This is a genomic window from Herbaspirillum sp. LeCh32-8, from assembly GCF_017814915.1.
Lineage (GTDB): Bacteria > Pseudomonadota > Gammaproteobacteria > Burkholderiales > Burkholderiaceae_D > Herbaspirillum.
Genome location: NZ_JAGIPZ010000007.1, coordinates 173,015 through 230,685 on the forward strand (window position 1 = coordinate 173,015; position 57,671 = coordinate 230,685).

General features: G+C 64.4%; 49 protein-coding genes. 34 read left to right on the plus strand and 15 right to left on the minus strand.

Annotated elements, in window-relative coordinates:
- The first annotated feature begins 53 nt into the window (after window positions 1-53).
- Window positions 54-1,406, plus strand: coding sequence for a YihY family inner membrane protein (locus J8I26_RS14375; RefSeq protein WP_245200338.1), 1,353 nt, complete (start codon window positions 54-56; stop codon window positions 1,404-1,406).
- Window positions 1,407-1,419: 13 nt separating this feature from the next.
- Here the strand turns inward: J8I26_RS14375 and J8I26_RS14380 are convergent, their stop codons facing one another.
- Entirely contained in the window at window positions 1,420-1,740 is a 321-nt protein-coding gene (locus tag J8I26_RS14380) for a DUF962 domain-containing protein (RefSeq protein WP_209607787.1), read from the minus strand.
- A 249-nt stretch (window positions 1,741-1,989) separates the two neighbouring features.
- On the opposite strand from J8I26_RS14380, the gene J8I26_RS14385 reads away from it, so the two are divergent.
- The 15 genes from J8I26_RS14385 (at window position 1,990) to trpA (ending at window position 19,098) form a co-directional block, all read left to right on the plus strand.
- Window positions 1,990-2,445 carry a CBS domain-containing protein gene (locus J8I26_RS14385; protein WP_209607788.1) on the plus strand — a complete coding sequence of 152 codons (456 nt, stop codon included), beginning with the start codon at window positions 1,990-1,992 and terminating at the stop codon, window positions 2,443-2,445.
- A 40-nt stretch (window positions 2,446-2,485) separates the two neighbouring features.
- On the plus strand, window positions 2,486-2,686 hold the full coding sequence (locus J8I26_RS14390) for a hypothetical protein (protein ID WP_209607789.1): 201 nt from the start codon (window positions 2,486-2,488) through the stop codon (window positions 2,684-2,686).
- A 4-nt stretch (window positions 2,687-2,690) separates the two neighbouring features.
- Entirely contained in the window at window positions 2,691-4,580 is a 1,890-nt protein-coding gene (locus J8I26_RS14395; protein WP_209607790.1) for an MFS transporter, read from the plus strand.
- Between the two features lie 93 nt (window positions 4,581-4,673).
- A complete protein-coding gene (gene aroC, locus J8I26_RS14400; RefSeq protein ID WP_209607791.1) occupies window positions 4,674-5,762 on the plus strand; it encodes a chorismate synthase in 1,089 nt (362 codons plus the stop codon).
- A 219-nt stretch (window positions 5,763-5,981) separates the two neighbouring features.
- Window positions 5,982-6,824 carry a M48 family metallopeptidase gene (locus tag J8I26_RS14405; RefSeq protein WP_209607792.1) on the plus strand — a complete coding sequence of 281 codons (843 nt, stop codon included), beginning with the start codon at window positions 5,982-5,984 and terminating at the stop codon, window positions 6,822-6,824.
- Window positions 6,825-7,043: 219 nt separating this feature from the next.
- Complete coding sequence (gene leuC / locus J8I26_RS14410) at window positions 7,044-8,444, plus strand: 3-isopropylmalate dehydratase large subunit (protein ID WP_209607793.1); 1,401 nt, start codon at window positions 7,044-7,046, stop codon at window positions 8,442-8,444.
- A 27-nt stretch (window positions 8,445-8,471) separates the two neighbouring features.
- Window positions 8,472-8,603 (plus strand): entericidin A/B family lipoprotein, encoded by a 132-nt coding sequence (locus J8I26_RS14415; protein WP_209607794.1) that lies wholly within the window; start codon window positions 8,472-8,474, stop codon window positions 8,601-8,603.
- A gap of 104 nt (window positions 8,604-8,707) precedes the next feature.
- Window positions 8,708-9,355 (plus strand): 3-isopropylmalate dehydratase small subunit, encoded by a 648-nt coding sequence (gene leuD, locus J8I26_RS14420; protein WP_209607795.1) that lies wholly within the window; start codon window positions 8,708-8,710, stop codon window positions 9,353-9,355.
- Window positions 9,356-9,487: 132 nt separating this feature from the next.
- Window positions 9,488-10,558 carry a 3-isopropylmalate dehydrogenase gene (leuB, locus tag J8I26_RS14425; protein ID WP_209607796.1) on the plus strand — a complete coding sequence of 357 codons (1,071 nt, stop codon included), beginning with the start codon at window positions 9,488-9,490 and terminating at the stop codon, window positions 10,556-10,558.
- 102 nt (window positions 10,559-10,660) lie between these two features.
- Complete coding sequence (gene asd, locus J8I26_RS14430; protein ID WP_209607856.1) at window positions 10,661-11,773, plus strand: aspartate-semialdehyde dehydrogenase; 1,113 nt, start codon at window positions 10,661-10,663, stop codon at window positions 11,771-11,773.
- Between the two features lie 504 nt (window positions 11,774-12,277).
- Complete coding sequence (locus tag J8I26_RS14435) at window positions 12,278-15,097, plus strand: FimV/HubP family polar landmark protein (RefSeq protein WP_209607797.1); 2,820 nt, start codon at window positions 12,278-12,280, stop codon at window positions 15,095-15,097.
- Between the two features lie 120 nt (window positions 15,098-15,217).
- On the plus strand, window positions 15,218-16,156 hold the full coding sequence (locus tag J8I26_RS14440; protein ID WP_209607798.1) for a tRNA pseudouridine synthase A: 939 nt from the start codon (window positions 15,218-15,220) through the stop codon (window positions 16,154-16,156).
- A 75-nt stretch (window positions 16,157-16,231) separates the two neighbouring features.
- Window positions 16,232-16,903, plus strand: coding sequence for a phosphoribosylanthranilate isomerase (locus tag J8I26_RS14445; protein WP_209607799.1), 672 nt, complete (start codon window positions 16,232-16,234; stop codon window positions 16,901-16,903).
- Window positions 16,904-16,928: 25 nt separating this feature from the next.
- Window positions 16,929-18,188, plus strand: coding sequence for a tryptophan synthase subunit beta (trpB, locus tag J8I26_RS14450; protein ID WP_209607800.1), 1,260 nt, complete (start codon window positions 16,929-16,931; stop codon window positions 18,186-18,188).
- Between the two features lie 112 nt (window positions 18,189-18,300).
- A complete protein-coding gene (gene trpA / locus J8I26_RS14455; protein WP_209607801.1) occupies window positions 18,301-19,098 on the plus strand; it encodes a tryptophan synthase subunit alpha in 798 nt (265 codons plus the stop codon).
- 117 nt (window positions 19,099-19,215) lie between these two features.
- On the opposite strand, the gene J8I26_RS14460 is transcribed toward trpA, so the two are convergent.
- A complete protein-coding gene (locus J8I26_RS14460) occupies window positions 19,216-19,569 on the minus strand; it encodes a NirD/YgiW/YdeI family stress tolerance protein (RefSeq protein WP_209607802.1) in 354 nt (117 codons plus the stop codon).
- 157 nt (window positions 19,570-19,726) lie between these two features.
- On the opposite strand from J8I26_RS14460, the gene accD reads away from it, so the two are divergent.
- From accD to J8I26_RS14490, 6 genes are all read left to right on the plus strand, one after another.
- Window positions 19,727-20,596 carry an acetyl-CoA carboxylase, carboxyltransferase subunit beta gene (accD, locus tag J8I26_RS14465; RefSeq protein WP_209607803.1) on the plus strand — a complete coding sequence of 290 codons (870 nt, stop codon included), beginning with the start codon at window positions 19,727-19,729 and terminating at the stop codon, window positions 20,594-20,596.
- Between the two features lie 95 nt (window positions 20,597-20,691).
- Complete coding sequence (gene folC / locus J8I26_RS14470; protein ID WP_209607804.1) at window positions 20,692-22,005, plus strand: bifunctional tetrahydrofolate synthase/dihydrofolate synthase; 1,314 nt, start codon at window positions 20,692-20,694, stop codon at window positions 22,003-22,005.
- A 92-nt stretch (window positions 22,006-22,097) separates the two neighbouring features.
- Entirely contained in the window at window positions 22,098-23,072 is a 975-nt protein-coding gene (locus tag J8I26_RS14475) for an SPOR domain-containing protein (RefSeq protein ID WP_209607805.1), read from the plus strand.
- Window positions 23,073-23,103: 31 nt separating this feature from the next.
- Window positions 23,104-23,625, plus strand: coding sequence for a CvpA family protein (locus J8I26_RS14480; protein WP_209607806.1), 522 nt, complete (start codon window positions 23,104-23,106; stop codon window positions 23,623-23,625).
- A 93-nt stretch (window positions 23,626-23,718) separates the two neighbouring features.
- Window positions 23,719-25,239: an amidophosphoribosyltransferase gene (purF, locus tag J8I26_RS14485; protein WP_209607807.1), complete on the plus strand. Its 1,521-nt coding sequence runs from the start codon at window positions 23,719-23,721 to the stop codon at window positions 25,237-25,239.
- Between the two features lie 161 nt (window positions 25,240-25,400).
- Window positions 25,401-26,642, plus strand: a complete 1,242-nt coding sequence (locus tag J8I26_RS14490; protein ID WP_209607808.1) for a cystathionine gamma-synthase family protein — start codon at window positions 25,401-25,403, stop codon at window positions 26,640-26,642.
- A gap of 98 nt (window positions 26,643-26,740) precedes the next feature.
- Here J8I26_RS14490 and J8I26_RS14495 read toward each other — a convergent pair whose 3' ends face one another.
- Entirely contained in the window at window positions 26,741-27,337 is a 597-nt protein-coding gene (locus tag J8I26_RS14495) for a TIGR00730 family Rossman fold protein (RefSeq protein WP_209607809.1), read from the minus strand.
- 184 nt (window positions 27,338-27,521) lie between these two features.
- Between J8I26_RS14495 and J8I26_RS14500 the strand changes: the two genes are divergently transcribed.
- The 10 genes from J8I26_RS14500 to J8I26_RS14545 all read left to right on the plus strand — a co-directional run bounded on the left by J8I26_RS14500 (window position 27,522) and on the right by J8I26_RS14545 (window position 37,419).
- Window positions 27,522-28,538, plus strand: a complete 1,017-nt coding sequence (locus J8I26_RS14500) for a patatin-like phospholipase family protein (RefSeq protein ID WP_209607810.1) — start codon at window positions 27,522-27,524, stop codon at window positions 28,536-28,538.
- 80 nt (window positions 28,539-28,618) lie between these two features.
- Window positions 28,619-29,536 (plus strand): alpha/beta hydrolase, encoded by a 918-nt coding sequence (locus J8I26_RS14505; RefSeq protein ID WP_209607811.1) that lies wholly within the window; start codon window positions 28,619-28,621, stop codon window positions 29,534-29,536.
- Window positions 29,537-29,691: 155 nt separating this feature from the next.
- A complete protein-coding gene (locus tag J8I26_RS14510) occupies window positions 29,692-30,534 on the plus strand; it encodes a 3',5'-nucleoside bisphosphate phosphatase (RefSeq protein WP_209607812.1) in 843 nt (280 codons plus the stop codon).
- A 101-nt stretch (window positions 30,535-30,635) separates the two neighbouring features.
- Window positions 30,636-31,508, plus strand: coding sequence for a protease HtpX (gene htpX / locus J8I26_RS14515; protein ID WP_209607813.1), 873 nt, complete (start codon window positions 30,636-30,638; stop codon window positions 31,506-31,508).
- 76 nt (window positions 31,509-31,584) lie between these two features.
- Window positions 31,585-32,220: an L-threonylcarbamoyladenylate synthase gene (locus J8I26_RS14520; RefSeq protein ID WP_209607814.1), complete on the plus strand. Its 636-nt coding sequence runs from the start codon at window positions 31,585-31,587 to the stop codon at window positions 32,218-32,220.
- Between the two features lie 141 nt (window positions 32,221-32,361).
- Complete coding sequence (locus J8I26_RS14525) at window positions 32,362-33,024, plus strand: site-2 protease family protein (protein ID WP_209607815.1); 663 nt, start codon at window positions 32,362-32,364, stop codon at window positions 33,022-33,024.
- 43 nt (window positions 33,025-33,067) lie between these two features.
- Complete coding sequence (locus J8I26_RS14530) at window positions 33,068-34,267, plus strand: tryptophan--tRNA ligase (RefSeq protein ID WP_209607816.1); 1,200 nt, start codon at window positions 33,068-33,070, stop codon at window positions 34,265-34,267.
- Between the two features lie 204 nt (window positions 34,268-34,471).
- On the plus strand, window positions 34,472-35,350 hold the full coding sequence (dapA, locus tag J8I26_RS14535; RefSeq protein WP_209607817.1) for a 4-hydroxy-tetrahydrodipicolinate synthase: 879 nt from the start codon (window positions 34,472-34,474) through the stop codon (window positions 35,348-35,350).
- Window positions 35,351-35,429: 79 nt separating this feature from the next.
- Entirely contained in the window at window positions 35,430-36,614 is a 1,185-nt protein-coding gene (bamC, locus tag J8I26_RS14540) for an outer membrane protein assembly factor BamC (protein WP_209607818.1), read from the plus strand.
- Between the two features lie 19 nt (window positions 36,615-36,633).
- Window positions 36,634-37,419, plus strand: coding sequence for an MBL fold metallo-hydrolase (locus J8I26_RS14545; protein WP_209607819.1), 786 nt, complete (start codon window positions 36,634-36,636; stop codon window positions 37,417-37,419).
- A gap of 476 nt (window positions 37,420-37,895) precedes the next feature.
- Here J8I26_RS14545 and J8I26_RS22695 read toward each other — a convergent pair whose 3' ends face one another.
- Window positions 37,896-38,156 (minus strand): hypothetical protein, encoded by a 261-nt coding sequence (locus J8I26_RS22695; RefSeq protein ID WP_245200339.1) that lies wholly within the window; start codon window positions 38,154-38,156, stop codon window positions 37,896-37,898.
- Between the two features lie 328 nt (window positions 38,157-38,484).
- A complete protein-coding gene (locus J8I26_RS14555; protein WP_209607821.1) occupies window positions 38,485-39,606 on the minus strand; it encodes a cupin domain-containing protein in 1,122 nt (373 codons plus the stop codon).
- A 215-nt stretch (window positions 39,607-39,821) separates the two neighbouring features.
- On the opposite strand from J8I26_RS14555, the gene J8I26_RS14560 reads away from it, so the two are divergent.
- On the plus strand, window positions 39,822-40,364 hold the full coding sequence (locus J8I26_RS14560) for a peptidylprolyl isomerase (RefSeq protein WP_209607822.1): 543 nt from the start codon (window positions 39,822-39,824) through the stop codon (window positions 40,362-40,364).
- Window positions 40,365-40,502: 138 nt separating this feature from the next.
- Here the strand turns inward: J8I26_RS14560 and J8I26_RS14565 are convergent, their stop codons facing one another.
- The 6 genes from J8I26_RS14565 to J8I26_RS14590 all read right to left on the minus strand — a co-directional run bounded on the left by J8I26_RS14565 (window position 40,503) and on the right by J8I26_RS14590 (window position 50,064).
- Window positions 40,503-41,456 carry a hypothetical protein gene (locus J8I26_RS14565; RefSeq protein WP_209607823.1) on the minus strand — a complete coding sequence of 318 codons (954 nt, stop codon included), beginning with the start codon at window positions 41,454-41,456 and terminating at the stop codon, window positions 40,503-40,505.
- A 44-nt stretch (window positions 41,457-41,500) separates the two neighbouring features.
- Window positions 41,501-44,188, minus strand: coding sequence for a DNA mismatch repair protein MutS (gene mutS, locus J8I26_RS14570; protein WP_209607824.1), 2,688 nt, complete (start codon window positions 44,186-44,188; stop codon window positions 41,501-41,503).
- Window positions 44,189-44,459: 271 nt separating this feature from the next.
- Window positions 44,460-45,467, minus strand: coding sequence for an NAD(P)-dependent alcohol dehydrogenase (locus tag J8I26_RS14575; RefSeq protein ID WP_209607825.1), 1,008 nt, complete (start codon window positions 45,465-45,467; stop codon window positions 44,460-44,462).
- Window positions 45,468-45,619: 152 nt separating this feature from the next.
- Window positions 45,620-47,191, minus strand: a complete 1,572-nt coding sequence (locus J8I26_RS14580) for a DHA2 family efflux MFS transporter permease subunit (protein ID WP_209607826.1) — start codon at window positions 47,189-47,191, stop codon at window positions 45,620-45,622.
- A gap of 39 nt (window positions 47,192-47,230) precedes the next feature.
- Complete coding sequence (locus tag J8I26_RS14585; protein WP_209607827.1) at window positions 47,231-48,478, minus strand: HlyD family secretion protein; 1,248 nt, start codon at window positions 48,476-48,478, stop codon at window positions 47,231-47,233.
- Window positions 48,479-48,483: 5 nt separating this feature from the next.
- A complete protein-coding gene (locus tag J8I26_RS14590; RefSeq protein WP_209607828.1) occupies window positions 48,484-50,064 on the minus strand; it encodes an efflux transporter outer membrane subunit in 1,581 nt (526 codons plus the stop codon).
- A 302-nt stretch (window positions 50,065-50,366) separates the two neighbouring features.
- Here J8I26_RS14590 and J8I26_RS14595 point away from each other — a divergent pair, with 302 nt between their 5' ends.
- Window positions 50,367-50,969 carry a TetR/AcrR family transcriptional regulator gene (locus J8I26_RS14595; RefSeq protein ID WP_209607829.1) on the plus strand — a complete coding sequence of 201 codons (603 nt, stop codon included), beginning with the start codon at window positions 50,367-50,369 and terminating at the stop codon, window positions 50,967-50,969.
- Between the two features lie 126 nt (window positions 50,970-51,095).
- Here J8I26_RS14595 and guaD read toward each other — a convergent pair whose 3' ends face one another.
- From guaD to xdhA, 4 genes are all read right to left on the minus strand, one after another.
- Complete coding sequence (gene guaD, locus J8I26_RS14600) at window positions 51,096-52,394, minus strand: guanine deaminase (RefSeq protein WP_209607830.1); 1,299 nt, start codon at window positions 52,392-52,394, stop codon at window positions 51,096-51,098.
- A 232-nt stretch (window positions 52,395-52,626) separates the two neighbouring features.
- A complete protein-coding gene (gene xdhC, locus J8I26_RS14605) occupies window positions 52,627-53,727 on the minus strand; it encodes a xanthine dehydrogenase accessory protein XdhC (protein ID WP_209607831.1) in 1,101 nt (366 codons plus the stop codon).
- Window positions 53,728-53,756: 29 nt separating this feature from the next.
- Complete coding sequence (gene xdhB, locus J8I26_RS14610; protein WP_209607832.1) at window positions 53,757-56,126, minus strand: xanthine dehydrogenase molybdopterin binding subunit; 2,370 nt, start codon at window positions 56,124-56,126, stop codon at window positions 53,757-53,759.
- 39 nt (window positions 56,127-56,165) lie between these two features.
- Complete coding sequence (xdhA, locus tag J8I26_RS14615; protein ID WP_209607833.1) at window positions 56,166-57,656, minus strand: xanthine dehydrogenase small subunit; 1,491 nt, start codon at window positions 57,654-57,656, stop codon at window positions 56,166-56,168.
- Window positions 57,657-57,671 lie beyond the last annotated feature (15 nt).

Genomic DNA, 57,671 nt, shown 5'->3' on the forward strand with positions numbered 1-57,671 from the left:
AGCTTCGTACCGGATTTGAATCAATGTCTCCTTTGCGTATTACTTTTTCTCATATGCGTGGCTTGACCCGTCAGCAGTTGCGCGATCTGTTCCGCTTCGCCGCGCGGCGGCTGGGCGAGGATCGCCTGCCGCAAGTGGCCGGCAGCCTGACCTTCACCACCATCCTCTCGCTGGTGCCGATGCTGACCATCGCGCTGGCGCTGTTTACCGCCTTCCCGCTGTTCTCGACCTTCCGCGCCTCGCTGGAGGCTTACTTCGTCGAGAACCTGATGCCCAAGGGCGTGGCCAACACCATCGTCGGCTACCTGAACCAGTTCGCCTCCAAGTCGGCGCGACTGTCGGCGGTGGGCGCGGTGGCGCTGATCGTGACCTCGGTGCTGACCATGTCCACCATCGAGAGCGTGTTCAACCAGATCTGGCGCGTGAAGAAATCGCGCCCGCTGCTGCAGCGCGTGCTGGTGTACTGGGCCATCATCTCGCTGGGGCCGCTCTTGATCGGCGTGTCGATCAGCGTGACGTCCTATCTTTCCACCGCCACCGGCGGCGCGGTCAAGAGCCTGCCGTGGCTGGGCGCGAGCTTTTACGCGCTGGTCTCGCTGATGCTGTCGACGGCGGCCTATACGCTGCTCTACAGCACCGTGCCCAACCAGACCGTGGACTGGCGCGACGCGCTGGCCGGCGGCGTGGTGGCGGGCATCTGCGTGGAAATTTCCAAGCGTCTGTTTGCGGTCTACATCCTCAAGTTTCCCACCTATACCGTGCTCTATGGGGCAGTGGCGGCGCTGCCGATCTTCCTGGTGTGGGTCTACATGATGTGGATGATCACGCTGATGGGCGCGCTGCTGACGGCGGCGCTGCCGGTGGTGCGCTACGAGCGCTGGTGGCACGTGTCCTCGCCGGGGGCGGAGTTCATCGATGCGGTCAAGCTGCTCAAGTTTTTGCACGCCGCGCGCGTGGGCGTGGACTCCGCGGTGGTGAGCATGGATGAGGTGCGGCGCGCTACCCACCTGGGCCTGGGCGAGCTGCAGCACCTGCTGGGCAAGATGGCCGAGGCCGGCTGGGTGGCGTCGATCAAGCCGGAAGTTTCGCGCAAGGCAGCGTGGAACCGTCGCATCACCGACGACATGGACCGCTGGACGCTGGTGGCCAACCCGGCTGCGTTGCCGTTGTCACAGGTGTACCGCCTGTTCGTGTTCGACTCGACCGTGCTGGCGCAGGTGGGCGAGGAGGGCGCGCTGGCTGCCCGCGTGGACGGTGCCATCGACACCGTGCTGGAGCAGTCGCTGGAAGCGTATTGCAACGCCCATGAAGCGGTGCAGCAAAAGATCGCCGCCGTAGCCAACCTCGCCGCGACGCCCTACGCCCCGGTGCCGCTGGAGGCGCGCCGGCGGATGTGGGAGCGATAAGCCCGATCCCGGCTCAGAAGGAAATCTGGCCGGTCAGCATCTGCCAGTACATCACCCAGTCGCCCATGAAGGAGTAGAGCGGGTGGCGGAAGGTGGCGGGCTGGTTCTTTTCCACCGCGAAATGGCCGATCCAGGCAAAGCCGTAGCCGCACAGCACGGCCACCGGCAGCCACCACCACTGGTGGCTGATCAGCAGCATCATCAGCGCCAGCAAGGCCAGGGTGGAGCCGAGGAAGTGCAGCTGGCGGTTGACCCGATGCGAGTGTTCGCTCAGGTATGTCGGGTAAAAATCGCTGAAATCCGCATATTTCCGATCAGGCAGGGCGGTGGACACGCTGTTCTCCCAGAGTCCTTGTGCTTTCAGCTTAGTCAGCGCCCGTCGCATATTCAAATCGGCATCATGACGTGACGAAATAGTTGCACGGCAGCGTGATTGCCGGTTGCCCAAACCGCGCGCTTGACCGTACCATGTCGCATACGCCCGCCAGGCGTGCAGCACCGTCGCATGTTGCCTGCACGAATTGGATTTTTCAGGCACCATCGCCTACAGTCAAAACAGCTCCATACAAATTAGGACGACATCATGAAAGTCTCTGAAATCCTCAAGGTCAAAGGCAACATCCTCTTTACCGTCACGCCGGACACCCCGATTCAGGAGGCGGTCGCCGCCATGGCAGAGAAGGACATCGGCTCGCTGGTGGTGATGGAATACGGCGACCTAGTCGGCATGCTGACCTTCCGCGAAGTGCTGCTGACGCTGCACAAGAACGGCGGCGAACTGGGCGGCTCGACCGTGCGCAAGCACATGAACGACGCGCCGATCACCGTCACCCCCGATACCGACCTGAACGAAGTGCGTCGCATCATGCTGGAAAAGCATGCGCGCTACGTGCCGGTGATGGAGGCGCGCACCGTGCTGGGCGTGATGTCGTTCTACGACGTCGCCAAGGCCGTGCTGGACGCGCAAGGTTTCGAGAACAAGATGCTCAAGGCCTACATCCGTGACTGGCCGGCCGAGCACGAAGAAAACAATACCTGAGCAATACCTGAGCAATGCCCGAGCAAGGCGCCGGGTGCGGTTGCCCATCGCACCGGCCCGCCTGATGCCGGTATTGCCGTTCATGCCGATGCGGGCAGCCGCCTTGCCCGCATCGAAACCGTTCCTGTCGGAGCGGTTTTTTATTGCCTGTCTTATTGTCCGTGACGCCGATGTCATTGCTCATGCCGCAGGCCGCGCCTCACCGTCCGTAACCACGCTACCTGAAATCGCCACCGCATAGCCCAATGTCAAAGAACAATCAGTTCGCCCTGTTCGCCCAACGGCGCTTCGCGCCCTTCTTCTGGACCCAATTCCTCGGCGCGCTCAACGACAACGTCTTCAAGACCGCGCTGTTGACCGTCCTGACCTACGACGCGCTGTCGTGGACCACGATGGATACCGGCCTGTTGAACAACCTCATTCCGGGTTTGTTCATCCTGCCGTTCTTCCTGTTCTCCGCCACCGCCGGCCAGCTGGCCGACAAGCTGGAAAAGGGCCGCGTGGCGCGCTTCGTCAAGTTACTGGAAATCGTCATCATGGGCATCGCCGCCTACGGCTGGATGACGCATCACCTGTGGCTGCTGGTGGCGGCAGTGGTGGGCATGGGCATTCATTCGACGCTGTTCGGGCCGGTCAAGTATGCCTACCTGCCGCAGCAACTGAAGCGCGAGGAACTGATCGGCGGCAACGGCGTAATCGAGATGGGCACCTTCGTCGGCATCCTGCTGGGCGAGATCCTGGGCGCGGTGCTGGTCGTGCACAAGCCCTGGGGATTGCATCTGGTGGCCGGCATCACGTTGGGTTTTGCGGTGCTGGGCTGGCTGGCCAGCCTGGCCATTCCGAACTCGCCGGCGCCGGCGCCCGAGCTCAAGGTCAACTGGAACCCGTTCACCGAGACCGTGCGCAACATCGGCTTCTCGCGCCGCAACCGTCCGGTGTTCCTGTCGCTGCTGGGCAATTCCTGGTTCTGGTTCTACGGCGCCATCATGCTGGCGCAGTTTCCGCTGTACGCGAAGAACTACCTGCATGGCGACCATAGCGTGTTCGTGCTGCTGCTGGCGGTGTTCTCGGTCGGCATCGGCGCCGGTTCTCTGCTGTGCGAGCGGCTGTCCGGCCACAAGGTGGAGATCGGCCTGGTGCCGTTCGGCTCGATCGGCTTGTCGGTGTTCGGGCTGGACCTGTATTTCGCCAGCCAGGCCTACGCCGCCCCGGCGGCCGCGGTCGACCTGATGGGCTTCCTGGCGCAGGGCGGCAGCTGGCGCATCCTGGCCGATTGCCTGGGCATCGGCGTGTTCGGCGGGCTCTACATCGTGCCGCTGTTCGCGCTGATCCAGACCCGCTGCGACCCGGCCCACGTATCGCGCACCATCGCCGGCATGAACATCATGAACGCGCTGTTCATGGTGGCGTCGGCCCTGGTGGCGATGGTGCTGCTCAAGGCCGGCCTGTCGATTCCCGAAATCTTCCTCGTCACCGCGATCCTGAACGCGGTGGTGGCCGCCTACATCTTCTCGCTGGTGCCGGAATTCCTGATGCGTTTCCTGGCCTGGCTGCTGATCCATACCTTCTACCGCGTGCGCGTGAGCAACGGCGAGGCCATCACTTCGCACGGCGCCGGCGTGATCGTGTGCAACCACGTCAGCTACCTGGACGCCATCGTCATCATGGCGGCCAGCCCGCGACCCATCCGCTTCGTGATGGACCATCACATCTTCAAGATCCCGGTGCTGTCCTGGATCTTCCGCAACGCCCGCGCGATCCCGATCGCGCCGGTCAAGGAAGATCCGTGGCTGACCGAGAAGGCCTTCGTCGATATCGCCCAGGCCTTGCATGAGGGCGAGCTGGTGTGCATCTTCCCGGAAGGCAAGCTCACGCGTGACGGCGAGCTCAATCCGTTCAGGGGCGGCGTGCAAAAGATCATCGAGCGCACGCCGGTGCCGGTGCTGCCGATGGCGCTGCGCGGATTGTGGGGCAGCCTGCTGTCGCGCGACCCGAGCAATCCCTTGTCGCGCTCGTTCAAGCGCGGGCTGTTCTCGCGCCTGGAGCTGGTGGTGGGCGAGGCCATTCCCGCCGCCGAGGTGTCGCCGGACTTGCTGCAGGAGCGCGTGAAGGCGCTGCGCGGCGAGTGGAAATAGGCGGGCAGGGCAGCGCCATGCGGCCGCCGGCTCGTCGGCCGCGCCCGGGACTGGTAAAATCCTGCTTTTCCCAGTCCTAGCGCGAATTCCATCATGTCCGGCAATACCTTCGGCACCCTCTTCACGGTTACCACCTTCGGCGAATCCCACGGCCCGGCCATCGGCTGCGTGGTCGACGGCTGCCCGCCGGGGATGAGCCTGTCGGAAGCCGACATCCAGCCGGAACTGGATCGCCGTCGCCCCGGCACCTCGCGTCACGTGACCCAGCGCCAGGAGCCCGACACCGTCGAGATCTTGTCCGGCGTGTACGAAGGCAAGACCACCGGCACCCCGATCGCGCTGCTGATCCGCAACCAGGATCAGCGCAGCAAGGACTATGGCAACATCCTCGACACCTTCCGTCCCGGTCACGCCGATTACACCTACTGGCACAAGTACGGCATCCGCGACCCGCGCGGCGGCGGTCGTTCGTCGGCGCGCCTGACCGCGCCGGTGGTCGGCGCGGCGGCCATCGCCAAGAAGTGGCTGTTCGAGAAATACGGTACCACCTTCAAGGGCTGCATGAGCCAGCTGGGCGATATCGCGATCCCGTTCCAGTCCTGGGAGCACGTGACCGAGAACCCGTTCTTCGCCGCCAACGCCGACATCATTCCCAAGCTGGAAGAGTACATGGACGCGTTACGCAAGGATGGCGACTCCATCGGCGCGCGCATCGACGTGGTGGCACAGAACGTGCCGGTCGGCCTGGGCGAGCCGATTTACGACAAGCTTGATGCCGAGATCGCTTTCGCGCTGATGGGCATCAACGCGGTCAAGGGCGTGGAGATCGGCGCCGGTTTCCGCTCGGTGGCGCAGAAGGGTTCGGAGCACGGCGATGCGCTGACGCCAGAAGGTTTCGTCGGCAACAACGCCGGCGGCATTCTGGGCGGCATCTCCACCGGCCAAGACATCACCGCTTCGATCGCCATCAAGCCGACCTCCAGCATCCGCACCCCGCGTCCCTCGATCGACAAGGACGGCAAGCCGATCGCGGTCGAGACTTTCGGACGCCATGATCCATGCGTGGGCATCCGCGCCACGCCGATCGCCGAAGCCATGCTGGCGCTGGTGCTGATGGATCACGCGCTGCGTCATCGTGCGCAATGCGGCGACGTCAAGGTCGATACGCCGCAGCTGCGCTGAGCGACACTCTTCGAACAAAAGCCGGCCGTCGCCCAAGCGATCGCCGGCTTTTGTTTTTGGCGAACCATTCGGCCGCGGCGCGGGTCGAATCGCTGTCGGAAAAGGCGGGCTTCCGGAGCACCGCTTGAGGTCGCAAGATCGCAAGGCCAAGAAGGGCGGGTATCATCGCTGGCAGGTGTGCCACCCGGCATCAAACTCAATCAATTATTAAATTACTCAATGGAGGCGGGCGTGCCGTTCACACCGATCATCAAGAACAGCGTGCTGGCGTTGGCCGTGGTCGGCCTGGTCGCATGCGAAACCGTGCAGACCACGCAGGGCGGCGCCGTCGGCGTCGACCGCAAGCAAAGCATGCTGGTGTCGTCGCAGGAGATGGAGGCTCAGTCCAGCAAGGAATACGCGCAGGTGCTGGCAGAGGCCAAGGGCAAGGGCCTGCTCAACCGCAGTGCGGCACAGACCCAGCGTGTGAAGGCCATCGCCAATCGCCTGATTCCGCAGACCGGCGTGTTTCGTCCGGACGCGCTGAAGTGGAACTGGGAGGTCAACGTGCTGAGTTCCGACGAGACCAATGCCTGGTGCATGCCGGGCGGGAAGATCGCGGTCTACACCGGCCTGATCGATAAGTTGAAGATCACCGACGACGAGCTGGCCGCGGTCATGGGCCACGAAATCGCCCACGCGCTGCGCGAGCATGCGCGCGAGCGCGCCTCGCAGCAGATGGGCGCCAACATGGCCATTTCCCTCGGCGCGGCGCTGCTGGGGCTGGGCGACGTCGGCCAGCAGGGCGGGCAATACCTGTACATGGGCTTCATGGGCTTGCCCAATTCGCGCGCCAATGAGACCGAGGCCGATCGCATCGGCGTCGAGCTGGCCGCGCGCGGCGGTTACGACCCCAAGGCGGCGGTGACGCTGTGGAAGAAGATGTCCGCGCTGGGCGGCGAGGAGCCGATGAAGTTCATGTCCACCCACCCCTCCAGCGCTGATCGCATTGCCGACCTGACGGTGTATGCGCAGCGGGTCGAGCCCCTTTATCAACAGACCCAGCAGACCCGCAAGCGCTGAACTGCGGGGCTTGCCCTACTGAAGCCCGGCTCGATAAATGCCGGGTTTTTTGTTTGTGCCGCCACTTCTGCGTTTTTTCTGCTGCTTCGCAGCATTATTGGCTGTTGTTGCCCTGCGGCGGAAAACGCGGCAGGAAGGGTAGGACCTCTCGCTTTATGGCATAATCAAATGCTATTTTCAACGACCAGTGCCCCTTAAGCACCTTTGCAGGACCGCAACATGCTCAAGACGCTTTACGACAAACTCTGGGAGTCGCACGTCGTTCATACGGAAGATGACGGTACCGCCATCCTGTATATCGACCGCCATCTTCTCCACGAGGTGACCAGCCCGCAAGCCTTCGAAGGCTTAAAGCTAGCCGGACGTCAACCATGGCGTAAATCGGCCAACCTGATGGTGGCGGACCATAACGTTCCTACCACCGACCGCGCGCAAGGCATCGCCGACCCGATCTCCCGCCTGCAGGTGGAGACCCTCGACGGCAACGCCAAGGAATACGACCTGACCTATTTCGGTATGAACGACAAGCGTCAGGGCATCGTGCACGTGATCGGCCCTGAGCAGGGCGCGACCCTGCCGGGCATGACGGTGGTCTGCGGCGACTCGCACACTTCCACCCACGGCGCCTTCGCCGCGCTGGCGCACGGCATCGGCACCTCCGAAGTCGAGCACGTGCTGGCCACGCAGACGCTGCTGGCCCGCAAGTCGAAGTCCATGCTGGTGCAGGTCGACGGCGCGCTGCCGGCCGGCGTCACCGCCAAGGATATCGTGCTGGCCGTGATCGGCCGCATCGGTACCGCCGGCGGCACCGGTTACGCGATCGAATTCGCCGGCTCGACGATGCGCTCGCTGTCGATGGAAGGCCGCATGACGGTGTGCAACATGGCCATCGAGGCGGGCGCACGCGCCGGCATGGTGGCCTTTGACGACACCACAATGAATTACCTGAAGGGCCGCCCGTATTCGCCGGTGGGCCCGCACTGGGAGCGCGCGGTCTCGTACTGGCGTTCGCTGCATTCCGACCCGGGCGCCAAGTTCGACATGGTCGTCATGCTGAACGCCGCCGAGATCAAGCCGCAAGTCACCTGGGGCACTTCGCCCGAGATGGTGGTGGCGGTCGACGCCCGCGTACCCGATCCGGACAAGGAAAAGGACCCGACCAAGCGCGACGGCATGGAAAAGGCGCTGGCCTACATGGCCCTGAAGCCCAACACCCCGATCGAAGATATTCGTATCGACAAGGTGTTCATCGGCTCCTGCACCAACTCGCGCATCGAAGACCTGCGCGAAGCGGCGGCGGTGGTGCGCGGCAAGTTCCGCGCCTCCAACGTCAAGGTGGCGATGGTGGTGCCGGGCTCCGGCCTGGTCAAGGAGCAGGCCGAGCGCGAAGGCCTGGACAAAATTTTCAAGGACGCCGGTTTCGAATGGCGCGAGCCGGGTTGCTCGATGTGCCTGGCGATGAACGCAGACCGGCTGGAGCCGGGCGAGCGCTGCGCCTCGACCTCGAACCGCAACTTCGAAGGTCGCCAAGGGGCCGGTGGCCGCACCCACCTGGTCAGCCCGGCAATGGCCGCGGCTGCAGGCATTGCGGGCCATTTCGTCGATGTTCGTTCGCTGTAATCACTTGTCATCCTGAGAGAAAAGATCATGAAAAAAATCTCCGCGCTGTTCCTGCTGGTGGCTGCCCTGGGGGCGCTGGCCGGCTGCAATACCGTCGATGGCTTTGGCAAGGACGTGCAGCACGTTGGCGAAAAAATGCAGGACGCCAGCAAGAAGTAATCTGGAAACCGGCGAGCCGCCACGGCCCGCCGGCAGTTTTTGAACAGGAAATAGGAAGGGCGCGGCGGCAGGTCATGCGATTGCCGCCGCGCCGACTCAATGCCATGAATAAATTTATCGTCCACGAAGGTTTGGTTGCGCCGCTGGACCGCGCCAACGTCGACACCGATGCGATCATTCCGAAGCAATTCCTGAAGTCGATCAAGCGCAGCGGCTTCGGTCCGAACCTGTTCGACGAATGGCGTTATCTGGATCACGGCGAGCCGGGCATGGACAACTCCAAGCGCCCGCTGAACCCGGACTTCGTGCTGAACCAGCAGCGTTACCAAGGCGCATCGGTCCTGCTGTCGCGCAAGAACTTCGGCTGCGGCTCCTCGCGTGAGCACGCGCCCTGGGCGCTGGACCAGTACGGCTTCCGCGCCGTGATCGCGCCCAGCTTCGCCGACATCTTCTTCAACAACTGCTACAAGAACGGCCTGCTGCCCATCGTGCTCTCCGAGCAGCAAGTCGATCACCTGTTCAATGAAGTGAAGGCCTTCCCGGGCTACCGCTTGATCATCGACCTGGAAAAGCAGGTGGTCACCACCACCAACGGCAGCGAAGCGTTCCCGTTCGATATCAGCGAGTTCCGCAAGTACTGCCTGCTGAACGGTTTCGATGACATCGGCCTGACCCTACGCAAATCGGACACCATTCGTGCTTACGAAGAGAAACGCCTGCACGAACAGCCCTGGTTGAGCAACACGATCTGAGGATCGTAGGAAGTAAAGCAAAACAAAGGGCGGTCAGATGACCGCCCTTGTCATTCATGAGCTTGGATGACGCACTGCCGAGTCACACAGTTGAATCACATCCTTTGAATTACATCGAGAAGAGAGAGTGCCATGAAGATTGCTATCCTGCCGGGTGACGGCATCGGTCCTGAAATCGTCGACCAGGCGGTTCGCGTCCTGAATTCGCTGGGCGAAAAGTTCGAGATGGAAACCGCCCCGGTCGGCGGCGCCGGCTATGAGGCGCACGGCCACCCGCTGCCGGAAGGCACCCTGAAGCTGGCCAAGGAAGCCGACGCCATCCTGTTCGGCGCGGTCGGCGACTGGAAGTACGACAAGCTGGAGCGCGCGCTGCGCCCCGAGCAAGCCATCCTGGGCCTGCGCAAGCACCTGCAGCTGTTCGCCAACTTCCGTCCGGCGATCTGCTACCCTGAGCTGACCGGCGCTTCCTCGCTCAAGCCCGAGCTGGTTGCCAACCTGGACATCCTGATCGTGCGCGAACTGAACGGCGACATCTACTTCGGCCAGCCGCGCGGCATGCGCGAAGCGCCGGACGGTCCGTTCAAGGGCGCCCGCGAAGGATTTGATACCATGCGCTATTCGGAGCCGGAAATCCGCCGTATCGCGCACGTGGCCTTCCAAGCCGCGGCCAAGCGCGGCAAGCGCCTGTGCAGCGTGGATAAGGCCAACGTGCTGGAGACCTTCCAGTTCTGGAAGGACATCGTGACCGAAGTCGGCAAAGAATATCCGGATGTCGAGCTGTCGCACATGTACGTGGACAATGCCGCCATGCAGCTGGTCAAGGCGCCGAAGAACTTCGACGTGATCGTCACCGGCAACATGTTCGGCGACATCCTGTCGGACGCTGCCGCGATGCTGACCGGTTCCATCGGCATGCTGCCGTCGGCCTCGCTGGACGCCAACAACAAGGGCCTGTACGAGCCTTCGCACGGTTCGGCTCCCGATATCGCCGGCAAGGGTATTGCCAATCCGCTGGCGACCATCCTGTCGGCGGCGATGATGCTGCGCTTCTCGCTGAACAAGGCACAGCAGGCCGACCGTATCGAAAACGCCGTGAAGAAAGTGCTTGCGCAAGGCCTGCGCACCGCCGATATTTACGAAGAGGGCACCACCAAGGTCAACACCCAGCAGATGGGCGAGGCCGTGGTCAAGGCGCTCGGTTAAGGTCAATTCCGCCCACGGCGTGGGCGGGTTGCGCGCCGGAGGATCCGGCAAATGTGTTCAATCGATGTTGATAACCATGGACGTACTAAATAGGGAAAGATGATGAAACTGGTTGGTTTGGTAGGCTGGCGTGGAATGGTGGGTTCGGTCCTGATGCAACGCATGCAGGACGAGGGTGATTTCGATCACATCGAACCGGTGTTTTTCTCGACTTCGAATGCGGGTGGCAAGGCGCCGTCGTTTGCCAAAAAGGAAACGACGCTGAAGGATGCCAACAGCATTGAAGAGCTGAAAAAATGCGACATCATCATTACCGCGCAGGGCGGCGACTACACCACCGAGATCTTCCCCAAGCTGCGTGCCGCTGGCTGGGACGGTTACTGGATCGATGCCGCCTCGACCCTGCGCATGAAGGATGACGCCGTGATCGTGCTGGATCCGGTCAACAACAACGTCATCAAGGACGCGCTGGCCCGTGGCGTGAAGAACTACATCGGCGGCAACTGCACCAACTCCATCCTGCTGATGGGCGTGGGCGGCCTGTTCAAAGAAGGCCTGGTCGAGTGGGTCAGCTCCATGACCTACCAGGCGGCCTCCGGCGGTGGCGCCAACCACATGCGCGAACTGCTCAAGGGCATGGGCGTCATCAACGCGGCCGTGGCCGATGAGCTGGCGACCCCATCGTCGGCCATCCTGGACATCGACCGCAAGGTGGCCAAGACTATTCGCGAAGACGTGCCGACCGAGTTCTTCGGCGCGCCGCTTGCCGGCGGCCTGATCCCCTGGATCGACGCCCAGCTGGAAAACGGCCAGTCCAAGGAAGAGTGGAAGGGCCAGGCTGAAGTCAACAAGATCCTCGGCAACGAGAAGATCATTCCGGTTGACGGCCTGTGCGTGCGTATCGGTGCGATGCGTTGCCATAGCCTGGCGCTGACCATCAAGCTCAAGCGCGACCTGCCGCTGTCGGAGATCGAATCCATCATCCGCTCGGGCAACCAGTGGGTGAAGTGGGTTCCCAACGAACGTCCGGTCACTGTCAAGGAACTGACCCCGGCAGCCGTCACCGGCGGTCTGGAAATCGGCGTGGGCCGCGTGCGCAAACTGAACCAGGGCCCGGAGTACATTTCCGCGTTCGTGATCGGCGACCAACTGCTGTGGGGGGCCGCCGAGCCGCTGCGCCGCATGCTGCGCATCATCCTGGGCAACCTGAACTGATGTGCGTCGACCGGAAAGCTTTCCGGTCGGCATCCCCTCGTGCGGGTTGAATGCGAATAAGGCTTGCCTACATCGTTGTCAGTCTGCAACAATAGCCCGCCACCAGTCACGCAAGTGGCCGCTGGCGGGTTTTTCTCGTCTTGAGAACTTGGTTACACTTGCGGGTGTAAGTTCTTGATGATAAAAGTTGAAAACCCAATTCATTTCATGAACGCCAACAAAATTCGACTTGCCTGTTGATCAGGCGGCAAGTCCTGGCGCCGGTGACGGCGCAGCGCCTTCGGAGCGGATTTGCTGGATTTGATGAAATGGGTCTGCAGTCTGGCTCTTAGGACCCTGCGAGAGGCGCGTTCCCGGCGGAACGGCCGATGGGCAGAGAGCAGCGCCGGGCCGGCGGTATCCGGTTCCGAGCGGCATATGCCCCAACACGGCTTCCAATTGAATAAAAGCGGAGCAAAAGCGTGACGGGTTCTTAGCGGAACGTTTCTCTACGCCATATAAAACATGCCTCTGAATACAAACAAGAAGCTTCCCTCGTCCCAGATCACCCAGATCAAGAAACTGAGCGCCGCGCTGGCGATCGCACTGGCCATTCCGCTGGGCGCGCAAGCCGCCAGCCTGGGCCGCCTGACCGTGCTGTCTTCGCTGGGGCAACCGCTGCGCGCCGAGATCGAAGTCACTTCCGTGAGCGCTGACGAGGCGGGCAAGCTGTCGGCCAAGCTGGCCTCGGCCGAAGCCTTCAGCCGCGCCAATGTCGACTACAACCCGGTGCTGGGTTCGCTGTCGTTCGCCGTCGAACAACGCCAGGGCCGCCATTTCATCCGCATCAGCTCTTCGCAACCGGTCAGCGATCCTTTCGTCGACCTGCTGCTGGAACTGTCCGCCGGCAACTCCAAGCTGGTGCGCGAATACACTTTCCTGCTGGACCCGGCCGACAGCAAGGCCCCGCGTAACGCCCAGGTGGCGCCGCTGACGCCCAGCGCGCCGACCGTGAAATCCGAACCCGCGCCGGCCAATAACGCACCGCCGGCCGCTGTACCGACTCCGGCAGCGCCGGCTCCCGCGCCTGCTCAGGAAGCGGCCGCACCGGCGCAAGCACCAGCTCCTGCGTCAGCTCCGACTCCTGCGCCGGTTGCCGCTGCACCGGCCCCTGCCGCCGCGCCTGCTGCGCCCAGCGCGGCGCCGGCAGCAACGGCTGCAGCCCCTGCCGCGGCGCCCAGCGCATCGATTCCGGTCAGCGGCGAAGAGCCGGCGACCAGCATCGTCCAGCGTTCGGCGCCGTCCGCGCTGGCAGAAGAACTCATTCGCCGCCAGCAGGCCACGCCCGACAATACCCCGGCCTCGGCCAGCCCCGGCGCAGCGCCTGCCGCTGCGGCAGGACAGAGCGCCTCCGGCGAAGTGGTGCGTCCGGCGGCGGCTACCGCGCCCGCTGCGGCAGCCGCCGCCGGCGACAAGGCTGCGGACTATCGTGTCAAGCAGGGCGATACCCTGGCGGGCATCGCCGCGCGCAACAAGCAGGCCAACGTATCGCTGGACCAGATGCTCATCGCGCTGTACCGGGCCAATCCGGACGCCTTCATGGGCAAGAACATCAACCGCCTGCGCTCGGGCAGTACGCTGGCCATTCCGGACCAGCCGACCGCTGCCGCCATCGACCAGAGCGAAGCGCGCGGCATGGTGGTGGCCCAGGCGCAGGACTTCAACGCCTACCGCAACAAGCTGGCTTCGCAGGTGGCCAATTCCTCGGCTCGCCGGCCGGGTTCCGAAGGGCAGAGCGGTGGCGGCAAGATCACCACGCGCGTGGAAGAGCGTTCCGGCTCCGCATCGGCGCGTGATCGTCTCGAGCTGTCGCGCGCCAGCCGCGCCAAGGGCAATACCGGCAACGCCGGCGCTGCCGAGGACAAAGCGGCATCCGAGCGCGCACTGTCGGAAGCCAACGACCGCGTGAAGGAACTCGAAAAGAACGTGGGCGACCTCCAGAAGCTGCTGGAGATGAAGAACAAGACCATCGCTGACCTCTCGACCCAGCAGAAGGAAGCCGAAGCCGCCAAGGCCGCCCCAGCCGCTGCGCCGGAAGCGGCCAAGCCGGAAGAAAAACCGGCTGCGGCCGGCGAGGCCAAGCCTGAAGACAAACCTGTGGAGGCCGCGCCTGCACCCGCTCCGGCGGCGCCTGCACCCGCACCGTCCGCTCCTGCGCCCGCCGCGCCTGTCGCCGTCGCCGCCAAGCCGGCAGAAAAGCCGCAGAGCTTCTTCGAGAGCGTCACCCAGAATCCTTACGTGCTGGCCGGTGTCGGCGCCGTGGTTGCCTTGTTGGTGGCAGGTGCTGGCGTAGTGGCCGTGCGTCGCAGCAAGAAGAAGGCCGAAGAACCCGCGGCGGAAGCTTCCGCGGAGCCTGAGCCTGCCCCCGAACCTGAAGCACCTGCGGCCGCTGCTGCCGCAGTAGCCGAACCGGCGTCTGAAGAACCTCCGGCCGATGAGGCCGCGGTTGAGGCTGCGCCGCTCGCTGTGGCCGCTGCCGAAGAGGCGCCGGCCGAGGAGGCGCAGGTCGACCCGATCGCCGAAGCCGATATGTACATCGCCTACGGCCGTCACGAGCAGGCCGAGGACATCCTCAAGCTGGCCCTGCAATCGACGCCTGAGCGCCAGGCCCTGCATTCCAAGCTGCTGGAGATCTACGCCAAGCGCGGTGACGTCTCCAACTTCAACAAGGTGGCGGCGGACCTGCACCAGCTGAGCGGCGGCCTCAATGAGGCATGGGCCAAGGCCGCTGACATGGGCTTCGAGCTGGATCCGACCAATCCGCTGTACGGCGGCGCCCCGCCGGCGCCGCCGGTGGCGGAACCCGAGCCGGAAGAGCAGGGCATGGAGTTCGACCTGAGCGACTTCAAGGGCGCGGAAATCCAGCCGGGTGAAACCGCCGCCGCAGCGACGCCGCCGGTGGATCTGGGCAAGGACATCGATTTCGACCTCGACCTGGAAAACGGCGCCAAGCCGGCCGACGACGAACCCATCCTGCCGGCCGCAACCGCAGCCACCTCGGCCTCGGCCCTGCTGGACAGCGGCGACGACGAGCCGGCGATGAGCCTGTCCGACCTCGACCTGAGCCTGCCGGACGAAGCAGCTCCGACATCGGCTTCCAACATTCTGGAAGAAGACGAGGAATCTGCCTTCGAAGCCGAGATGACCACCAAGCTGGACCTGGCGGCCGCCTATCAGGAAATCGGCGACAAGGAAGGCGCGAAGGAATTGCTCGAAGAAGTCATGCGCGGCGGCAACGACGTGCAGGTAGCGCGCGCCAAGGACATGCTGGCCGCGCTGGCTTGAGTTCCGACCAGACGCAAGGATTACAATAGCTGTACTCGCGGGCACCTCGCATGAGGTGCCCGTTTTGCTTTGCAGCCCTGCCAAGCGACAGGGGCAATGAACGGCAACACAGATTCGGCAATGACAGATACATCAGCACCCGCAGCATTTCCCTCCGCACCGCCGCCGGCGGCCGTCCCCGGCCTGCGCCGTGTCGTGCTGGGCGTCCAATACGACGGCTCGCAATGGCAGGGCTGGCAGACCCAGCCGCACCGCAAGACTGTGCAGGACCAGCTGGAAGCGGCGCTGCAGCGCTTCACCACCCAGCCCATCGCCACCACCTGCGCCGGCCGTACCGACTCCGGCGTGCATGCGCTGGAGCAGGTGGTGCATTTCGACACGCCGATCTCGCGCGACGTATTTTCCTGGGTGCGCGGCACCAATGCCTTCCTGCCGCCGACCATTGCGGTGCGCTGGGCCTGCGAACTGCCCTATGTGGACGATGCCGCCATCGCCTCGTCGATGACGGTGGGCGAGCAGGCGGCCGAGGTGCATGGCGCCGACCGCGCCCAGGCGTTGACGCAGTTCGGTTTTCACGCGCGCTTTTCGGCGGTGGCGCGCACCTATCATTACGTGCTGTACAACCATCCGGTGCGCTCGCCGCTGTTGGCGGGCAAGGCCGGCTGGACCTTCCGGCCGCTGGATGCGGATCGCATGCATCGTGCCGCCCAGCACCTGATCGGCGAGCACGATTTCACCAGTTTCCGTGCGGTGGGGTGCCAGGCCAAGTCGCCGGTACGCAAGATGGACAGCATCACCGTGCGTCGCCATGGCGACATGATCGTCTTCACGCTCAAGGCCAACGCCTTCCTGCATCACATGGTGCGCAACATCGTGGGCTCGCTGATCGTGGTGGGCAACGGCAACCATGGACCCGAGTGGATCGCCGAGCTGCTGAGCGCGCGCGATCGCAGTCGCGCCGCCCCGACCTTCATGCCGGACGGGCTGTACCTGGCGCGGGTAGACTATCCGGACGCATGGGCGCTGCCGCAGGAAAACCGTTCCTGGCCGTGGCTCTGAATGTGGTCATGGCCATGGCGGGATGCAGATGGCCTGATGCATGATGTTCCGACAACTTTTCCAGATCCAAGCAAGATGACCCAACGCACCCGAATCAAGATCTGCGGCCTGACCCGCGAACAGGACGTGGCCGCCGCCGTGCACAGCGGCGCCGACGCCATCGGTTTCGTGTTTTATCCCAAGAGCCCACGCTACGTGACAGCGCTGCGGGCCGGCGAGCTGGTCGCGACGGTGCCGCCCTATGTCAGCGCGGTGGGCCTGTTTGTCAACCCGACCGTGGAAGAGGTGAGGGACGTGCTGGCGCAGGCGCCGTTGACCCTGCTGCAGTTCCACGGCGACGAGACGCCCGAGCAGTGCGCCCTGATCGCCGATGCGGTCAAGCGTCCCTTCACGCGCGCCGCGCGCATCGGCAGCTCGACGCAGCCCGCCGATTTGCTAGAATACGAGCTTCAATATCGCTCTGCCAGTCCGCTCTTCTGCGGGCTCCTGTTCGACACCCTGGTCGATCAGTACGGCGGCAGCGGAAAGGTCTTCGATTGGTCAGTCATTCCAAAAGAACTCGCGCCTCGGGCCGTTTTGAGTGGTGGCTTGAGCGTACACAACGCCACTGAAGCGGTGGCCGGCGTTCGCCCTTACGCAGTCGACATCAGCAGCGGTGTCGAGGCGGCCAAGGGGATCAAGGATGCCGCCAAGATCGCCGCCTTCATTGCCGCGGTGCGTCTGGCGGATGCTACTACGCAAGCGTAGCGCGCAACCTGTACAGAGGATTTCCATGAAAGAACTGAATCCGCTCGGCAACTTCGCCGAGCGTCAAGCCATTGCTTCCGCCGCCCTGCATCAGTCGGCGCCTTACAACCTGCCGGATTCGCGCGGCCACTTCGGCCCCTACGGCGGCAGCTTCGCCGCCGAGACGCTGACGCTGGCGTTGAATGAGCTGCGCGATGCCTACGCCCACTATCAGAACGACGAGCAGTTCCTGGCCGAATTCCATACCGAGCTGAAGCATTTCGTCGGCCGCCCGAGCCCGGTCTACCATGCCAAGCGCTGGTCTGAGCTGGCCGGCGGCGCGCAGATCTACTTCAAGCGCGAAGACCTGAACCACACCGGCGCCCACAAGATCAACAACGTGATCGGCCAGGCCTTGCTGGCCAAGCGCATGGGCAAGAAGCGCATCATCGCCGAGACCGGGGCCGGCCAGCACGGCGTGGCCACTGCCACCATCTGCGCGCGCTTCGGCATGGAGTGCATCGTCTACATGGGCAGCGAGGACGTGAAGCGCCAGCTGCAGAACGTCTACCGCATGAACCTGCTGGGCGCCAAGGTGGTGCCGGTGGAGTCGGGCTCCAAGACCCTGAAGGATGCGTTGAACGAAGCCATGCGCGACTGGGTCACCAACGTCGAGTCGACCTTCTACATCATCGGCACCGTGGCCGGCCCGCATCCCTACCCGATGATGGTGCGCGACTTCCAGTCGGTGATCGGCAACGAGTGCATCGTGCAGATGCCCGAGATCGCCTCGCGCCAGCCCGACTACGTGGTGGCCGCCGTGGGCGGCGGCTCCAACGCCATGGGCATCTTCTACCCCTACATCGACCACAAGGACGTCAAACTGGTCGGCGTGGAAGCCGCCGGCGACGGCCTGGATACCGGACGCCATTCGGCGTCGCTGACGCTGGGTTCGCCGGGCGTGCTGCACGGCAATCGCACCTATTTGCTGCAGGATGAGAACGGCCAGATCATCGAGACCCATTCGGTTTCCGCCGGCCTCGATTATCCGGGCGTGGGTCCGGAGCACGCCTGGCTGAAAGACAGTGGCCGCGCCAGCTACGAATGCATCACCGACGATGAGGCGCTGGAGGCGTTCAACACCTGCTGCCGCATCGAGGGGATCATCCCGGCGCTGGAGTCCAGCCACGCGCTGGCCTATGCCGCCAAGCTGGCGGCCACGCTGCCCAAGGACAAGATCGTGCTGGCCAACCTGTCCGGCCGCGGGGACAAGGACATGCATACCGTGCAGCAGCGCCAGGGCTGAGCCCGCGTTTGCGACGAGTGCGGTCCGATCGGACGGCGCAGCGGATTTTAAGTCCGCTGCGTCGGCTGTGAATGCCGATCCGCCGCTTTGACGACTACAACATCACATCATCATGTCCAAAATCCAGGCAACTTTCTCCCAGCTGGCCGAGCAAAAGCGCAAGGCCCTGATCACTTTCATCACCGCCGGCGATCCGGCCCCGGAACTGACCGTGCCGCTGATGCACGCGCTGGTGGCCGGCGGCGTCGACATCCTTGAGCTGGGCGTGCCGTTCTCGGATCCGATGGCCGAAGGCCCGGTGATCCAGCGCGCCTGCGAGCGCGCGCTCAAGTTCAATATCAGCACCCGCGACGTGCTCGGCTACGTGCGCGAATTCCGCAAGACCAATGCCGCCACGCCGGTGGTGCTGATGGGCTATGCCAACCCGATCGAGCGCTTCGGCGTGGATGCCTTCATCGCTGCGGCGAAAGAGGCGGGCGTGGACGGCACCATCGTGGTCGACTATCCGCCGGAAGAGTGCGAGGAGTTCGCGCAGAAGATGCAGGCCAACGGCATGGATCCGATCTTCCTGCTGGCGCCGACCTCGACCGAGGAACGCATCCGCCAGGTGGCCGCAGTGAGCAGCGGTTTTTCCTATTACGTCTCGCTCAAGGGCGTGACCGGCGCCGGCAACATCGATACCGCTGAAGTGGCCGAGCGCATCGCCGCCATTCGCAAGCACGTCAAGCTGCCCATCGGCGTAGGTTTCGGCATCCGCGACGGCGCCACTGCCAAGGCGGTGGGGGCGGTGGCAGACGCCGTGGTGATCGGCAGCCGCATCATCTCTGAGCTGGAGAACACTCCCCCGTCCAAGGCGTGCGAAGCGGTGCAGGCGTTTGTGGCCGACATTCGCCGCGCGTTGGACGAGTAAGCGCTCGGGCTGGCGATCAAACAGACGTTCGAGCAAGCGCCGTAACGAGTCACGTCGTCAAAAAAAGAAAGCCTCCCGCGGGAGGCTTTCTTTTTACATGCGCTCTAACGACGCGGGTCAATGGAGGATGGTCACCTGTTTGACGTCAACCGTGGCTTTCTGGGCGAAATCCTTGTCGACTTCGCCTTGCAGGCGCAGCCGCGTCTTTTCGTTCACCGGGGCGGCAGGGAAGTGTTTGTTGTCGATTTCCACCTCGATCGTGCCGCTATTGTCCTGGAACATGTAGTGTTCATCCCGGATTTTTGATGCCAACACGCCTTCCAGCGTGACCGGCGTCTTGTCCGCCGCCTTGGCGGCATGCGCGGCGTCGGTGACGGCAGGCTGCGAAGACGGGCCGGTATATTGCGCCATAGCCTGGCCGGCGGCGACCAGCAGCATGGCGCCGGCGATTCTGGAGAGGGGGGATGTCATCGGGAGCTCCTTTTCAATGTGCGGTTTGCATCGGAGTGGAGCCATGTCGACCGAGTTGGTTCACAAAAACATTTCTGATTTGCAAGGAAATCCGCTTTACGTCTCCCCGCAGCGGGCTCTGGTACAATGCGCCACCGGAAATATTGAAGAGGACTCTATGAGCTGGCTCGAGAAGTTATTGCCACCCCAGATTAAAAGCGGCTCCACCAGCCGCAAGGCTATCCCGGAAGGCCTGTGGGTCAAGTGCCCATCCTGCGAAGCAGTGCTTTACCGTACCGACCTGGAATCCAATCTCCACGTCTGCCCCAAGTGCAGCCACCACATGCGCATTCGCGCCCGTGCTCGTCTCGACGCGTTGCTCGACGAAGGCGGCCGCTATGAGATCGGTCAGGAAGCCCTGCCGGTCGACACCCTGAAGTTCAAGGACAGCAAGAAGTACCCCGATCGCCTGAAGGACGCCATGGAATCCACCGGCGAAACCGACGCCATGGTGGTCATGGGCGGCGCGATCATGACCCTGCCGGTCGTGGTGGCCTGCTTCGAATTCGAATTCATGGGCGGCTCCATGGGCTCCGTGGTCGGCGAGCGCTTCGCCCGCGGCGCGCAGGCGGCGCTGGAACAGAAGGTGCCGTTCATCTGCATCACCGCCACCGGCGGCGCGCGCATGCAGGAAGGCTTGCTGTCGCTGATGCAGATGGCCAAGACCACCTCCATGCTGACCAAGCTGTCGGAAAAGAAACTGCCCTTCATCAGCGTGCTGACCGATCCCACCATGGGCGGCGTGTCGGCTTCGTTCGCCTTCATGGGCGACGTGGTGATGGCCGAACCGAAGGCGTTGATCGGCTTCGCCGGCCCGCGTGTGATCGAGAACACGGTGCGCGAGAAACTGCCGGAAGGCTTCCAGCGCGCGGAATTCCTGGTCACCAAGGGCGCCATCGACATGATCGTCGACCGCCGCAAGATGCGCGAGGAAATCGCCCATCTGCTGGCGCTGCTGCAGAACCAGCCGGCCGAAACCGTTTCCTGATAAGCGGTATACTTCAGGCCCGGATTTGCCAAACGGCAAATCCGGGCTTTGTTTTTTCTGTTTCCTCGCTGTTGCCTGACTGAACGAGACGTGCCATGACATCGCAAGCCTCCCCGAATCCTTCCACCCTGAACGAATGGCTGGCCCTGCTGGAGCAGCGCCATTTCAAGCAGATCGACATGGGGCTGGACCGCGTCATGCAGGTCAAGCAAAAGCTCGACATCAAGTTCGACTGCCCGGTGATCATGGTGGCCGGCACCAACGGCAAGGGCTCTACCTGCGCCATGCTGGAGTCCATCCTGATGCGCGCCGGCTACCGCGTCGGCCTGTACATCAAGCCGCATTTCCTGCACTTCAACGAGCGCGCCCGCATCAGCGGCGACATGGCCAGCGACGCGCAACTGATCGCCGCCTTCAACGCGGTGGAAGCGCAGCGCGGCGACATTTCGCTGACCTATTTCGAGTTCACCACGCTGGCGATCATGAAGCTGCTGGCCGATGCCAAGCAAGATGTGGTGATCCTGGAAGTCGGCCTGGGCGGACGCCTGGACGCGGTCAACGTGGTGGATGCGGACGTGTCCATCGTCACCAGCATCGATATCGACCACACCGAATACCTGGGCGAGACGCGTGAAGAGATCGGGTTCGAGAAAGCCGGCATCTTCCGTCCCGGCAAGGTGGCCGTGTGCGGCGACCCGATGCCGCCGCAGTCGCTGATCGATCACGCCGAGAAAATCGGCGCCGACCTGTGGCTGATGGGACGCGACTACAACTACCAGGGCGACAAGCAGCAATGGGCCTACGGCGGTCGCGGCATGCGCCGCAATTCGCTGGCCTACCCGAGCCTGCGCGGCGCCAACCAGATCCTCAACGCCTCGGCCGCGCTGGCCGCGCTGGAGTCGCTGCGCGAAGTGTTGCCGGTGGGCGCGCAGGAAGTGCGCACCGGGCTGGCCACGGTGGAGCTGCCGGGCCGCTTCCAGGTGCTGCCGGGCCAGCCGCTGGTGATTCTGGACGTGGCGCACAACCCGCACGCCGCCGCCACGTTGGGCCAGAACCTCGACAACATGGGTTTCCATCCCTACACCTACGCCGTGTTCGGCTCGATGCTGGACAAGGACATCGAAGGCGTGATCGGCCACCTGAAGGACAAGATCGACCACTGGTGCGTGACCGACCTGCCGCTGCCGCGCGCGGCCACCGCACAACAGCTGAAGGAGGTGCTGCTGGGCGCCGGCGTCGAGCCGGAGTTCAGGCGGGACGCGGCGCGCAGCATCGAAACCTTCGACACGCCGGCCGCCGCCTATGCAAATGCCCTGAGCAGAGCAGGGGAGAATGATAGAATTGTGGTTTTCGGATCCTTCCTTACCGTGGCGGGCGTGATGCAGGCGCGTCGCCCGGGTTTGCACTAACTCCGGAGCCAGTATCTGTTGCGCCCTGCGGCGCCAGGACCTGATGCCAGGCAGTTTTTCAAGACATTCAGATCATTTCATTTCGACTCCGCATGGGCTTGTTCTCGCTTTTCCGTAAAAACAAGCAGGAATCTGCTTCCGACCAAGGCGAATTCCGTTCGCGTTCCGAAGAGCAATCTTCCGCACTCCGTACCCGCAGCAGCCGCGCGGCCAACACTTCCGGCCGCGCCTCGGGCGGCGGCCGCGGCAAGGCCGGCAAGGATGCCGGCGCCGACCCGCTGTTGCCGGAAAAGAAACGCGCCCGCCGCCGCCTGATCGGCGCCGTGGCCCTGGCGCTGGCGGTGGTGATCGTGCTGCCCATGATCCTCGACTCCGAGCCCAAGCCGCTCAACGAAGACATCGCCATCCAGATTCCGTCCAAGGACCAGCCGGCCACCACGGCCGCCGCCACCGGCGCGCAACCGGAACCGGCCCAGCCGGCTGCGGCGGCCGATACGTCCAAGCTGGCCTCGGCCGCTTCCGCGTTGGACCAGAAGGAAGAAATCGTCGAGCCGTCCAGCGTCGCGCCGGCGCCGGTCATTACCCCGCCGGCCGCTTCGGTGGCGCCGCCCAAGCCGGCCGAGAAGCCCGCTGAAAAGCCTGCCGCCAAGCCGGAAGAGAAGAAACCGGCCGTGGTCCAGCACAAGGAAGAGCCCAAGAAGGAAGCGCCGAAAAAGGAAGCGCCCAAGCCCAAGGCCGCCGAGCAGCATGGCGACGACTCGGCGCGCGCGCTGGCGATCCTGGAGGGCAAGTCGAGCGCCGCACCGTCGGCCGCCGACAAGAAGCCGGCCGCTGCCGGCGGCAAATTCGTGATCCAGGTGGCCGCGCTGGCGACCCAGGACAAGGTCAATGAACTGCGCAACAAGCTCAACGGCGCCGGCATTCATTCGTACACGCAAAAGATCGCGACCCAGGGCGGCGACCGCACGCGCATTCGCGTCGGCCCCTTCGGCAGTCGCGACGAGGCGGAGAAGATGGGCGCCCGTATCAAGAAACTGGGCCTGAATGCCACCATTGTTCCAGCTTGAATTTGATCGCCGATAGCTCCATATTGTCATCGTGACGATCTTCGATTACCTGGTGCTGCTGGTGTTTGCCTGTTCGGTGATCATCGGTACGCTGCGCGGCTTTGTGCGGGAGGTGCTCTCGCTGGCCAGCTGGGTGGTGGCGCTGGTGGTGGCCAATGCCTACGGCGAAGCGCTGGCGGGCATGTTGCCGGAAATGATACCCGGCGAATCGACACGACTGATTGTGGCGTTCATCGCCCTGTTCATCGGTACGCGGCTGTTGATGGCGCTGGTATCGAGGACATTGAGCGAATTGATCAAGGCCAGCGGGCTGACGCTGGTCGACAGAGGTTTAGGCAGCGTGTTCGGCGTAGCGCGCGGCGTGTTGATCGTGGTGGCAGTCGCCTTGCTGTGCGGCACTACCTCGATTCCGCAGCAGCCGTTCTGGAAAGAGGCGACGCTGAGCCCCTTGGTGGAGCAGGGCGCAATGGCCGTGATGCCCTTCCTGCCGGGCAAGTTTGCGGAACATGTGAGTTTTTCCGCGCCGCCTGCTGTCGCGCCGTCTGAAGTTTGAGCCCGTCGGGTTCTGCCCAACAAGGCAGGATTCATCGGTCGATGTTTGCAGTAGCGCTTCGTTTTCGTTTTTCGTTTTCGTTAGGAGTCCACCATGTGTGGCATCGTCGGTATCGTCTCTCATAGCCCCGTCAACCAAATGCTGTACGACGCGCTGCTGCTGCTGCAGCACCGTGGTCAGGATGCGGCGGGCATTGCAACCAACCACCATAGCGGTTTCTCGATGCACAAGGCCAACGGCTTGGTGCGCGACGTGTTCCGTACCCGCAACATGCGCTCGCTGCCCGGCAACACCGGCATCGGCCAGGTGCGTTACCCGACCGCCGGCAGCTCCTCCTCCGAGGAAGAAGCCCAGCCGTTCTACGTCAATGCCCCGTTCGGCATCATCCTGGCGCACAACGGCAACCTGACGAACACCGAGCAGCTCAAGATCGAGATGTTCAAGAACGATCGCCGTCACCTCAACACCGACTCCGACACCGAAGTGCTGCTGAACGTGCTGGCGCACGAACTGCAGCAGGCCACGACCGGTTATTCGCTGGATCCGGCCACGCTGTTCAAGGCGGTGGCCATGGTGCACAAGCGCGTGCGCGGCTCCTACGCCGTGGTGGCGCAGATCGCCGGCTACGGCCTGCTGGGCTTCCGCGATCCGTACGGCATCCGTCCGATGTGCCTGGGCTTCAACGAGAGCGACAAGGGCATCGAGTACATGCTGGCCAGCGAATCGGTGGCGCTGGAAGGCATGGGCTTCCGCTTCCTGCGCGACGTCAACCCGGGCGAGGCGATCTTCATCGACACCGAAGGCAAGCTGTACAACCAGCAGTGCGCCGAGAACCCGACCCTGAATCCCTGCGCCTTCGAATACGTCTACCTGGCCCGTCCGGACTCGGTGATCGACGGCGCCTCGGTCTACGGCACCCGCCTGAAGATGGGCGAATTCCTGGCCGAGAAGATCCGCAAGGAATTCAAGCACGGCGAGATCGACGTCGTCATGCCGATCCCCGACTCGTCGCGTCCGGCCGCCATGGAACTGGCGCTGAAACTGGGCATCGAGTATCGCGAAGGCTTCATCAAGAACCGTTATATCGGCCGCACCTTCATCATGCCGGGCCAGGCGCTGCGTCGTAAGTCGGTGCGCCAGAAGCTCAATGCCATCGGCAGCGAATTCAAGGGCAAGAACGTGCTGCTGGTGGATGACTCCATCGTGCGCGGCACCACCAGCCGCGAGATCGTGCAGATGGCGCGCGAATCCGGCGCCAAGAACGTGATCTTCGCTTCGGCGGCGCCGCCGGTGAAGTTCCCCAACGTCTACGGCATCGACATGCCGACCCGCGACGAGCTGATCGCCTATGGCCGCAGCTACGAAGAGATCTGCCGCGAAATCACCGCCGACGCTCTGGTCTACCAGGACGTGGATGCGATGAAGCGCGCCATCTCCGAGATGAATCCGGCGCTGAAGAACTTCGAAGCCTCTTGCTTCGACGGTCACTACATCACCGGCGACATCACCCAGGAATACCTGGACCGCATCGAGTTCGCCCGCAAGAACCCGAAGCCGGCGGTGGACGACGTGGTGCGTTCGCAGCTGAACCTGAACCTGGCGCGCGTGGACTGATTCCGGTCTTTGCCGACGCTGGATCCGACGCCGGTTGCCGCTCACGCGGCGCCGGCGTTTTTCATTGGCGCAGCGCAAGCGAAACTGGCTTATCATTTTGTTTTTCGCTGCGGCGCACTGCCTGCTGAATTCCCTGAATCCCCCGAATCTCCGACTACGCGATGAACGATAAAAAGACCTACGGTTTCACCACCACCATCCTGCACAGCGACCGCCAGAAAGACATCGAGCATGGCTCGCTGCACAAGCCCATCCACACCTCGGTGACCTTCGGCTACAAGGACGCGCGCCAGCTGGCCGAGGTGTTCCAGGGCAAGCAGCCGGGCTATCGTTACGGCCGCCAGGGCAACCCGACCGTGGCCGCGCTGGAAGACAAGATCAACAAGATGGAAGGCGGCAAGTCCACCATCTGCTTCGCCACCGGCATGGGCGCCATCGGCGCGATCGTGCAAGGCCTGCTGCGCGAGGGCGACCACGTGGTGTCCTCTGCCTTCCTGTTCGGTAACACCAATAGCCTGTGGTCGACGGTGGGCGCGCAGGGCGTCAAGGTGTCGATGGTGGATGCCACCGACGTGAAGAACGTGGAAGCGGCCATTACCCCGCAAACCCGCCTGGTGTTCGTCGAGACCATCGCCAATCCGCGCACCCAGGTGGCCGACCTGAAGCGCATCGGCGAGCTGTGCCGCGCGCGCGGGATCCTCTACGTGGTGGACAACACCATGACCTCGCCTTACCTGTTCCAGCCGAAGTCGGTGGGTGCCGGCCTGGTGGTCAACTCGCTGACCAAGTCCATCGGCGGCCACGGCAACGCACTGGGCGGCGCGCTGACCGACACCGGTGAATACGACTGGACCCAATACCCGCACATCGCCGACAACTACAAGAAGAACCCGGCGCCGCAATGGGGCATGGCGCAGATTCGCGCCAAGGCGTTGCGCGATTTCGGCGCGTCGCTGGGGCCGGAAGCGGCGCACCATATCGCCGTCGGCGCCGAGACCATGGCGTTGCGCCAGGAGCGCGAATGCAAGAACGCGCTGGCCGTGGCGCAGATGCTGGAGGCTGACTCCCGCGTCGCCGCGGTGTATTACCCGGGGCTGGAGTCGCACCCGCAGCATGTCTTGTCCAAGGAGTTGTTCCGCAGCTTCGGCAGCCTGCTGTCGTTCGAGCTGAAAGAGGGCATCGACTGCTTCGACTACCTGAACCGCATGCAACTGGCGATCCCCACCAGCAATCTGGGCGACACCCGCACGCTGGTGATTCCGGTGGCGCACACCATCTTCTACGAGATGGGCGCCGAGCGCCGCGCCAGCATGGGCATCGCCGAGTCGCTGATCCGCGTGTCGGTGGGCCTGGAAGACACCGACGACCTGGTCGGCGATTTCCGCCAGGCGCTGGAGGCCTGAGTCGCCTCAGGCTTCGCCGGCCTGAAATGAACAACGCCCGCGTGCTCGAAAGAGGCGCGGGCGCTATTCATGGGCGCGGCGATGGCGGCGGGATGGTGTCAGGGCACCAGGTTGGCGATCGCCTCGCGATCGGCCCATTTGGTCTTGTAGGTCGGCTTAAAGCTCTTGAAACGCTCGATCAGCACGACCGGGTCGGCTTCATGCATCATCAGGCCGGACTGGTCGGCGCTGACGAAACGTTGCGACACCAGATGGTCGACGAAGGCGATCAGGTTGTTGTAGAAGCCGTCCACGTTGTACAGGCTGATCGGCTTGTAGTGGAAGCCCAGCTGGGCCCAGGTCAGCACCTCGAACAGCTCTTCCAGCGTGCCCATGCCGCCGGGCATGGCGACGAAGCCGTCGGACAGCTCGGCCATCATGGCCTTGCGCTCGTGCATGTCTTTTACGATATGCAGGCGGGTCAGGCCGTTGTGGCCCAGCTCCTTGTCCAGCAGCGCCTTGGGGATGACGCCGGTGGCTTCGCCGCCCAGCTTCATGACTTCGCTGGCGATGATGCCCATCAGGCCGACGTTGCCGCCGCCGTAGACCAGCGCGATGTTGTTCTTGACCATCTCCTGGGCCAGCTTGCGGGCGGCTTCTGCGTAGGCCGGGGACGCGCCGGGGGAAGAGCCGCAATAGACGCAAATCGATTTCATGTTTCCTCTGCAATATCCGTCGTTACAATGGCATGGCTGAGCTGATGTCTGGTCGCGGAACAAACACTTTCTCAAGCCTTTGAGTGTTATACCATGATAGTGCGGTGCAGCATAAATGTGCGCGGTGACATGTGAATGACAGGGAGGCAGCCGGCAGTATTCAGGCCGTCGCCGAAAGGACATCATGCCAAACAAGATCGTCAGTCTGGCCCTGCAGGGCGGCGGCTCGCACGGCGCCTTCACCTGGGGCGTGCTGGACCGCCTGCTGGAAGATGCGCGCCTGGATTTCGAAGGCATCAGCGGCGCCTCGGCCGGCGCCATGAACGCCGCGGTGATGGCGCAAGGCTACGTTCAGGACGGCCGCGATGGCGCCCGCGCCGCGCTGGCGCGCTTCTGGGACAGCCTGTCCACGCGCGAGCCGTTCGATTTCATCCAGCCGGACTCCGCGCCCATCCTGCCCAATCCCGCACCCATGCCGGGCATGCAGGCGCTGCTGGCGATGACGCGGTTTTTCTCGCCAGCGCAGTTGAATCCGCTGGACATCAACCCGCTGCGCGACATCCTGGTCGAGCAGGTCGATTTTGAGCGGCTGCGTGCGCAACGCGAGATCAAGCTGTTCATCGCCGCCACCCAGGTCAGCACCGGCACGCTGAAAATCTTCCGCAATGCCGAGTTGTCGGTGGAGGCCCTGCTGGCCTCGGCCTGCCTGCCGTCGCTGCACCGGCCCATCGAGATCGACGGCGAGGCTTATTGGGACGGCGGCCTGACCGCCAATCCGCCGATCTTTCCGCTGTTGCATGCCTGTTCCGCGCGCGATGTGATGGTGGTGCTGCTGCACCCCAGCCGCCGCTCCGGCACGCCTTCCACCAGCCACGACATCGGCCAGCGTTTGTCCGAGATCAGTTTCAGCTCGGCCTTTTTCACCGAGCTCTCGGCGCTGGCGCTGGCCAAGCGCGAGGCGGAGAACTCCACCCTGGCCTTCGGCTCGCTGGAGCGCCGCCTGCGCCAGCTGAACATGCACATGATCGACGCCAGCGAGCTGATGGAGCAGTTGAGCAACCTGTCCAAGCTCAATACCCAGGCCAGCTTCATCCGCAGTCTGCAGCAGCAGGGCAGGGAGCGCGCGTCGGAGTGGCTGGAGCAGCACTTCGCGCAGATCGGGCAGGGTTCGACCTTCGACCTCGGGCGCTTCCTCCAATAGTGAACCGGCGTTCGCGCACGGTCGTTCGAATTTGTCTATACTCTGCAGCTTCATTTGATGCAGCAGAGAAGAGAACAGCCATGAGCCAGAGCGGCAGCCCCATTTCCAGCCCAGCCAAGCCATCCCGATCCGAGTTCCTGCAGGTGCGCGGCCTGCGCTACCATGTGCGCCACTGGGGCAACCCGAACGCGCCGGCCTTGTTCATGCTGCACGGCTGGATGGATGTCTCGGCTTCGTTCCAGTTCATGGTGGACGCCATGCAGGGCGACTGGCACGTGATCGCGCCCGACTGGCGCGGCTTCGGCCTGACCGATCGCACGCCGGCCGACTCCTACTGGTTCCCCGACTATCTGGCCGATCTTGAGGCCATCATCGATCACTATGCCGGTGACGCCGCCATCGACCTGCTGGGTCACAGCATGGGCGGCAATGTCGCCACGCTATACGCCGGCGTGCGGCCGCAGCGCATTCGCCGCCTGATCAACCTGGAAGGGCTGGGCCTGCCCACGGCCAAGCCGGAACAGGCGCCGGGCCGCTTCGCGCAATGGATGGACGAGGTCAGGAATCGACCGTTGATGCGCGGCTATGACACGCAGGAAGAGGTTGCGGCGCGGCTGCAGAAAAACAATGCGCGCCTGTCCGACGCGCGCGCAGCCTTCCTTTCGCAGCATTGGGCGGCGCAGGATGCTTCCGGCCTGTGGCAGATCCTGGGCGACCCGGCGCACAAGCAGGCCAGCCCGATCCTCTACCGGGTCGACGAAATGATGGCGTGCTGGAGTCGCATCACCGCGCCGGTGTTGTGGGTGGAAGCCACCGAGAGCGACATCGGCCGTTTCTTCGGCTCGCATGCGCTGATGCGCGAAGAGATCGACCGCCGCATCGGCTTCATTCCCAAGGCTACGGTGGAGTTCATCGACGACGCCGGCCACATGCTGCATCACGACCAGCCTGAGCGCCTGGCCCAACTGATCGAGGGCTTCCTGGCACAGCCCGTCTGACCTCCGCAGGCGTTGCGCAGGCAATGTTGCGGCAGCGCCCGCGCGAGCACCGCAGGCCCCGATGCGCGGTAAAATGGAAACGTTCGCAACCGTCATGCAGTTCGTGATCGGCGGCAGCCACAAGCGACCGGCCCGAGTCACCACGCATCATCGCCATGTCCCAACTCAAGTTCGACCTGCATTGCCATTCCAACGTCTCTGACGGCTTGCTGCCGCCGGAGGAGGTGGCGGCGCGCGCGCACGCCAACGGCGTGGACGTCTGGGCGCTGACCGACCACGATGAAGTGGGCGGCGTGGCGCGTGCGCGGGAGGCCGCTCGGGCCCTGGGCATGAAGCACGTCGGCGGCGTCGAGATCTCGGTGACCTGGTGCGGGCAGACGGTGCACATCGTCGGTCTGCGCGTGGATGAAGCCAATCCGGCCCTGGTCGAAGGCCTGGCCGCCACCCGCAACGGCCGCGAGCGCCGCGCGCGCGAAATCTCCGGCGAGCTGGAGAAGGTCGGTATCTGCGGCGCCTATGAAGGCGCGCTGAAGCACGTCGGCAACCCGGACCTGATCTCGCGCACCCACTTCGCGCGTCACATGGTCGAGTGCGGCCACTGCTGCGATACCAAGGAGGTGTTCGCCAACTACCTCACCGAGGGCAAGCCGGGCTATGTGCCGCACCGCTGGGCCACGCTGGCCGAGTCGGTGCAGTGGATCCGCGGCGCTGGCGGGGTGGCGGTGATCGCCCACCCGGGACGCTACAAATACACCCAGACCCAGTTCGGCGCACTGTTCGACGAGTTCAAGCAACTCGGCGGCGCCGCCATCGAGGTCAACACCGGCAGCCACACCCCGGACCAGTACGAGCAATACGCGCAAGTCGCGCGCAGCTACGGCTTCCTGGCCTCGATGGGCTCCGACTTCCACGGCCCCGGCGAGTCGCGGGTGGACCTGGGCGGCCTGCCGCCGCTGCCCTCCGGCGTGAAGCCGGTGTGGCACGACTGGGATCTGTAAGCCGAAATCCCCCCTCCAATCTGGGTTTGCGCGCGCAAGCTCTTGAATTCCGGGGGCATATTCCTATCTAATACCCACTTTCCCGATAGGAGTTTTTTCCCATGAAACGCATCTTGCTGTTTATCGCCACCAACATTGCCGTGCTGGTCGTGATGAGCGTCATCTTGTCGCTGTTGGGCGTAGACCGCTTCCTGACCCGCTCGGGCCTGAACCTGCCGATGCTGCTGGTGTTCTCGCTGGTGGTCGGCTTCACCGGATCGATCATCTCCTTGCTGATGAGCAAGAGCATGGCCAAATGGTCCACCGGCGCGCGCGTGATCGAGACCCCGGTCAACGGCACCGAGGCCTGGCTGCTGCAGACCGTGGGCAAGCTGGCGCAGCGCGCCGGCATCGGCATGCCCGAGGTGGCGGTGTACGAGGGCGAACCGAATGCCTTCGCCACCGGCGCGTTCAGGGATTCGGCGTTGGTCGCGGTCTCCACCGGTCTGCTGCAGGGCATGACGCAGGAAGAAGTGGAAGCGGTGCTGGGCCACGAGGTGGCGCACATCGCCAACGGCGACATGGTCACCATGACCCTGATCCAGGGCGTGGTGAACACCTTCGTGGTGTTCCTCTCGCGCGTGGTCGGCTACTTCGTCGACTCGGCGCTGCGCCGTAATAACGACGAAGGCCCGGGTATCGGCTACATGGTGACCGTGATGGTGTGCCAGGTAGTGTTCGGCATCGGCGCCTCGATCATCGTGGCCTGGTTCTCGCGCCATCGTGAATTTCGCGCCGACGCCGGCGCTGCGCGCCTGTTGGGCACGCCGCAGCCGATGATCAACGCGCTGGCGCGCCTGGGCGGCTTCTCGCCGGAGGGCTTGCCGCAATCGATGGCGGCCATGGGCATCAGCGACAAGCCGGGCATCATGGAGCTGTTCTCGACCCACCCGCCGCTGGAGCAGCGCATCGCAGCCCTGCGCGGCCAAAGGTAAAATAGCGGTACGGACAGCAAACGGCGGTGGCGACACCGCCGTTTTGCATTGTCGAACTTCAGTTGGAAACGATGTCATGAGCCAGTTTTTCGAAATTCATCCCGAGAATCCGCAGCTGCGCCTGATCAAGCAGGCCGCGCAGATCATTCACAAGGGCGGCCTGGTGGCCTTGCCGACCGACTCCTGTTATGCGCTGGTGTGCCAGCTGGATAACAAGGATGCGGTCGAGCGCGTGCGTCGCATCCGCGGCGTGGACGAGAAGCACCACCTGACGCTGCTGTGCCGCGACCTCTCCGAGATCGCCCAGTACGCGCGCGTCGACAACCGCCAGTACCGGCTGCTGAAGGCGGCCACCCCCGGCGCCTATACCTTCATCCTGGAAGCCACCAAGGAAGTCCCGCGTCGCCTGTCGCACCCCTCGCGCAAGACGATCGGCCTGCGCGTGCCCGAGAACCGCATCGCCCACATGCTGCTGGAGGAACTGGGCCAGCCGCTGTTGGGCACCACGCTGATGCTGCCCGACGCCGAGCTGCCGCTGACCAATGCCGATGACATCCGCAACCAGCTGGAAAAGCAGATCGAACTGGTCATCGACAGCGGCGCCTGCAGCCTGGAGCCGACCACCGTGATCGACCTGACCGACGACAACGAGCCGGTGCTGGTGCGCCAGGGCAGGGGCGACGCCAGCCTGTTCGGGTTGCAGGCGGCTTGATCCCTATTTGATTCGTACGCGATCCGTTGCCGGCGACGGTGGGCTGCAGGTGATGCCCGCCGGTTCGGTCTGGCCGGATCCTTGCTCGAAGTTTTGTGAATTCCCGGGGCCTATGTTGCCCCTCTGATAAAATCCCGGCCCATGAACGATCTCATCCAGACTGTCGCGGTGTATGCGCTTCCCGTCCTGTTCGCCATCACCCTGCACGAGGCAGCGCACGCCTATGCGGCGAAGTTTTTCGGCGACACCACCGCCTACTCGATGGGCCGCATGAGCTTGAATCCGATCAAGCACATCGACCCCTTCGGCACCATCCTCATTCCTATCCTGTTGTACTTCGCCACCAGCGGCGCCTTCCTGTTCGGCTACGCCAAGCCGGTGCCGATCAATTTCGGTCATCTGCGCCGCCCCAAGCGCGACATGGCCTGGGTGGCGCTGGCCGGCCCGGGCGCCAATTTCCTGATGGCGCTGTTGTGGACGCTGGTGATCTACGGACTGGTGCTGGGCGGCGTGCAGGAAGAATTCTTCATGCTCATGGCCAAGGCAGGCGTGCTGACCAATCTGGTGATGTTCGCCTTCAACCTGTTCCCGATCCCGCCGCTGGACGGCGGTCGAGTGCTCACCAGCTTGTTGCCGAACAAGTATGCGTATAAATTCGCTCAGATCGAACCGTACGGCTTTTTCATCGTGATGGCGCTGGTGCTGCTCAAGGTGATCTATACCTGGTGGATGGCGCCGGTCATGTATGCTGCCAGCCTGGTGCTGCAGCTGATCGTTTCTCCGCTGACCTTCCTGCTGCGTTGAGCGCGGGCAGGGCAAATACCGAAAACAAGCATAGCCAACCGCCATGTATCCTGACCGCGTCGTCTCCGGCATGCGCCCCACCGGCGCATTGCACCTGGGCCACTACCACGGAGCCCTGAAGAACTGGGTGAAGTTGCAATCCGAATTGCCCTGCCTGTTCTTCGTGGCCGACTGGCACGCGCTGACCACGCATTACGACGATCCCTCCGTGATCGAGACCAGTACCTGGGAAATGGTGGTGGACTGGCTCGCCGCCGGCGTCGATCCTTCGCAATCCACCCTGTTCATCCAGTCGCGCGTGCCCGAACACGCCGAGCTGCATCTGCTGCTGTCGATGGCCACGCCGCTGGGCTGGCTGGAGCGCGTGCCGACCTACAAGGACCAGCAGGAAAAACTCTCAGACCGCGACCTGGCGACCTACGGCTTCCTCGGCTATCCGCTGCTGCAGGCGGCCGACGTGCTGATCTACCGCGCCAGCCAGGTTCCGGTGGGCGAGGACCAGGTGCCGCACATCGAGATCATGCGCGAGATCGCGCGTCGCTTTAACCACCTGTACGGCAAGGAAAAAGGGTTCGAGGAAAAGGCCCAGGCCGCCGCCAAGAAGTTGGGCAGCAAGCGCGCCAAGCTGTACCTGGAGCTGCGCAACCAGTTCCAGGAAAAAGGGGACGAGGAAGCGCTGGAGCAGGCCAAGGCCATGCTGGACGACGCCCAGAACCTGTCGATGATCGACCGCGAGCGCCTGTTCGGCTATCTGGAAGGCAGCCGCAAGTTGATCCTGACCGAGCCGCAGGCGCTGCTGACCGAAGCCTCGCGCTTGCCCGGCCTGGACGGCGCCAAGATGTCCAAGAGCTATGGCAACGCCATCGCCCTGCGTGAGGACAAGGAGTCGGTCACCAAAAAAATCAAGACCATGCCGACCGATCCGCAGCGCGTGCGCCGCAGCGACGCAGGCGATCCGGACAAGTGCCCGGTCTGGCAATTCCACCAGGTGTACTCGGCGCCGGAGGTACAGGACTGGGCCGCCAAGGGTTGCCGCTCGGCCGGCATTGGTTGCCTGGAGTGCAAGCAGCCGGTGATCGACGCCATCTTGCAAGAACAGCAACCCATGCTCGAGCGCGCGCAACCTTACCTGGACGATCCTTCGCTGGTGCGCGCGATCGTGGCCGACGGCTGCGAGAAGGCGCGCAAGCTGGCGCAGGACACCATGCGCGACGTGCGTGAGGCGATGGGGCTGGGTTATTGATTGCAGTGATCGCGGCGTCGCCGCGCGATATTGAACCCGGGCAACGCGCCCGGGCGCAGGGGCTGTCCATCTGCCGGAAAGAGGGCGCGCAGCACAGTTTTTTTACTTCCGCTTTCATCTGTGTGAGCGGCAAATTGACCGATTGAGGCGTCTATCCGCTACAATCGGTTTTTTATTTTCACCTACACCTAAAGTACGCACATCATGATCAAGGGTAGCATTGTCGCAATCGTCACTCCCATGCATCCGGACGGCAGCCTCGATTTCGATGGCCTGCGCAAACTGATCGACTGGCACATCGCCGAGGGAACCGACAGCATCGTCATCGTCGGCACCACCGGCGAATCGCCCACCGTCTCGATGGAAGAACACTGCGAACTGATCAAGATCGCGGTGGAGCATACTGCCAAACGCATTCCCATCATCGCCGGCACCGGCGGCAACTCGACTTCCGAAGCCATCGAACTGACCGAGTTCGCCAAGAAGGTCGGCGCCGACGCCTCGCTGCAGGTCGTGCCCTACTACAACCGCCCGACCCAGGAAGGCATGTATCTTCACTTCAAGAAGATCGCCGAATCGGTCGACCTGCCGGTGATCCTGTACAACGTTCCGGGCCGCACCGTGGCCGACATGAGCAACGAGACCATCCTGCGCCTGGCGCAAGTGAAGGGCATCGTCGGCGTCAAGGACGCCACCGGCAACATCGCCCGCGGCACCGACCTGATCCGCCTGGCGCCGAAGGACTTCGCCATCTATTCCGGCGACGACGCCACCGCCATCGCGCTGATGCTGTACGGCGGCGCTGGCAACATCTCGGTCACCGCCAACGTGGCCCCGCGCGACATGCACGAGCTGTGCGTGGCCGCCATGGCTGGCAACATCGCGCGCGCCGTTGAACTGAACAACAAGCTGCTGCCGCTGCATAACAAGCTGTTCGTCGAACCCAACCCCGTGCCGCTGAAGTGGGCGATGCAGGAAATGGGCATCATCAAGTCGGGCATGCGCCTGCCATTGGCGCCGCTGGGGGCGGCGTTCCACGATACCGTGCGCGCGGCCTTGCGCGAGTCGGGTGTATTAAAATAACTGGCTTGGCCGATTTGCCTGCTTCGGCTTGTTTCGGACCTGTCTCCTCAAAATCGATCCCGCTTTGAATAGTAACGATATGACTAATAGCAAGAACGTTCGTCCTGTGGCTCGCTCCGCGTACACCCTTTCCCAACGCAGCATCGTCGTCGCACTGGCTCTCGCGGGACTGGCAGGATGCTCGTCCATCGGCAACATGCTCGAAGGCGACCGTATCGATTACAAGAGCGCGGAAAAGGCCCGTGGCCCGCGCCTGGAAGTGCCGCCCGACCTGACCCAGCTGCAGCGCGACAACCGCTACGCGATCCCCGAGGCGAACAAGGGCGTGGCTACCGCTTCCGGCTACAACCTGGAACAGCAGACCAAGCCGACCACCGATGTCACCGCGGTGGCGCCGGTCAGCAACGGCAACGACATCCGTATCGAGCGCGACGGCTCCCAGCGCTGGCTGGTGGTCAAGCAGTCGCCGGATGCGCTGTGGTCGCAGATCAAGGACTTCTGGCAGGACAGCGGCTTCCTGATCAACGTCGAATCGCCGGACACCGGCGTGATGGAAACCGACTGGGCCGAAAACCGCGCCAAGATCCCGCAGGACTTCGTGCGCAGCACGCTGGGCAAGGTGTTCGACTCGCTGTACTCGACCGGTGAGCGCGACAAGTTCCGCACCCGCCTGGAGCGCGGCCCGAACGGCACCACTGAAATCTTCATCAGCCACCGCGGCGCAGAAGAAGTGCTGACCGGTTCGGCCAAGGAAACCTCGGTGTGGACCGCACGTCCGTCCGACCCGGGTCTGGAAGCCGAATTCCTGTCGCGCCTGATGGTGCGCCTGGGCGCCGAGGAAACCAAGGCCAAGGCGGCCGTGGCCAATGCGCCCACGCTGCAGGCACGCTCCAAGCTGCTCAAGTCGGCCTCGGGTTCGAGCGTGCAGGTTGATGAAAGCTTCGACCGCGCATGGCGCCGCGTCGGCCTGGCGTTGGATCGCGTCGGTTTCACCGTGGAAGACCGCGACCGCAGCAAGGGCGTCTACTTCGTGCGTTATGTCGACCAGAACGAAGATGCCAAGGACAAGACCGACAAGCCGGGCTTCTTCTCGCGCATCTTCTCCAGCTCCAAGGATAAGGAAAAGACCGCCGCCAAGTACCGTATCGTGGTTCAGGGCAGCGGCGACAGCAGCAACATCGTGGTCCAGAACAACGACGGCAAGCAGGAGGTTTCCTCCACTGCCGACAAGATCCTCGGACTGCTGAACGACCAACTGAAGTGATGCAATACCGGGGCCGCAAATGAAGTTCGCGAGCCTCGGTAGCGGCAGCGAAGGCAACGCGCTGCTGATTTCGGCCGCAGCCGGCGCACATCGTCCCAATTCGGGCACGACCGTGATGCTGGACTGCGGCTTTGCTTTGCGCGAGACCGAAAGGCGCATGCTGCGCCTGGGGCTCGACCCTTCCGATGTTTCCGCCATCGTGGTCACCCACGAGCATTCCGACCACGTCGCCGGCGTATTCAAGTTTGCCCGCCGCTACCGCATTCCCGTCTGGCTCAGCTACGGCACTTGGCAGGCGGTCTCGAAAGACACGAACGATGTCGACGTGCGCATCTGCGCCGACGGCCAGAAGATCGCCGTGGGCGATCTCGAACTCACGCCTTATACCGTCCCGCATGATGCGCGCGAGCCGGTTCAGTACGTCGCCGCCGACGGCGACCGTCGCTTGGGCGTACTGACCGATGCCGGGCAGTCTACCGCGCACCTGGTGCAGTCGCTCGGCGCTTGCGATGCGCTCCTGCTGGAGTGCAATCACGACCGCACGATGCTGGAGAATTCTCCGTATCCCGCTTTCCTCAAACGCCGCATCGGCGGCGCCTACGGCCATCTCGCCAACGAGACCAGCGCCGAAATCCTGCAGCTGCTCGACAAGAGTCGGCTCAAGCAGGTGATCGGCGCGCATCTGAGCCAGCAGAACAATACCCCCGAACTGGCGCGCGCTGCACTGGAGAGCGTGCTCGGCACGACCTTCGGCGGCATCGGCATCGCCTGCCAGGACGAAGGCTTCGGCTGGTTGGACGTGTAAAGGAAAGGCGAGCAGGTCAGCGATTTGTCAGCCTGGCATGCCGAGCGCGAGAAACAAATTGTTGCCATTGCCTGCTTCTTTGCAGGTCGTCGATCAAGCTTTCCGACGCAGGCGCTTCTTTCCGGTTGCCGTTGGTTCTGCCATTCCCATGATGTTTTTGTCCACCGATGCAATGCCGGGCGCAATCCATCCGGGCGCATCACAGGCCTTTTAAGCGCTTGTCAGTGCTTTGTCAGTCAGGAGGTGGATTCGGATCCAAAAACGGCTTGTACAGTGATCTGGGGCGTGTGTGAGGGCGCCTGATCGGGGGCAGAGTCATGCCGGCGTAATGATGGAGGAGGGAGCGTTGGCGAGTTGGGGGAAGTCGGCGGAAGAAACAGGCCGGAGAGCGGGCAAGAGAAGGGGACGCGCGCCGCAAAGTGCAGGCGAAAAAAAACCGGCCCAGAGGACCGGTTTTTCTGAAAATAATCTGAAGATTATTTTGCCGGTGCGTCAGCAGGCTTAGCAGCGTCAGCGGCCGGAGCGGCGTCAGCCGGCTTAGCAGCGTCAGCAGCCGGAGCAGCGTCAGCCGGCTTGGCAGCGTCAGCGGCCGGAGCGGCAGCAGGAGCTTCAGCAGCAGGTGCCGGAGCAGCAGCAGGAGCTTCAGCAGCAGGTGCAGGTGCCGGAGCTTCTTCTTTCTTGCCGCAAGCAGCCAGAGCAACAGCCAGCAGGGAAGCGATCAACAGAGTCTTTTTCATGAATATTCCTTCAATATTTAAAAATTGTGCGATGAATAATTACCGGTAATTATCGCTCTACAGGAGGTTTTCGCGGTCTTGGTCGACCTTGCGGCCAGGCCTCGGTTCTTGCTTCTTTTTACTGCCGAAACATGCCAAAACAAAGAAAACTTTCCAGCCCGTTATTATAGCTATTTTTTGCCGAAATCACACCGCAATCGCGCTAATTCGTAAGAATTTGTAAGTTCTTACATTTATACCCACGTGCTCGGAAGGCCTTTATCCAAGCCGCTTTCCGACGATTGACCAAACGTCAACTCGCCGGTTTTTTGGAAGATCTCGAATTAATTCAATTGAATTCCAACCAGCCGCTTTCATGCCATTGGTGCAGCGCTTCAAGCAGGTCTTCCGACGCATTCTCGAATTCGGTTTTTCCCAGTTGGCGTCGATCGGCCAGCGCGGCGAGGATGCCTTTGTCGGCGCGGCCGACCTGGAACGACTCGCCGTTGATGAAGACATTCGCGCCGCGATACAGCATCTGCGTCTTGCGATGCAGGCGCAGGCCGCGCTTTTTCGCGCCCTGGAAAAAGCGAGCAAAAGACAGCTCTTCGGCCGGCGGCTCGAAGAACACGCTGGCCTTCGGCGTCGACAGATGTTCGCCGAGGAAGATGGTGATGTCGTCGTCGGTGAAGCGGATCTTGTTGATCTCGTCGCGGATGCGCGCCAGCATTTCCACCGGCAGTTCAGCCGGCTTGGCGCTGGGCTTGAGGTCCGGGTCGGCATAACGGCCGGGCAGGTCGATGGTGTCCATCATGAACTCGAGGAAGGCCTCGCCCAGTTCCTGGTAAGCCGGCGCGCGGAACCCGATCGAATAGGTCATGCATTCGCCCACGGCCACGCCGTCGTGCGCATAGTGCGGCGGCAGGTAGAGCATGTCGCCCGGCTCCAGTACGAACTCCTCTTCCGGCTGGAAGTTGCTGAGGATCTTCAGCGGCACGCCTTCTTCCAGCGTCAAGTCTTCCTGCGCGCTGATGCGCCAGCGGCGCTGGCCGTGGGCCTGCAGCAGGAACACGTCATAGGAATCGAAGTGCGGGCCGACGCCGCCGCCGTCGCTGGCGTAGCTGATCATCAGGTCGTCCAGGCGCGCGTCGGAGATGAAGCGGAACTGGCGCAGCAGTTCGTCGGCCGCGGGGTGATGCAGGTTCACGCCCTGCACCAGCAGCGTCCACGCCTTTTGCTTCAATGCCGGCAGCTTGTCGACCGGGCCGTGCTGCATGTCCCAGCCGTCGGCGCGATGGGTGATCAGACGCGATTCGACCTCGTCGCGGCGGGCCAGGTCGAACAGCTCCTGGCGCGGCAGCGGGGCCTGGAAGCCGGGGATGGCCTGGCGGATCAGCAGGGGTTTCTTGTGCCAGTAATCACGCAGGAATTGGGCGGGCGTGAGACCGCCGAGCAGTTCGAGTTTTTTCATGCCCGCCATTATAGGCGCGTGCGAACCCTTGAAGCAGTGCAGGCCCGATGAAGTTTGAACCCGGTTTGATGCAGGTATAATCGCGCTCTAGGCAGCGTGAAGAATCAAGCAGCGTGAACAAAGGAGTCCTTGCCGTGAGGGAATGGCAGGGAGCTCTTGAGGATATGGCAGAGCCTGCCGCTCCCTCCACATACCGAAAGCAAAGGACCCCAACGATGAAGATCGAAAAGAACACCGTAGTTTCCGTGAACTACAAACTGTCGGACGCGCAGAACAACCTGATCGAGCAAAGCACCGAGCCGATGGTGTACCTGCACGGCGGCTACGGCAACACCCTGCCCAAGATCGAAGAAGCGCTGGACGGCAAGGAAGCCGGCTACCAGACCACCATCCAGGTCGAGCCGGAAGACGCCTTCGGCGAGTACGATTCCGAGCTGGTCAAGATCGAGCCGGTGTCGCGCCTGCCGCAGCCGATCGAAGTCGGCATGCAGTTCGAAGGTTCGCCCGACGACGACAGCCACGACACCGTGATCTTCACCGTCACCGAAGTGGCCGACGGTAAGGCCGTGCTGGATGGCAACCACCCGCTGGCCGGCATCGCGCTGCGCTTCGAACTGTCGGTGGCCGAAGTGCGCGCCGCATCGGAAGAAGAAGTGTCGCACGGCCACGTGCACGGCCCGCACGGCCATCATCACCATCACCACGATGAAGATGAAGGCGAAGCCGGCGATCACTTCCGCAGCCAGCCGCTGAACTGATGCACAGGCCGCCACGCGGTCTGCGCATCCAGAAAAACGCCCGCAATCGCGGGCGTTTTTCATTGTCGGACAGAGGTTGTCGTATGAGGAATATGCGGTCGCGCAGCGGATGCCGCGAGGGCATGAGGATGATCGCGCTCAGCGCCGCTCGCCATCCGCATCGGCCACCGCAAACAACTGCGGCAGATGGTCGTCCACCACCACCTTCAGCCAGCGCTCGCCGGCGCCCACGCTGCCGAGATTGCCGGTCCACAGGATGCGCGGCGGATTCTTGTTCTTGCCGGTTTCGCCATGCACCACCAGCACCCGGCCCTGGAACTTGCCGGCCAACTCGGAGAAGGCCCGGCGCGTTTCGGAAAAACCGTCGCGCTGGGTGCGGAAGAAGGAGCGCTTGGGCGGCGGCCCGAAGGGATTGCCGTCGCTGAAGAATACTACCGCCGAGACCTTCTTCAGCGCCGCGTAGGCAAACAGGTGCTGCAGCCAGTTGCGATTGGCGATCAGGCGATCCTCGAATTCGTTGTTGCGCCCGCCGTCGAGCAGGAAGTGGTTGTTGCCGGCCGGGAGGTTGACGGTGGCGAACAGGATGTTGCCGACTTCCCAGCGGGTGTTCTCGGCATAGCCGCGGAACTTCGGGGTGAGCGACTGGCGCAGCAGAGGCAGGCGGCTGGCGCCGAAGGAGAACTCGCCCGAATGGAACAGCTCGCGCATGCGCGCCAGGCGTTCGATGGCGTCCGAGCGCTGCTCCTTGTCGCGGCAGGTGATCCAGTCGCTGGCAGCCAGCGACATGAAGACGCCGTTCTGGGCCTGTGAGAGGATCTCGCGGCGCTGGCTGTAGAGCGCGTCGTCGCAGGGTTCGGAGGACGATTTGATGCCGTTGACGACCACGAAGGCCAGATTGTCGGCGTCGGTCTCGGTGATCGCGCGGCGCAGTACTTCTTCACCGTTGTCGCCGGCGAAGGCGTGGCTGATCATGCCGAAGGCGAAATCCTGATGGCCCTGTTGCGCCGGTTCAGCGGCTGCTGCCGACGGCGTCGCCAACACCGCCAGTGAGGCGGAGCAGGCAAGCAGGGCGGTCAGCAGCAAGCGCTTCATCAGGGGCGGCCTCAGGTTCTCGGGTGGAACTGCTCGGCGCCGGATCAGTCGTTCCGGCTCAGTTGCTTCAGCTGGTACAGCGCATCGAGCGCCTGGCGCGGCGTCAGCGCGTCGGGATCCAGCTGGTCCAGCGATTGCAGCAGCGCTTGCGCGCGCGGATCCGTTTCGACCACGATCTGCGGCGCTTGTTCAGGCGTGTGATTGACTTCCTGCGGTTCAGGTTCGGGTTCCACGTATTGCATCGTGCTGAACAGGTCGAACTGCGGCGTCGGCTGCATCGACTGGCTTTCCAGCGCCGACAGGTGCTTGCGCGCGGCGCGGATCACCGGCGCCGGCACGCCCGCCAGCTGCGCCACCTGCAAGCCGTAGCTTTGAGAAGCCGGCCCGCTTTGCACCGCATGCAGGAACACGATGCTGTCCTTGTGCTCCACCGCCGACAGGTGCACGTTGGCCGCGCTAGGGTGGATCTCGGGCAGTTGGGTCAGCTCGAAGTAGTGCGTGGCGAACAGCGTGAAGCTGCGGGTGACGTCGATCAGGTGCTTGGCGATGGCCCAGGCCAGCGCCAGGCCGTCGAAGGTCGAGGTGCCGCGGCCGACCTCATCCATCAGCACCAGCGACTGCTCGCTGGCGTTGTTGAGGATGGCGGCCGATTCGGTCATCTCGACCATGAAGGTCGAGCGGCCGCCGGCCAGGTCGTCGGCCGCGCCGATGCGGGTGAAGATGCGGTCGATCGGGCCGATGGCCGCGCTGGTGGCCGGCACGAAGCTGCCCACATAGGCCAGCAGCGTGATCAGCGCCACCTGGCGCATGAAGGTCGACTTACCGCCCATGTTGGGGCCGGTGATCAGCAGCAGCTTGCGCTCGGCGGCCAGTTGGCAGTCGTTGGCGATGAAGCGTTCGATCTGGTTTTCCACCACCGGGTGGCGGCCTTGCTCGATCTGGATGCAGGGTTCGGCCACCAGCTGCGGCGCGCACCAGTTGTTGCGCGCGGCGTGGTCGGCCAGCGCCACCAGCGTGTCGAGCTGGGCCAGCGCATGGGCGATGGCCTGCAGCGTGACGATGTGCGGCGCCAGCGCGCCCAGCAATTGTTCGTACAGAAACTTCTCGCGCGACAGCGAGCGCTCCTGCGCCGACAGCGCCTTATCCTCGAAGGCCTTCAGCTCGGGGATGATGTAGCGCTCGGCGTTCTTCAGCGTCTGGCGGCGGCGGTAGTCTTCCGGCACCTTGTCGCTCTGGCCATTGGTGACTTCGATATAGAAGCCGTGCACTTTGTTGTATTCCACGCGCAGGTTGGCGATGCCGGTGCGCGCGCGCTCGCGCGCCTCCAAGTCCAGCAGGAACTGGCCGGCGTTCTCCGACAGGCCGCGCAGTTCATCGAGCTCGGCGTCGTAGCCGCGTGCGATCACGCCGCCGTCGCGCACCATGGCGGCCGGCTCCAGCATGATGGCGCGCTCCAGCAGATCCACGCATTCCACCGGGGTGGCCAGGGCGTCGTGCAGCTGGCCCAGCAGCGGCGCATCGGCGTCGCGGCCGCACATGGCGACATAAGCGCGCAGCGAGCTCAGTTGCTGCAGGCCGCCGCGCAGGCCGGCCAGGTCGCGCGGGCGCGCGGACAGCAGGGCGATGCGGGTGGTGATGCGTTCGATGTCGGGCACCGCCGCCAGCGTGGCCGACAAACCGGAGCAGGCGTCGGTGCGCATCAGCGCATTGATGGCCGCATGGCGCGCGCGCGCCACCTGCTGGTCGCGCAGCGCATGGTGCAGCCAGTGACGCAAGAGGCGCGAACCCATCGCGGTGCGGCAATGGTCGAGCGTGGAGAACAGCGTCGGCGCCAGCGCGTTGGCATCCTGCGCGCGGATGGTCTCGGTCAGTTCCAGGTTGCGGCGGGTGGAGGCATCCAGGCCGATGAATTCGTTTTCGGACTCGACGGTCAGCGCGCGCACGTGCTGCAGGCCGCGTCCCTGGGTCGATTGCGCATAGCGCAGCAAGGCGCCGGCCGCGCCGATGGCGACCGTCAGGCCTTGCGCGCCGAAGCCGTCCAGCGTGGCCACGGCCAATTGGTCGAGCAAGGCTTTCTCGCTGCTGGGCTGGTCGAAGTGCCAGTCGGGCACGGTCACGCCGCGGTTGGGCAGCAGTGGGTCGCATTGCTCCTGCTGGCTATCGGCGATCAGGATTTCGGCCGGGGAGATGCGTTCCAGTTCCTGCTTGATGCGGGTATCCAGCAACTCGCTGTCGACGCTGAATTCCATCAGCTTCAAGGCTCCGCTGGCCATCGACAGCCATGACAAGCCGACCTGCACCTGCTTGCGCTGCTTGGCCGGCGCCACTTGCAGCGCCAGCAGGCAGCGCTCGGATTTTTCCGGCAGCAGGTCGGAGTCCGACAGCGTGCCCGGGGTGACCACGCGCACCACCTTGCGCTCGACCGGCCCCTTGCTGGTGGCCGGATCGCCGATCTGTTCGCAGATCGCCACCGACTCGCCCAGCTTGATCAGGCGCGCCAGGTATTGCTCGGCGGAGTGGTAGGGGATGCCGGCCATCTTGATCGGATTGCCGTTGGAGGAGCCGCGCTGGGTCAAGGTCACGCCCATCAGGCGCGAGGCCTTCTCGGCGTCGTCGAAGAAGAGTTCGTAGAAATCGCCCATGCGATAGAACACCAGCGTTTGCGGGTAGTCCGCCTTGATGCGCAGGTATTGCTGCATCATCGGCGTGTGGGCGGCGAGGTCTTTGGTCATCAGCGTATTCGTTCTGGCCTGGGGCCGGGTAGTGCGTGTCAGGGATTGCATCCGCCGCGCGGGCTGAGGCGCCTGTCGTTGCGAGGGGCCAGGGCTGGCGGCGGGAAAGGCTGTGCGGCGGGCCGCGCACGGTGTGCAGGCGCGGGCCGGCCATAAAATCAAAATGCGGACCGGGGTCCGCATGCTTGAGCTGGGATTGTACGCGCAATGGGGCGGGGCAGCCAAGCGGATTGCCGGGCGTCAATGGCGACGCCCGGCCTTGATCAAACTGCTAATCAAACGATATGACGATCTTGCCCGAATGCGCGCCGCGCTCCATGCGGGCGAAGCCCTCCGCCGCGCGTTCCAGCGGGAAGACGGAGTCGATCAGCGGCTTGATCCGGTGCATGGACATCATGCGCATCATCGCTTCCAGCCCGGCGCGCGAGCCGACCACCACGCCCTGCATGCGGATCATCGGGCCGATCAGCTGGCGGATGTTCAAGGGCGTTTCCATGCCGCCGACAAAACCGATCACGCCGACGAAACCGTTGAAGCGCACCGCCGCGAGCGACTGCGACAGGCTGCTGCCGGTGGTCTCCACCACGATGTCGACGCCGCGCCCGCCGGTGGCGTCACGCACCGCGCCGGACCACTCGGGCGTCTGCCTGTAGTTGATCACGGTGTCTACGCCCATCTCGCGCATCAGCTTGGCCTTGGCGTCGCTGGAGGTCAGGCCGATCACGCGCGCGCCGGCGGCGCGGGCGAACTGCGCGGCGAACAGCGCCACGCCGCCGGTGCCTTGCACCAGCACGGTCTGGCCGGCTTGCAGGCCGCCTTGCTGCAGGCAGGACCAGGCCGTCAGCGCGGCGATGGGCAGGGTGCTGGCTTCGGCGTCGGTGAGATAGTCCGGTGCGGCGACGGCGTCCTCGGCCGGCACCACCACGTAGTCCTGCAGCACACCGGTCAGCGGCGCACCCAGCGAGCCGCCGGCGCGTTGCTCGGGCGTCAGCGCGCCATCGCGCCAACCCTGGATGTAGACCGGCACCACGCGGTCGCCGACCTTGAAGCGAGTGATGTCCTCGCCCACCGCCTCGACCACGCCGCAGGCGTCCGAGGACGGCACATAGGGCAGCTTGAGATCGGGCATGTAGCTACCCGAGAGGATCGCCAGGTCGCGGTAGTTCAGGCTGGCCGCCTTCACGCGCACCAGGATGTCGCCGCGTTTGGGCTGCGGCTTGGGCGCCTCGGCGATCTTCAGGCTGGCGATGGAAAAGGCGTCGGCTTGCAGGGCTCTCATGGTGCGGTCTCCGTGGCTGTGATGGGTTTGCGGGCAGTCTAGCAAAATCGCCAGTTTGCCGTCGGCGCATAAAAAAACAGGCGGCCACCGAAGTGGCCGCCTGCCCGGCCTGCAGGGGAACAGGCCGTCGGGGGAGGGTTGCGCTTAGCTGCCTAGTGCGCCGAAGACGTATCGGCCACGCGGTTGGGCTTGGGCGCCAGCCACACCGCCATCGCCGCCAGCGAGAAGGAGATCGCGGCCATCATGAAGATGTGGTTGGTGGCCAGCATCACGGCCTGGTTCTGCACCGTCTGCACCAGCGAGCCGGTGGCTTGGTCGGCTGTCATGCCGGAGGCGGTCATGGTGTTGACCGCATCGCCGGCGCGATCCACCAGACCGGCCAGTTCGGCGCGGAAGTAGGTGGTGTCGTTTTCCCAGCTGGTGTTGACGATGGAGGTCGCAATCGCGCCGGACATGGTGCGGCAGAAGCTCATCAGGCCGGCCGCCGAGGCGGTCTCTTCCTCGTTCACGCTAGCCAGCGCCAGGCCGGTCAGCGGCACGAAAAACAGCGGCATGCCGATGCCCTGCAGGAACAGCGGCCAGCCGATCTGGAAGATCGTCATGTCGGTGGTGTTGAAGGCGCGCACGAAGGTCATCAGCCCCAGCCACACCACGCCGATGCAGACCAGCTTGCGGCCGTCGACCTTGGCCGACATCTTGGCCACGAAGGGCGCAGTCATCACCGCCAGGATGCCGGTCAGCGCTGAGACGCAGCCCGACCAGGTGGCGGTATAGCCCATATAGCCTTGCAGCCACAGCGGCGTCAGCACCACCGAGCCGAAGAAGGCGCCGAAGGCCAGGCAGATGGTCGTCACGCTGGCCGAGAAGCCGCGGTGGCGGAACACCCGCAGGTCAACCACCGGGTTGCGCTCGGTCAGCTCCCAGATCAGGAAGGCAATGAAGAACACCACCGCGATCACGGCCAGCACCACGATCTCGGTGGAGGCGAACCAGTCCTTCTCCTTGCCTTCGTCGAGCATGTATTGCAAGGCCGCGACCCACACGATCATCAGCAACAGGCCGATGCGGTCAATGGGCAGCTTGGTGGTCTTGCTCTCGAAGGGCTTCAACATGCGCCAACCGAGCCAGCCGCACACCAGCGCCACCGGCACGTTGATCCAGAAGATGTAGGGCCAACTGTACTGGTCGCACAGCACGCCGCCCAGCACCGGGCCCGCAATCGGCGCCACCAGCGTGGTCATGGCCCACAGGCCGATGGCGGCAGGCGCCTTCTCTTTCGGGAAGATACGCAGCAGCAGGGTTTGCGAGAGCGGCATCAGCGGGCCGCCGGCCAGGCCTTGCAGGATGCGGAACAGCACCAGCATGCCCAGCGAGTTGGCCAGGCCGCACAGCGCCGAGAACAGGCCGAACAGCACCATTGAGGTGATGAACACGCGCACCGTGCCAAAGCGATTGGCCAGCCAGCCGGTCAGCGGCACGGTGATAGCCTCGGCCACCGCATAGGAGGTGATGACGTAGGTGCCCTGGCTGGTGGACGAGCCGAGGGCGCCGGCGATGTGCGAGACCGAGACGTTGGCGATCGTCGTGTCCAGCACCGCGATAAAGTTGGCGGCCGCCAGCAGGATGCCGGCGCCGAACAGTTGGCCGCCCGACAGCTTGCCCGGCTCGGCCGAGGGCGCCGGAGCCGGTAGTGCGCCGGCGTCTGCGCTAACAGTGGATGACATGGGAAACCTCTTCTTGAGTCGTCTTGTGCCGGATACGGATTACAGCGCTGCGGCCTTGGCGTCGCCGTTCTGCGCGGTCTTCTGCTGCGGCTGCTGAGCATCGCCGGCCTGAATCTGGCCGCGGGTATCGATCTCGACCATCATCGACAGGCCCACCGACAGCGGACGCTGCGCCAGTTCCTTCGGATCGATGGACACGCGCACCGGCAGGCGCTGCACCACCTTGATCCAATTGCCGGTGGCGTTTTGCGCCGGGATCACCGCGAAGGCCGAACCGGTGCCGCCGGACAGACCCGTCACCACGCCGTGGTATTCCACCGAGTTGCCGTAGATGTCGGCGGTCATGGTCACCGGCTGGCCGATCTTGACCTTGGTCAGCTGGCCTTCCTTGAAGTTGGCGTCCACGTGCATCTGCTGCAGCGGCACCACGGAGAGCAGGTTGGCGCCGGTCTGCACGCGCTGGCCGACCTGCACCTGGCGACGCGCCACCACGCCGTCCACCGGGGCGCGCAGCACGGTGCGCTCCAGATCCAGCTTGGCCTGGTCGCGCTTAGCGCGGGCCAGTACGACTTCGGGGTTGTTGTCGACGGTGGTGTCGGCGGTCAGCACGGTGCTGGCCTTCTGCGCGCCGATGGTCGCCTTGGTGTTGGCGCGCGACTGCACTTCGCCGGCTTCGGCCGCCTTCAGGTTGGCCTGGGCGTTGAGCATGGCGGTGCGGGCGTTGGAGAGTTCTTCACCGGACACCGAGCCCGACTTCGACAACGCTTCGCGGCGCTGCAGATCGATTTCGGCGCGCTTCACATCGGCCTGGGCCGACAGCAGCTGGGCGGCTGCGCGCTTTTGTTCGGCTTCACGCGCCAGCACCTGCGCGGCGAGACCCGCGTCGTTGGCGAAGAAGCCCTTCACGCGGCGCTCGGTGCGGTCGAGGTCGGCTTCGGCCTGGGCCAGCGCCAGCCTGGCATCGGCGTCGTCGATCGCCACCAGCACGTCGCCCTTCTTGACGGCCTGGGTGTCGACCACCTTGACGTCGGCCACGATACCGTTGATGGCCGGGGTGACCACCGAGATCTCGGTGGCGGTGTAGGCGTTGTCGGTCTCGACGTAGCGCGAGCCGACCAGATACCAGTAGGCGCCGTAGCCGATGCCGACGATGGCGACCACGCCGCCGAAGATCGAGAACAGCTTCTTGCGCTTGGCCGTGGCCGCAGCCTTGGTGGCGGCTTCTTCACGTTGCTTTGCGGCGTCGTCCGCCATGGTGTGGGTTGCCTGGGAATCGCTGTGGGACATGATGATTAACCTTTCGCTTGCGTATCTGTTTGAGTGGCGGAGCCGATGTTGCCGCCGCCGTTGTCCTTGCCGGTGCCGCCTTGCTGGTCGCTGTAGCCGCCGCCCAGCGCGCGCACCAGCGCGACGTCGAGCGAGAACATGCACGAGCGCAGGTCGGAGAGCTGGCGCAGGTTGGTGATCAGCGTGTCCTGCGCGTTGAGTACATCCAGGTAATTGGCCAGGCCGCCGTTGTAGCGGTTGCTGACGATGCGGTATGCCTCTTCGGCGGCGTCGGCCGCGGCCTGGACTTTCTCAAGCCGGCCCGACAACGCCTTCTCGGAGACGCCGACGTCGGCCACGTCCTGCAGCGCCTGGGTGACGGCCTGGTCGTAGTTGGCCACGGCCTCGTCATAGCCGGCGCTGGCCGAACGGAACTGGCCGCGCAGGCGGCCGCCGTTGAAGATCGGCAGCGAGATGGCGGGGCCGATGCTGCCGATGTCGGAGCCGCGGCTGGTCAGCAGGTCGATGCCCAGCGACTGGAAGCCGAAGTAGGCCTTCAGGTTGACGTTGGGATAGAAAGCGGCGCGCACCACCTTGATCTGCTTGCCGGCGGCTTCGGCGCGCAGGCGCGCGGCCACGATGTCGGGGCGGCGGCCCAGCAGGTTCACCGGCAGCTCGGCGGGCAGGGCGAACGGCTTGCTCAGGTCGATCTTGGGACGCACCAGCAGCAGGCCGCGGTCAGGGCCGGCGCCGGCCAGCGCGGCCAGCTTGTTGCGCTGGAGCGCGATGGATTCGTCGGTGGCCTTGAGGTCGGCTTCGGCCATGGCGCGACGCGCTTCCATCTGCTTGACCGAGCCGCGAGTCTCCAGGCCGTTGGCGAAGCGCTGGTTGAACAGGTCCAGCGAATCCACGCGCACCTTCAGCGCGGCTTCGTTGGTGTCGCGCTGGGCGTACAGGTGTTCCAGCTCGGCGTAGGCCGAGGCGATCGAGGTGGCCAGCGTGATGCGGGCCTGCGCGGCGTCGGCGCGCGCGGCCTCCAGTTCGGAGGTGGCGGCGGCCAGCGCGGCGCGGTTCTTGCCCCAGAAGTCGATCTCGTAGCTGAAGTCCAGCGTGGCGCGGGTTTCGTTGTTGTAGTCCTTGGGCACATATTCAGCCGGCATGCCGTTGTTATAGGACTGCTTCATGTGATCCAGCGAGGCGTTGGCGCTGATCTCGGGATACAGGGCCGCGCCTTGCTGCTGGGCCGCACCTTCGGCCTTGAGCAGGCGCGCCTTGGCTGCCGCCATCGAGGGCGAGCCCTTGAGGGCGTCGTCCATCAGGGCGTTCAACTGGTCGTCGCCATAGACCTTCCACCAGGCGTCGGTCGGCCAGGCGGCCTGCGGTGCGGTGGCGGCCAGCAGCTGGCCGCTTTGGTAGGCGTCGATGGATTTCGGTTCGGCGCGCGGGCCGAGATCGGTGAAAGAGGCGCAGCCGGCCAGCACGGCGGCCGCCAGGGCGATCGCCGATGCCGTCGCAACCGGGCGCAGCGGCAGCGCGCGCAGGGCGGCGGCAACGCCGCTCCTGGCCGGGTCGGAGCCGTCGTGGGCGGGAGAGGAATGATTGTTCATGGTCGTGGATGAGGAAGAAAAATCACGTTTCAAAACTGTACAGTTCAGTATAGTATTGAGAAATCGGAATAGTCAAGAAGGATTGCGAGAAATTACTCGTCTTTATGCGGCGTAGCAGCAACAGCGATTTTTTGACAGGAAAATGACTTGATTTGGCGGCTTTGGATGGCATCTCCGCCTATAATCACGGTCACATCGCCATGCCGCCGGGAAATGACCCGTCAGAATTGACAAACCGGCAGCATCGGCCGCAAAGACAGAATTGAACGCAGTCGTAGCAAGACGCACCCAGGAAACCAGGCATGCGCAAGAAAAGTGAGGAACGCCGCCAGGCGATGATCGACATCGCCGGCGAGGTATTCAACGAGATCGGCTTCGAGGGCGCCTCGATGGCCGAGATCGCCGCCCGCATCGGCGGCTCCAAGGCAACGCTGTACAACTACTTCAGCTCGAAGGAGGAAATCTTCGTCGAGGTGATGATGAAGCAGGTCGGCTGCCAGTTCGAGCCGGCCTTCGAGGAACTGAGCGACGGCGACGACGTGCGCCAGGGTTTGCTGCGGCTGGGGCATCGCTATCTGGCGATCGTGCTCAAGCCCGAGGTGGTGGCGGTCAAACGCCTGGCGATGTATTACGCCGGCAAGTCCGAGCTCGGCCCCATGCTCTACGAGCGCGGTCCCAAGCGCGGCTGGACGCGCATCGCCGACTTTCTGAAGCGGAAGATGGAGCAGGGCAAGCTGCATACAGGCGACGCCTGGATCGCCGCGCTGCAGTTCCGCTCGCTGGTGGAAGCGGAATGGATGGATGTGCGCATGCTCAACGTCGTCACCGAGCTGTCGCCCGAGCAACTGCAGGCTTCGGTCGAGCGCGCGGTGGACGCCTTCATGTATCTCTATCAGCCGCGCTGAACGGAGACGGTCTGCGGATTCGCCGCTGCGCAGGAATCAGCCAGCGATCAACAAAAAAAGCCCGGCATCGTGATGATGCCGGGCTTTCTTTTTGCGCGATGCCAACGTCGCGCGCGGCGAAGCGACTCAGCGCTGGTGCGCCAGCTTGCCTGCCGAATAGGTGGCCGCGATGGTGCGGTCGTCGCCCAGGATGGCCAGCGCGAACAGCTGCTCTTCCAGGCTGTCGGTGGTGGCGCTGCGGCGCGCCAGCAGCGGGGTGGCCTGCGGATCCAGCACGATGAAGTCGGCGTCGCAGCCCGGCGCGAAGTTGCCGATGGTGCCTTCCAGCTGCAGCGCGCGGGCGCCGCCCAGCGTCGCCAGGTAGAACATGCGCGCCGCCGGCAGGTAGGTGCCGCCCATGCGGCCGACCTTATACAACTCATTCATGGTTTGCAGCATCGAGAAGCTGGTGCCGCCGCCAACGTCGGTGGCCAGCGACAGCGGCACGCGCGCGCGGTCGGCATTGGGGAAGTCGAACAGGCCGCTGCCCAGGAACAGGTTGGAGGTCGGGCAGATCGTGGCTGCCGACTGCGTGGCCGCCATGCGCGCGCGGTCTTCATCATCCAGCCAGATGCAGTGCGCATACAGCGCGCGCTTGCGCATCAGTCCGTACTGGTCGTACACGTCGAGGTAGCTGCGGGCGTCGGGATACAGCTCCTTCACCCATTTCACTTCATCGGTGTTCTCGGCCACGTGGGTCTGGATGTAGGCGTCCGGATATTGCGCGGCCAGTTCGCCGGCCAGCTTCATCTGCTCGTGCGTCGAGGTCGGCGCGAAGCGCACCGTGATGGCGTAGTGCTGGCGGCCCTTGTTGTGCCAGCGCTTGATCAGCTCCTCGCTCTCGCGCACGCCGGTCTCGGCGGTGTCGCGCAGGAAGTCGGGGGCGTTGCGATCCATCAGGCACTTGCCGGCCACCATGCGCAGGTTGCGCTTGTGGCTGGCGGCGAAGAAGGCGTCCACCGATTGCGGATGCACGGTGCAGTAGACCGCCGCGCTGGTGGTGCCGTTGCGCAGCAGCTCGGCCAGGAAGAAGTCGGCGACCTCGCCGGCGTGCTCGGGGTTCTCGAAACGGCGCTCAGCCGGGAAGGTGTAGTTCTCCAGCCAGGGCAAGAGGCCGGGGGCCGGCGAGCCGATGATGTCGGTCTGCGGATAGTGGATGTGGGTGTCGACGAAGCCGGGGCAAATGATCTTGTCGCGCAGGTCCTGCACCTCCAGCCCGGCCGGGACGGAGGCGATCAGCTGCGAGTAGTCACCGGCGGCCTTGACCTTGCCGTCTTGCACCAGCAGTAGGCCGTCGCCATGCCATTGCGTGGCATGTTCGTCGAAGGCCGGGTCGTTGGTGAAGTGCAGCAGGCTGGCGCGGTAGGCTTGCGTGGATGTGCTCATGGTGTTTCCTCAATGCTGGCCGCCGCGCGCAGGGGGCAATATGCGTGAGGGCGCGCGGGCGGCGTCGATTCTATGGTCATCATACCGGAGGCGTAGCGGCGCCTTCCGGATGGATGGGGTGAAGCGGAATCGGAACGAGGATCCGGCTGCGCCGGAAAGGGCGGGAGCGCCGTGTTGCATCGGCGCGGTCGTCTTGTCCGGAGGGATCCTCGGGGTGACGGCAGGGTCTTCCTTAGCCTCTGCCGTCCAGCAAGTGTGTGGCGAGCGCAGGTGGAAACTTGTTGCGGGCGGGCTGGTGCTGTGGCTGTATGAGGCGCAGCTCCCACAGCTGCATCAGCTGGGCCACCACGGCGATGGCGATGCTGGAAGGCTCCTTGCCGTAGATGCCGGGAATGCCGATGGGGCAGGTCATGCGGTTGAGCTGCTCTTGCGTAAATCCACGGTCGGCCAGGCGATGCTCGAACTGCTTGCGCTTGGTGTACGAGCCGATCAGGCCGAACCAGCCGACGTCGCCGTGCGCCGCATCCCGCTTCAGGATGCGTTCGGTCAGTTGCTGGTCGAGGGCGTGGCTGTGGGTCATCACGAGATAATACGCGCCCGGCTCGGCCATGTCGACCGCGGCATTGGGCACGTCGGTGGCCTCCACCGTGATCTGCGGCGACAGTTGCTCCGGGAACATGTCTTCGCGCTCATCCACCCACAGCACGCGGCAGGGCAGGTTGGCCAGGACCTTCACGATCGCGGCGCCGACGTGGCCGGCGCCGAACAGCACTACCTGCGGCTGGTGCGCGCGGCACAGGTCGAGCAGCCAGCGGCGGCCGTAGGCGTCGCGCGTCACGTAGGTCTTGCGCACATCGCGAAACAGCGTGGCGTGCAGGCCATTGTCCGGTCCGCTCAAGTCGCAGGCCTCGCCGTCGGTTTCATACAACTGCACCGGCTCGGCACTGTCCAGCGGCAAGGCGCGCCAGACATCGGTGCCGCTGCGCCAATGGTTTTCCAGTTCCTTCCACACGCCGATGGCATCGACCCGTTCGAAGCTCAGGAATACCACGCCGCCGCAGCACTGCCCCAGGCTCGGGCCGAGCGCGATGCGTTCCAGCCGGCGCTGGGCCGGCAGCTGGGCGGCGTCGCCCTCCAGCATGGCGCGCGCGATCTGCGCCGCGCGCCACTCCAGGTGGCCGCCGCCGATGGTGTCGTACTGCTGGTCGGCGGTGTAGACCATGCGCGCGCCGGCCTCGCGCGGCGTCGATCCCTGGATTTCGGCCACCGTCACCAGCACCGCCGGGACGGACCTGTCCTGCAATTCCCGCAACGCGGCAAGCCATGTCGTCATGAATGCTCCTTGTCAGGTTCGCGTTGCGCTTACTGATTCACCGCGGCGGCGCGGACGGCGTCCACCGCATCGAGGATGGCCTCGCTGGTGGCCGGCGCGCGCAGCGGCGGGTTGACGCGATGTTCGCCCACGGCCGAGACCGCGTCGCGGATCGCCAGGAACACCGAGAACGGCAGCAGCAGCGGCGGCTCGCCGGTGGCCTTGGAGCGGTGGATGGTGTCGGACACGTTGCTGTTCTTGTACAGCTCGGTGCGGAAGTTGGCCGGGCAGTCCGAGATCGCCGGGATCTTGTAGGTCGACGGCGCGTGCGTCATCAGCTTGCCGTCCTTGTTCCACCACAGCTCTTCGGTGGTCAGCCAGCCCATGCCCTGGATGAAGCCGCCTTCCACCTGGCCGACGTCGATCGCCGGGTTCAGGCTTTCGCCGGAGTCGTACAGCAGGTCGGCCTGCAGCAGCTTCCATTCGCCGGTCAGGGTGTCGATGACCACCTCGGCCACCGCTGCGCCATAGGCGTAGTAGAAGAAGGGATGGCCGGTCATGCTCTTGGAGTCCCAGTGCACCTTGGGCGTCGAGTAGAAGCCGTCCGACCACAGTTGCACGCGTTGCAGGTAGGCCTGCATCACCAGATCGGCGAACGCCACCGACTGCTCGCCGGCGATGATGAGGCCGTCGGCGAAACGCACCTCTGCCGCGTCCGCGTCGAAACGCTTGGCCGCCACCTGCGCCAGGCGCGCGCGGATCTGCAGCGCCGCGTCCTGCGCCGCTTTGCCGTTCAGGTCGCTGCCGGTAGAGGCGGCGGTGGCCGAGGTGTTGGCCACCTTGCTGGTGTCGGTGGCGGTGCAGCGCACGCGCTCCAGCGGCAGGCCCAGCGCGTTGGCCACCACCTGCGCCACCTTGGTGTTCAGGCCCTGGCCCATTTCGGTGCCGCCGTGGTTCACCAGCACCGAGCCGTCGGTGTAGACGTGCACCAGCGCGCCGGCCTGGTTCAGGTGCGGCACGTTGAAGGAGATGCCGAACTTCACCGGCGTCAGCGCCATGCCTTTCTTCAGCACGGTGTTGTTGGCGTTGAACTCGATGATGGCGCGGCGTCGCGCCTGGTAGTCGCTGGTGCGTTCCAGCTGGTCGACCAGGCCGTGGATGACGTTGTCTTCCACCTTCTGTCCGTAGTGGGTGACGTTGCGCGCATCCGGACCTTCGGCGTCGCTCAGGCCGTAGAAGTTGGCGCGGCGCACCTCCAGCGCATCACGGCCCAGGTTGCGGGCGATCTCGTCGACGATGTACTCAATGGCGATCGCACCCTGCGGGCCGCCGAAGCCGCGGAAGGCGGTGTTGGATTGGGTGTTGGTCTTGCCGCACATGGCGTGGATCTCCACGTCCGACAGGTAGTAGGCATTGTCGAAGTGGCACACCGCGCGGGTCGCGACCGGGCCCGACAGGTCGGCCGAGAAGCCGGCGCGCGAGACCATGTCGATCTTCGCGGCCAGGATGCGGCCGTTGTCGTCGTAGCCGATTTCGTAGTCGTAGGCGAAGCAGTGACGCTTGCCGGTGACGATCATGTCGTCGTCGCGGTCGGCGCGCAGCTTGATCGGGCGGCGCAGGCGCACCGCCGCCACCGCGGCCGCGCAGGCCCACAGCGCCGATTGCGATTCCTTGCCGCCGAAGCCGCCGCCCATGCGGCGGCATTCCACCAGCACGTCGTGCGAGGCTACATGCAGCACGTGGGCGATGTGGTGCTGCATCTCGCTGGGGTGCTGGGTCGAGCAATAGACGTGCATGCCGCAGCCTTCCTTGGGGATGGCGTACGAGATCTGGCCTTCGAGATAAAACTGCTCCTGGCCGCCGACGTCGAACTTGCCTTGCAGCCTGTGCGGCGCTTTGGCGAACGCCTCGGCCGGCGTACCGCGCGTGAGGTGCATCGGCGGCAGCACATAGGACTTGGCCGCATGCGCGGCGCGCGGGGTCAGGATCGGTTCCAGCTCCTCGTAGTCGATGACCGCCTGCCGTGCGCCGCGGCGTGCGTTGTCGTGGCTGTCGGCGATCACGATGAAGATCGGCTGGCCCACGTACTGCACCAGGCCGTCGGCCAGCACCGGGTCGTCGTGGATGATGGCGCCGCACTGGTTCTCGCCGGGGATGTCGTCGGCGGTGAATACCGCCACCACGCCGGGCGAAGCCTTGACCTTGGACAGATCGATGGCGCGAATCTTCGCGTGGGCCTTTTGCGACAGGCCCAGTGCCGCGTGCAGCGTGCCTTGCAGTTCGACGATGTCGTCGGTGTAGGTGGCTTCGCCGGTCACGTGCAGCATCGCCGACTCGTGCGGATGCGGCTTGCCGACCTCGGCCCAACCGGTGGGCGGCAGCGTCAGCTTGGACATGAATTCTTCGGTTTGCTTGTTCATTGCGTTCTCCTGCTCATTCTTCAGACGTACTCACCACGTTCACGCGGCCGCGAAGGCGCGCACCGATTCGCTGGCCAGCGGGGCATCGGGGCGGGTCTCCAGCCAGTAGCGGTACAGCAGGTTCTGCGCAGTGCGCAGGCGGTAGCCGGAGGTGGCGCGCATGTCGGACAGCGGCGCGTAGTCCTGCGTCATGGCGGCCATGGCGGCGCGCACGTTGTCTTCGCTCCACTCCTGGCCGTTGAGGACGGCCTCGGCGTTGGCAGCGCGCTTGGGCGTGGCGGCCATGCCGCCGTAGCACATGCGGGCCTCCTTGACGCGGCCGCCCTCGAGCGTGAAGGCGAAGGCGGCGCATACCGCCGAGATGTCCTGGTCGAAGCGCTTGGAGAGTTTGTAGACGCGGAACTCCACGTTAGCGCGCGGCAGCGGAATGCGCACCGCCTGCACGAACTCGTTGGGCAGGATGGCCGATTTTTGATAGGCGATGTAGAAGTCTTCCAGCGGCATCACGCGCTGGCCGTCCACGCCGTACAGCACGATCTGCGCGCCCAGCGCGATCAGCCACGGCATCGAGTCGCCGATGGGCGAACCGTTGGCGACGTTGCCGCCCAGCGTGCCGGCATTGCGCACCGGCATCGAGGCGAAGCGCTGCCATAGTTCGGACAGCTCTTGCGGATAGTGCTTGTTGATCTCGCCGTAGGCCTGCTCCAGCGAAATGCCGGCGCCGATCTCCAGGAAACCGTCGGCCTCGCGCATGGCGCGCAGCTCTTCCACCTGGCCGATGTAGAGGATGTCGCCTAGATCGCGCATATGCTTGGTGACCCACAGGCCGACGTCGGTGGAGCCGGCCAGGATGCGGGCCTTGGGCAGGTCGTTGCGCAGCCGGGCCAGTTGCGCCAGCGTGCGCGGGGCGTGGAAGGTCTGGCCGTTGTGGGTGACCGCCAGCGGTTCTTCGCGGCGCATGCCGCGCAGCGCCTGGGTCACCTGTTCGCGATCAAAATCGACTGCCGGCAGCTGGCCCATGCGGCGCGCCGCATCCACGATGGGGCGGTAGCCGGTGCAGCGGCACAGGTTGCCGGAGAGGGCGTCGTCGATCTCGCGCTTGCTGGGTTCGATGCCGTCCTTGTCATGCTTCAGGTACAGGCCCCACAGCGACATCACGAAGCCCGGCGTGCAGAAGCCGCACTGCGAGCCGTGGCATTCCACCATGGCTTGCTGCACCGGGTGCAGGCAGCCGTCGGGCTGCTTCAGGTCTTCCACGGTGAACAGCGCGCGGCCGTCCAGCGTGGGCAGGAACTGGATGCAGGAGTTGACGGTTTTCAGCTCCAGCGCATCGCCGCGCAGCTCGCCGACCACCACGGTGCAGGCGCCGCAGTCGCCTTCGGCGCAGCCTTCCTTGGTGCCGGTGCAGTGCAGGTCTTCGCGCAGGTGCTGCAGGACGGTGCGGGTGTTGGACAGGCCTTCGGCCTGGCGGATTTCGCCGCGGTAATAGAACTGGACGGGGCGTTGGGACGCGCAATTCGATTCGGACATGTCTCTGCTCTGGTA

Bases quoted from the DNA above. Each gene is read 5' to 3' on its own strand.
- J8I26_RS14375 (WP_245200338.1), top strand. From the start codon at position 54: ATGCGTGGCTTGACCCGTCAGCAGTTGCGCGATCTGTTCCGCTTCGCC.
- J8I26_RS14385 (WP_209607788.1), top strand. From the start codon at position 1,990: ATGAAAGTCTCTGAAATCCTCAAGGTCAAAGGCAACATCCTCTTTACC.
- J8I26_RS14395 (WP_209607790.1), top strand. From the start codon at position 2,691: ATGTCAAAGAACAATCAGTTCGCCCTGTTCGCCCAACGGCGCTTCGCG.
- aroC (WP_209607791.1), top strand. From the start codon at position 4,674: ATGTCCGGCAATACCTTCGGCACCCTCTTCACGGTTACCACCTTCGGC.
- J8I26_RS14405 (WP_209607792.1), top strand. From the start codon at position 5,982: ATGGAGGCGGGCGTGCCGTTCACACCGATCATCAAGAACAGCGTGCTG.
- leuC (WP_209607793.1), top strand. From the start codon at position 7,044: ATGCTCAAGACGCTTTACGACAAACTCTGGGAGTCGCACGTCGTTCAT.
- J8I26_RS14415 (WP_209607794.1), top strand. From the start codon at position 8,472: ATGAAAAAAATCTCCGCGCTGTTCCTGCTGGTGGCTGCCCTGGGGGCG.
- leuD (WP_209607795.1), top strand. From the start codon at position 8,708: ATGAATAAATTTATCGTCCACGAAGGTTTGGTTGCGCCGCTGGACCGC.
- leuB (WP_209607796.1), top strand. From the start codon at position 9,488: ATGAAGATTGCTATCCTGCCGGGTGACGGCATCGGTCCTGAAATCGTC.
- asd (WP_209607856.1), top strand. From the start codon at position 10,661: ATGAAACTGGTTGGTTTGGTAGGCTGGCGTGGAATGGTGGGTTCGGTC.
- J8I26_RS14435 (WP_209607797.1), top strand. From the start codon at position 12,278: ATGCCTCTGAATACAAACAAGAAGCTTCCCTCGTCCCAGATCACCCAG.
- J8I26_RS14440 (WP_209607798.1), top strand. From the start codon at position 15,218: ATGACAGATACATCAGCACCCGCAGCATTTCCCTCCGCACCGCCGCCG.
- J8I26_RS14445 (WP_209607799.1), top strand. From the start codon at position 16,232: ATGACCCAACGCACCCGAATCAAGATCTGCGGCCTGACCCGCGAACAG.
- trpB (WP_209607800.1), top strand. From the start codon at position 16,929: ATGAAAGAACTGAATCCGCTCGGCAACTTCGCCGAGCGTCAAGCCATT.
- trpA (WP_209607801.1), top strand. From the start codon at position 18,301: ATGTCCAAAATCCAGGCAACTTTCTCCCAGCTGGCCGAGCAAAAGCGC.
- J8I26_RS14460 (WP_209607802.1), bottom strand. From the start codon at position 19,569: ATGACATCCCCCCTCTCCAGAATCGCCGGCGCCATGCTGCTGGTCGCC.
- accD (WP_209607803.1), top strand. From the start codon at position 19,727: ATGAGCTGGCTCGAGAAGTTATTGCCACCCCAGATTAAAAGCGGCTCC.
- folC (WP_209607804.1), top strand. From the start codon at position 20,692: ATGACATCGCAAGCCTCCCCGAATCCTTCCACCCTGAACGAATGGCTG.
- J8I26_RS14475 (WP_209607805.1), top strand. From the start codon at position 22,098: ATGGGCTTGTTCTCGCTTTTCCGTAAAAACAAGCAGGAATCTGCTTCC.
- purF (WP_209607807.1), top strand. From the start codon at position 23,719: ATGTGTGGCATCGTCGGTATCGTCTCTCATAGCCCCGTCAACCAAATG.
- J8I26_RS14490 (WP_209607808.1), top strand. From the start codon at position 25,401: ATGAACGATAAAAAGACCTACGGTTTCACCACCACCATCCTGCACAGC.
- J8I26_RS14495 (WP_209607809.1), bottom strand. From the start codon at position 27,337: ATGAAATCGATTTGCGTCTATTGCGGCTCTTCCCCCGGCGCGTCCCCG.
- J8I26_RS14500 (WP_209607810.1), top strand. From the start codon at position 27,522: ATGCCAAACAAGATCGTCAGTCTGGCCCTGCAGGGCGGCGGCTCGCAC.
- J8I26_RS14505 (WP_209607811.1), top strand. From the start codon at position 28,619: ATGAGCCAGAGCGGCAGCCCCATTTCCAGCCCAGCCAAGCCATCCCGA.
- J8I26_RS14510 (WP_209607812.1), top strand. From the start codon at position 29,692: ATGTCCCAACTCAAGTTCGACCTGCATTGCCATTCCAACGTCTCTGAC.
- htpX (WP_209607813.1), top strand. From the start codon at position 30,636: ATGAAACGCATCTTGCTGTTTATCGCCACCAACATTGCCGTGCTGGTC.
- J8I26_RS14520 (WP_209607814.1), top strand. From the start codon at position 31,585: ATGAGCCAGTTTTTCGAAATTCATCCCGAGAATCCGCAGCTGCGCCTG.
- J8I26_RS14525 (WP_209607815.1), top strand. From the start codon at position 32,362: ATGAACGATCTCATCCAGACTGTCGCGGTGTATGCGCTTCCCGTCCTG.
- J8I26_RS14530 (WP_209607816.1), top strand. From the start codon at position 33,068: ATGTATCCTGACCGCGTCGTCTCCGGCATGCGCCCCACCGGCGCATTG.
- dapA (WP_209607817.1), top strand. From the start codon at position 34,472: ATGATCAAGGGTAGCATTGTCGCAATCGTCACTCCCATGCATCCGGAC.
- bamC (WP_209607818.1), top strand. From the start codon at position 35,430: ATGACTAATAGCAAGAACGTTCGTCCTGTGGCTCGCTCCGCGTACACC.
- J8I26_RS14545 (WP_209607819.1), top strand. From the start codon at position 36,634: ATGAAGTTCGCGAGCCTCGGTAGCGGCAGCGAAGGCAACGCGCTGCTG.
- J8I26_RS22695 (WP_245200339.1), bottom strand. From the start codon at position 38,156: ATGAAAAAGACTCTGTTGATCGCTTCCCTGCTGGCTGTTGCTCTGGCT.
- J8I26_RS14555 (WP_209607821.1), bottom strand. From the start codon at position 39,606: ATGAAAAAACTCGAACTGCTCGGCGGTCTCACGCCCGCCCAATTCCTG.
- J8I26_RS14560 (WP_209607822.1), top strand. From the start codon at position 39,822: ATGAAGATCGAAAAGAACACCGTAGTTTCCGTGAACTACAAACTGTCG.
- J8I26_RS14565 (WP_209607823.1), bottom strand. From the start codon at position 41,456: ATGAAGCGCTTGCTGCTGACCGCCCTGCTTGCCTGCTCCGCCTCACTG.
- mutS (WP_209607824.1), bottom strand. From the start codon at position 44,188: ATGACCAAAGACCTCGCCGCCCACACGCCGATGATGCAGCAATACCTG.
- J8I26_RS14575 (WP_209607825.1), bottom strand. From the start codon at position 45,467: ATGAGAGCCCTGCAAGCCGACGCCTTTTCCATCGCCAGCCTGAAGATC.
- J8I26_RS14580 (WP_209607826.1), bottom strand. From the start codon at position 47,191: ATGTCATCCACTGTTAGCGCAGACGCCGGCGCACTACCGGCTCCGGCG.
- J8I26_RS14585 (WP_209607827.1), bottom strand. From the start codon at position 48,478: ATGTCCCACAGCGATTCCCAGGCAACCCACACCATGGCGGACGACGCC.
- J8I26_RS14590 (WP_209607828.1), bottom strand. From the start codon at position 50,064: ATGAACAATCATTCCTCTCCCGCCCACGACGGCTCCGACCCGGCCAGG.
- J8I26_RS14595 (WP_209607829.1), top strand. From the start codon at position 50,367: ATGCGCAAGAAAAGTGAGGAACGCCGCCAGGCGATGATCGACATCGCC.
- guaD (WP_209607830.1), bottom strand. From the start codon at position 52,394: ATGAGCACATCCACGCAAGCCTACCGCGCCAGCCTGCTGCACTTCACC.
- xdhC (WP_209607831.1), bottom strand. From the start codon at position 53,727: ATGACGACATGGCTTGCCGCGTTGCGGGAATTGCAGGACAGGTCCGTC.
- xdhB (WP_209607832.1), bottom strand. From the start codon at position 56,126: ATGAACAAGCAAACCGAAGAATTCATGTCCAAGCTGACGCTGCCGCCC.
- xdhA (WP_209607833.1), bottom strand. From the start codon at position 57,656: ATGTCCGAATCGAATTGCGCGTCCCAACGCCCCGTCCAGTTCTATTAC.